Annotated in this window: 61 protein-coding genes, 3 tRNA genes and 1 pseudogene (1 of these 65 cut by a window edge); 32 read left to right on the forward strand and 33 right to left on the reverse strand. The window is 57.0% G+C overall.

Annotated elements, in window-relative coordinates; all coding sequences use genetic code 11:
• Positions 1–196 precede the first annotated feature (196 nt).
• The 21 genes and pseudogenes from B5E43_RS11725 to B5E43_RS15165 form a co-directional block, all read right to left on the reverse strand.
• The gene (locus B5E43_RS11725) at positions 197–544 is read right to left on the reverse strand and encodes a hypothetical protein (protein ID WP_087396939.1); all 348 of its coding nucleotides are present in this window, start codon (positions 542–544) and stop codon (positions 197–199) included.
• Positions 541–729 carry a hypothetical protein gene (locus tag B5E43_RS11730; protein WP_087396941.1) on the reverse strand — a complete coding sequence of 63 codons (189 nt, stop codon included), beginning with the start codon at positions 727–729 and terminating at the stop codon, positions 541–543. The genes B5E43_RS11725 and B5E43_RS11730 overlap by 4 nt, the downstream gene beginning before the upstream one ends.
• Entirely contained in the window at positions 726–1,355 is a 630-nt protein-coding gene (locus B5E43_RS15355) for a hypothetical protein (protein ID WP_206406995.1), read from the reverse strand. Before B5E43_RS15355 ends, B5E43_RS11730 begins: the two co-directional genes overlap by 4 nt.
• Positions 1,342–1,518, reverse strand: a complete 177-nt coding sequence (locus tag B5E43_RS15260) for a hypothetical protein (protein ID WP_164475093.1) — start codon at positions 1,516–1,518, stop codon at positions 1,342–1,344. Before B5E43_RS15260 ends, B5E43_RS15355 begins: the two co-directional genes overlap by 14 nt.
• Before the next feature lie 241 nt (positions 1,519–1,759).
• Positions 1,760–2,272, reverse strand: coding sequence for a type II toxin-antitoxin system PemK/MazF family toxin (locus B5E43_RS11745; protein ID WP_087396945.1), 513 nt, complete (start codon positions 2,270–2,272; stop codon positions 1,760–1,762).
• A 1-nt stretch (position 2,273) separates the two neighbouring features.
• A complete protein-coding gene (locus B5E43_RS11750; protein WP_206406996.1) occupies positions 2,274–2,738 on the reverse strand; it encodes a DUF1064 domain-containing protein in 465 nt (154 codons plus the stop codon).
• Between the two features lie 89 nt (positions 2,739–2,827).
• Entirely contained in the window at positions 2,828–3,229 is a 402-nt protein-coding gene (locus B5E43_RS11755; protein ID WP_087396949.1) for a hypothetical protein, read from the reverse strand.
• The gene (locus B5E43_RS11760) at positions 3,226–3,567 is read right to left on the reverse strand and encodes a hypothetical protein (RefSeq protein ID WP_087396951.1); all 342 of its coding nucleotides are present in this window, start codon (positions 3,565–3,567) and stop codon (positions 3,226–3,228) included. The genes B5E43_RS11755 and B5E43_RS11760 overlap by 4 nt, the downstream gene beginning before the upstream one ends.
• Positions 3,568–3,791: 224 nt before the next feature.
• Positions 3,792–4,289 (reverse strand): replicative helicase loader/inhibitor, encoded by a 498-nt coding sequence (locus B5E43_RS11770; RefSeq protein WP_158099050.1) that lies wholly within the window; start codon positions 4,287–4,289, stop codon positions 3,792–3,794.
• An 11-nt stretch (positions 4,290–4,300) separates the two neighbouring features.
• The gene (locus B5E43_RS11775) at positions 4,301–5,158 is read right to left on the reverse strand and encodes a DUF4373 domain-containing protein (RefSeq protein ID WP_087396957.1); all 858 of its coding nucleotides are present in this window, start codon (positions 5,156–5,158) and stop codon (positions 4,301–4,303) included.
• A gap of 12 nt (positions 5,159–5,170) precedes the next feature.
• Positions 5,171–6,031 carry a recombinase RecT gene (locus B5E43_RS11780; RefSeq protein ID WP_087396959.1) on the reverse strand — a complete coding sequence of 287 codons (861 nt, stop codon included), beginning with the start codon at positions 6,029–6,031 and terminating at the stop codon, positions 5,171–5,173.
• Position 6,032: 1 nt separating this feature from the next.
• The gene (locus B5E43_RS11785; RefSeq protein ID WP_087396961.1) at positions 6,033–6,989 is read right to left on the reverse strand and encodes a lambda-exonuclease family protein; all 957 of its coding nucleotides are present in this window, start codon (positions 6,987–6,989) and stop codon (positions 6,033–6,035) included.
• Between the two features lie 20 nt (positions 6,990–7,009).
• A complete protein-coding gene (locus B5E43_RS11790; protein ID WP_143383006.1) occupies positions 7,010–7,243 on the reverse strand; it encodes a hypothetical protein in 234 nt (77 codons plus the stop codon).
• 34 nt (positions 7,244–7,277) lie between these two features.
• A complete protein-coding gene (locus B5E43_RS15160) occupies positions 7,278–7,448 on the reverse strand; it encodes a hypothetical protein (protein ID WP_158099051.1) in 171 nt (56 codons plus the stop codon).
• A complete protein-coding gene (locus B5E43_RS11795) occupies positions 7,448–8,164 on the reverse strand; it encodes a hypothetical protein (RefSeq protein WP_087396965.1) in 717 nt (238 codons plus the stop codon). The genes B5E43_RS15160 and B5E43_RS11795 overlap by 1 nt, the downstream gene beginning before the upstream one ends.
• Before the next feature lie 26 nt (positions 8,165–8,190).
• Complete coding sequence (locus B5E43_RS11800; RefSeq protein ID WP_087396968.1) at positions 8,191–8,562, reverse strand: hypothetical protein; 372 nt, start codon at positions 8,560–8,562, stop codon at positions 8,191–8,193.
• The gene (locus B5E43_RS11805; protein WP_087396970.1) at positions 8,559–9,035 is read right to left on the reverse strand and encodes a helix-turn-helix transcriptional regulator; all 477 of its coding nucleotides are present in this window, start codon (positions 9,033–9,035) and stop codon (positions 8,559–8,561) included. The genes B5E43_RS11800 and B5E43_RS11805 overlap by 4 nt, the downstream gene beginning before the upstream one ends.
• Before the next feature lie 373 nt (positions 9,036–9,408).
• Positions 9,409–9,894 (reverse strand): annotated as a pseudogene (locus B5E43_RS15550) (DNA cytosine methyltransferase); the annotation flags it as partial.
• A 4-nt stretch (positions 9,895–9,898) separates the two neighbouring features.
• Complete coding sequence (locus tag B5E43_RS15555) at positions 9,899–10,492, reverse strand: cell wall hydrolase (protein ID WP_158099052.1); 594 nt, start codon at positions 10,490–10,492, stop codon at positions 9,899–9,901.
• Positions 10,479–11,123, reverse strand: a complete 645-nt coding sequence (locus tag B5E43_RS11820; RefSeq protein ID WP_087396976.1) for a hypothetical protein — start codon at positions 11,121–11,123, stop codon at positions 10,479–10,481. The genes B5E43_RS15555 and B5E43_RS11820 overlap by 14 nt, the downstream gene beginning before the upstream one ends.
• Before the next feature lie 2 nt (positions 11,124–11,125).
• Positions 11,126–11,389, reverse strand: a complete 264-nt coding sequence (locus B5E43_RS15165) for a helix-turn-helix domain-containing protein (RefSeq protein WP_158094667.1) — start codon at positions 11,387–11,389, stop codon at positions 11,126–11,128.
• Between the two features lie 215 nt (positions 11,390–11,604).
• Here B5E43_RS15165 and rpsU point away from each other — a divergent pair, with 215 nt between their 5' ends.
• From rpsU to B5E43_RS11900, 14 genes are all read left to right on the forward strand, one after another.
• The gene (gene rpsU / locus B5E43_RS11830) at positions 11,605–11,787 is read left to right on the forward strand and encodes a 30S ribosomal protein S21 (RefSeq protein ID WP_023348912.1); all 183 of its coding nucleotides are present in this window, start codon (positions 11,605–11,607) and stop codon (positions 11,785–11,787) included.
• A 146-nt stretch (positions 11,788–11,933) separates the two neighbouring features.
• Positions 11,934–12,009, forward strand: a tRNA-Ala gene (locus B5E43_RS11835).
• A 23-nt stretch (positions 12,010–12,032) separates the two neighbouring features.
• A tRNA-Ala gene (locus B5E43_RS11840) sits at positions 12,033–12,108 on the forward strand.
• 592 nt (positions 12,109–12,700) lie between these two features.
• The gene (locus B5E43_RS11855; protein WP_087396982.1) at positions 12,701–14,011 is read left to right on the forward strand and encodes a type IV secretion system DNA-binding domain-containing protein; all 1,311 of its coding nucleotides are present in this window, start codon (positions 12,701–12,703) and stop codon (positions 14,009–14,011) included.
• 228 nt (positions 14,012–14,239) lie between these two features.
• Positions 14,240–14,458 (forward strand): hypothetical protein, encoded by a 219-nt coding sequence (locus B5E43_RS11860; RefSeq protein WP_087396984.1) that lies wholly within the window; start codon positions 14,240–14,242, stop codon positions 14,456–14,458.
• A gap of 17 nt (positions 14,459–14,475) precedes the next feature.
• Complete coding sequence (locus B5E43_RS11865; protein WP_087396986.1) at positions 14,476–15,723, forward strand: hypothetical protein; 1,248 nt, start codon at positions 14,476–14,478, stop codon at positions 15,721–15,723.
• Between the two features lie 14 nt (positions 15,724–15,737).
• The gene (locus tag B5E43_RS11870) at positions 15,738–15,917 is read left to right on the forward strand and encodes a DUF5049 domain-containing protein (protein ID WP_087396988.1); all 180 of its coding nucleotides are present in this window, start codon (positions 15,738–15,740) and stop codon (positions 15,915–15,917) included.
• A gap of 7 nt (positions 15,918–15,924) precedes the next feature.
• On the forward strand, positions 15,925–16,266 hold the full coding sequence (locus B5E43_RS11875) for a hypothetical protein (protein WP_087396990.1): 342 nt from the start codon (positions 15,925–15,927) through the stop codon (positions 16,264–16,266).
• Positions 16,267–16,291: 25 nt separating this feature from the next.
• On the forward strand, positions 16,292–17,299 hold the full coding sequence (locus tag B5E43_RS11880) for a hypothetical protein (RefSeq protein WP_087396992.1): 1,008 nt from the start codon (positions 16,292–16,294) through the stop codon (positions 17,297–17,299).
• Positions 17,286–17,456: a hypothetical protein gene (locus B5E43_RS15170; RefSeq protein ID WP_158099053.1), complete on the forward strand. Its 171-nt coding sequence runs from the start codon at positions 17,286–17,288 to the stop codon at positions 17,454–17,456. Before B5E43_RS11880 ends, B5E43_RS15170 begins: the two co-directional genes overlap by 14 nt.
• A complete protein-coding gene (locus tag B5E43_RS11885; protein ID WP_087396994.1) occupies positions 17,453–17,677 on the forward strand; it encodes a DUF4314 domain-containing protein in 225 nt (74 codons plus the stop codon). The genes B5E43_RS15170 and B5E43_RS11885 overlap by 4 nt, the downstream gene beginning before the upstream one ends.
• Positions 17,678–17,739: 62 nt before the next feature.
• Positions 17,740–18,153: a hypothetical protein gene (locus B5E43_RS11890; protein WP_087396996.1), complete on the forward strand. Its 414-nt coding sequence runs from the start codon at positions 17,740–17,742 to the stop codon at positions 18,151–18,153.
• Between the two features lie 43 nt (positions 18,154–18,196).
• On the forward strand, positions 18,197–19,531 hold the full coding sequence (locus tag B5E43_RS11895) for a recombinase family protein (RefSeq protein ID WP_087396998.1): 1,335 nt from the start codon (positions 18,197–18,199) through the stop codon (positions 19,529–19,531).
• Position 19,532: 1 nt separating this feature from the next.
• Positions 19,533–20,804 (forward strand): recombinase family protein, encoded by a 1,272-nt coding sequence (locus tag B5E43_RS11900; protein ID WP_087397000.1) that lies wholly within the window; start codon positions 19,533–19,535, stop codon positions 20,802–20,804.
• A gap of 300 nt (positions 20,805–21,104) precedes the next feature.
• Here B5E43_RS11900 and B5E43_RS11905 read toward each other — a convergent pair.
• From B5E43_RS11905 to murJ, 7 genes are all read right to left on the reverse strand, one after another.
• A tRNA-Ser gene (locus B5E43_RS11905) sits at positions 21,105–21,195 on the reverse strand.
• Positions 21,196–21,388: 193 nt separating this feature from the next.
• Positions 21,389–23,602 (reverse strand): polysaccharide pyruvyl transferase CsaB, encoded by a 2,214-nt coding sequence (csaB, locus tag B5E43_RS11910; protein WP_087397002.1) that lies wholly within the window; start codon positions 23,600–23,602, stop codon positions 21,389–21,391.
• Positions 23,603–23,629: 27 nt separating this feature from the next.
• A complete protein-coding gene (locus B5E43_RS11915) occupies positions 23,630–24,121 on the reverse strand; it encodes a DUF4330 domain-containing protein (protein WP_087397004.1) in 492 nt (163 codons plus the stop codon).
• Positions 24,121–24,627 carry a DUF4330 domain-containing protein gene (locus B5E43_RS11920; protein WP_087397006.1) on the reverse strand — a complete coding sequence of 169 codons (507 nt, stop codon included), beginning with the start codon at positions 24,625–24,627 and terminating at the stop codon, positions 24,121–24,123. Before B5E43_RS11920 ends, B5E43_RS11915 begins: the two co-directional genes overlap by 1 nt.
• On the reverse strand, positions 24,628–25,749 hold the full coding sequence (locus B5E43_RS11925) for a glycosyltransferase family 4 protein (protein WP_087397008.1): 1,122 nt from the start codon (positions 25,747–25,749) through the stop codon (positions 24,628–24,630). It abuts the gene before it with no gap.
• Entirely contained in the window at positions 25,746–27,206 is a 1,461-nt protein-coding gene (locus tag B5E43_RS11930; RefSeq protein WP_087397010.1) for an O-antigen ligase family protein, read from the reverse strand. The genes B5E43_RS11925 and B5E43_RS11930 overlap by 4 nt, the downstream gene beginning before the upstream one ends.
• Positions 27,207–27,209: 3 nt before the next feature.
• A complete protein-coding gene (murJ, locus tag B5E43_RS11935) occupies positions 27,210–28,772 on the reverse strand; it encodes a murein biosynthesis integral membrane protein MurJ (protein ID WP_158099054.1) in 1,563 nt (520 codons plus the stop codon).
• Between the two features lie 280 nt (positions 28,773–29,052).
• Between murJ and B5E43_RS11940 the strand changes: the two genes are divergently transcribed.
• Positions 29,053–32,097, forward strand: a complete 3,045-nt coding sequence (locus tag B5E43_RS11940) for a phosphodiester glycosidase family protein (protein WP_158099055.1) — start codon at positions 29,053–29,055, stop codon at positions 32,095–32,097.
• 125 nt (positions 32,098–32,222) lie between these two features.
• On the opposite strand, the gene B5E43_RS11945 is transcribed toward B5E43_RS11940, so the two are convergent.
• From B5E43_RS11945 to B5E43_RS11960, 4 genes are read right to left on the reverse strand one after another with little or no spacing between them, the layout of a single operon-like run.
• The gene (locus tag B5E43_RS11945) at positions 32,223–32,969 is read right to left on the reverse strand and encodes a hypothetical protein (RefSeq protein WP_087397016.1); all 747 of its coding nucleotides are present in this window, start codon (positions 32,967–32,969) and stop codon (positions 32,223–32,225) included.
• 6 nt (positions 32,970–32,975) lie between these two features.
• Positions 32,976–33,644 (reverse strand): hypothetical protein, encoded by a 669-nt coding sequence (locus B5E43_RS11950; RefSeq protein WP_087397018.1) that lies wholly within the window; start codon positions 33,642–33,644, stop codon positions 32,976–32,978.
• Positions 33,645–33,657: 13 nt separating this feature from the next.
• A complete protein-coding gene (locus tag B5E43_RS11955; RefSeq protein WP_087397020.1) occupies positions 33,658–34,545 on the reverse strand; it encodes an ABC transporter ATP-binding protein in 888 nt (295 codons plus the stop codon).
• On the reverse strand, positions 34,542–34,922 hold the full coding sequence (locus tag B5E43_RS11960) for a GntR family transcriptional regulator (RefSeq protein ID WP_087397022.1): 381 nt from the start codon (positions 34,920–34,922) through the stop codon (positions 34,542–34,544). Before B5E43_RS11960 ends, B5E43_RS11955 begins: the two co-directional genes overlap by 4 nt.
• A 214-nt stretch (positions 34,923–35,136) precedes the next feature.
• Between B5E43_RS11960 and B5E43_RS11965 the strand changes: the two genes are divergently transcribed.
• The 10 genes from B5E43_RS11965 to B5E43_RS12010 all read left to right on the forward strand — a co-directional run bounded on the left by B5E43_RS11965 (position 35,137) and on the right by B5E43_RS12010 (position 45,800).
• A complete protein-coding gene (locus B5E43_RS11965; RefSeq protein WP_087397024.1) occupies positions 35,137–36,591 on the forward strand; it encodes a hypothetical protein in 1,455 nt (484 codons plus the stop codon).
• A gap of 35 nt (positions 36,592–36,626) precedes the next feature.
• Entirely contained in the window at positions 36,627–37,316 is a 690-nt protein-coding gene (locus tag B5E43_RS11970) for a response regulator transcription factor (RefSeq protein WP_087397026.1), read from the forward strand.
• Positions 37,317–37,366: 50 nt separating this feature from the next.
• Positions 37,367–38,794, forward strand: coding sequence for a HAMP domain-containing sensor histidine kinase (locus tag B5E43_RS11975; protein WP_087397028.1), 1,428 nt, complete (start codon positions 37,367–37,369; stop codon positions 38,792–38,794).
• Positions 38,795–38,876: 82 nt separating this feature from the next.
• A complete protein-coding gene (locus B5E43_RS11980) occupies positions 38,877–39,860 on the forward strand; it encodes a DUF1385 domain-containing protein (protein ID WP_087397030.1) in 984 nt (327 codons plus the stop codon).
• A 206-nt stretch (positions 39,861–40,066) separates the two neighbouring features.
• Positions 40,067–40,930, forward strand: coding sequence for a peptide chain release factor N(5)-glutamine methyltransferase (prmC, locus tag B5E43_RS11985; protein WP_087397032.1), 864 nt, complete (start codon positions 40,067–40,069; stop codon positions 40,928–40,930).
• Between the two features lie 86 nt (positions 40,931–41,016).
• Complete coding sequence (recA, locus tag B5E43_RS11990; protein ID WP_087397056.1) at positions 41,017–42,129, forward strand: recombinase RecA; 1,113 nt, start codon at positions 41,017–41,019, stop codon at positions 42,127–42,129.
• Positions 42,130–42,132: 3 nt separating this feature from the next.
• Positions 42,133–42,756: a regulatory protein RecX gene (locus tag B5E43_RS11995; protein WP_087397034.1), complete on the forward strand. Its 624-nt coding sequence runs from the start codon at positions 42,133–42,135 to the stop codon at positions 42,754–42,756.
• Positions 42,757–42,802: 46 nt separating this feature from the next.
• Positions 42,803–44,128, forward strand: coding sequence for a 30S ribosomal protein S12 methylthiotransferase RimO (gene rimO / locus B5E43_RS12000; protein WP_087397058.1), 1,326 nt, complete (start codon positions 42,803–42,805; stop codon positions 44,126–44,128).
• Positions 44,129–44,325: 197 nt separating this feature from the next.
• Entirely contained in the window at positions 44,326–44,853 is a 528-nt protein-coding gene (gene pgsA / locus B5E43_RS12005; protein ID WP_087397036.1) for a CDP-diacylglycerol--glycerol-3-phosphate 3-phosphatidyltransferase, read from the forward strand.
• Between the two features lie 68 nt (positions 44,854–44,921).
• The gene (locus B5E43_RS12010) at positions 44,922–45,800 is read left to right on the forward strand and encodes a YitT family protein (RefSeq protein WP_087397038.1); all 879 of its coding nucleotides are present in this window, start codon (positions 44,922–44,924) and stop codon (positions 45,798–45,800) included.
• A 159-nt stretch (positions 45,801–45,959) separates the two neighbouring features.
• Here the strand turns inward: B5E43_RS12010 and B5E43_RS12015 are convergent, their stop codons facing one another.
• Positions 45,960–46,805: an AraC family transcriptional regulator gene (locus tag B5E43_RS12015; protein WP_087397040.1), complete on the reverse strand. Its 846-nt coding sequence runs from the start codon at positions 46,803–46,805 to the stop codon at positions 45,960–45,962.
• A 209-nt stretch (positions 46,806–47,014) separates the two neighbouring features.
• Between B5E43_RS12015 and B5E43_RS12020 the strand changes: the two genes are divergently transcribed.
• From B5E43_RS12020 to hgdB, 7 genes are all read left to right on the forward strand, one after another.
• The gene (locus B5E43_RS12020; protein ID WP_087397042.1) at positions 47,015–48,112 is read left to right on the forward strand and encodes a CoA-transferase; all 1,098 of its coding nucleotides are present in this window, start codon (positions 47,015–47,017) and stop codon (positions 48,110–48,112) included.
• Between the two features lie 21 nt (positions 48,113–48,133).
• On the forward strand, positions 48,134–48,937 hold the full coding sequence (gctB, locus tag B5E43_RS12025) for a glutaconate CoA-transferase subunit B (protein ID WP_087397044.1): 804 nt from the start codon (positions 48,134–48,136) through the stop codon (positions 48,935–48,937).
• Between the two features lie 68 nt (positions 48,938–49,005).
• Entirely contained in the window at positions 49,006–50,754 is a 1,749-nt protein-coding gene (locus B5E43_RS12030) for a carboxyl transferase domain-containing protein (RefSeq protein WP_343214317.1), read from the forward strand.
• Positions 50,755–50,822: 68 nt separating this feature from the next.
• The gene (hgdC, locus tag B5E43_RS12035) at positions 50,823–51,617 is read left to right on the forward strand and encodes a (R)-2-hydroxyglutaryl-CoA dehydratase activase HgdC (protein ID WP_087397048.1); all 795 of its coding nucleotides are present in this window, start codon (positions 50,823–50,825) and stop codon (positions 51,615–51,617) included.
• Positions 51,614–51,787 carry a hypothetical protein gene (locus tag B5E43_RS15175; protein ID WP_158099056.1) on the forward strand — a complete coding sequence of 58 codons (174 nt, stop codon included), beginning with the start codon at positions 51,614–51,616 and terminating at the stop codon, positions 51,785–51,787. The genes hgdC and B5E43_RS15175 overlap by 4 nt, the downstream gene beginning before the upstream one ends.
• A 65-nt stretch (positions 51,788–51,852) precedes the next feature.
• Entirely contained in the window at positions 51,853–53,310 is a 1,458-nt protein-coding gene (gene hgdA / locus B5E43_RS12040; RefSeq protein ID WP_087397050.1) for a (R)-2-hydroxyglutaryl-CoA dehydratase subunit alpha, read from the forward strand.
• Between the two features lie 3 nt (positions 53,311–53,313).
• Positions 53,314–54,385 carry the 5' portion of a (R)-2-hydroxyglutaryl-CoA dehydratase subunit beta gene (gene hgdB, locus B5E43_RS12045; RefSeq protein WP_087397052.1) on the forward strand. It continues 65 nt past the right edge of the window, so only the first 1,072 of its 1,137 coding nucleotides appear in the window; it begins with the start codon at positions 53,314–53,316; its stop codon lies off the right edge, out of view.

Below are 54,385 nucleotides of genomic sequence, written 5' to 3' on the forward strand. Positions count from 1 at the left end.
GTCTTGCGGGAAACCGGTTTGCCGTTTGACCACGATGCAGAAGCAGTGGAGAGGGAGGGGTTGAATATGAGGGACAAGAAGAACTTGCGCCGCATCTCTCTCCCCCATAGGAGGGCATAGACAAGAAAAGGCCCCAGGGCTTTCGCCCCAGGGCCGTTCTCTTGCTCATGCTATGCTAAAGCACACCATGAGCATATCAGATGATAAACAGAGAAGCATCTCTGGCAGAAACGAGGAACACCGTTGCACGCAGAACAACTTCGTCGCGCTCTATGGCTTCCTGGCTCTGGAAAAGAATCAAGTCGCGCTTGAGCATTTCGGACGCGATCATATACGCCATGCTGTTTCTGGCGTGCAGCACCTCGTCCCTGAAATAGTCCGCGTTTTGGATGCAGTCCCTTGAAATCCGAACCTCTTGCCTCACTCGGACTGGCTTCAAGTTCACGATTTTGTGGGAAACGCGTGTCGTGCAGATCTGCTGCCGGTCATACCCGCCCAGCTTTTGAATGAGCCATGACCGTATGCGCCACAGGATGTTTTTCATTCCTCTACCCCCGGAAAATTCTCCCGTACCTTTCCGCCCGGTAAATCGAACTCGACGGTGTGATACCGCCCCTTCGGGTGGATATAAACCACCTTGCCGCTCAGTGGGCGCTTGGGGCTGTTCCGGTCCCCCTCGCGCTCCCAGAAGGTTTCCGGGTATCGAACCACCTTCTGCCCAACTTTCACAGCGCCTTGCCTCCGTGCCGGTAGGGTCTGGTCTTGTTGTACGCGTGCTTGATGTCCAAGGCCATCTCCATGTCTACGCCGTTCTCCTCGGCCCACTCCTGGATTTCGCAAACACAGCGCGCCATCCGAAGGGCAGAGGCATAGCTCCCAGAGGCCCGACACCAGCACGAATACGCCAGGGAGAGGAGCAGGTGCCAGCGTGCGATGCAGTCGCCCAGAGAGGCGTTATAGACGCGGCACGGCACATCGCACATGATGGTCGTTCTGGCCTGCAACAGCAGGGCGTCCGTGTCGAACTCCTCCTTGCCGAAGTAGTCCAGCACCCGGATGATGCAGTCGGCCAGCTCCACGGCGATACCCTCCGGCTTTGCGCTTCGGTAGGCGCAGCTCGCCTCCTGGCCGGACATCTCGCAATCATAGATGTCCTTCGGGTTGCAGGGATGCTCGGGCGTTCCCTCGGTGCAGGCATACCAGACCATACCGCGACCGGCTCTCAGCTCCTCCAGGGCCTCGGACAGCTCGCTATGGCAAAGGGAGATGATCTCCCCGAAAGTTCTGGGGTCATCCCACCAGCCGTGCGCTACGGCGTTCTGGTGGACCTCCTGGGCAAACTTATTCATGCTCATGTCTTTTCCTCCGTTTCAGTTCCAGCATTTTATCTCGCACCAGCTCGTCTATGATGCGGCCCCGGTCCCGGTAGCCGCGCAGAGCAGCCAGCCGGTCCAGGTTGAAATTGGTCTGGGCGGTTACCACCTCAGAGATGCGGCGCAAGTTCTTCTTGTCCCTCATATTCAACCCCTCCCTCTCCACTGCTTCTGCATCGTGGTCAAACGGCAAACCGGTTTCCCGCAAGACTGGCAATAAGCCATCATCCCACCATCGTGTCGCTCTGCGTTGTCGTACATCTCCCCGTTGTACTGTTCCTCTCCATCAAACCCGATGCAGTACGGAACATTGACATAGGTTGTCTTGGTGAAAACCCCTTGCTTGCTTCCGCAGTGTGGGCAGCAGGTGATAGGTTTTCTCCTGCTCACGCCCCGGCCCTCCGTTCCATGGTCATGCCGTCCAGCAGCCGCTCGTACAACCCCTTGTAGATGTCGCGCTCCGCCTGCGCCCGCACAAGCTCCTCGGAGGTCTGTACGGGCTGGAGCATAGGGACGGTGGGGCTTACCTCTGCCGCGCGCTCCTCGTCCCTTGCAAGGTCATAGCAGCCCAGCCCGAGGCCGGACATGATGCCGATGTCCAGCGACGCAAGTTCGGACTTCGTGCAGCGCCCCACGCGCTTCCCGACGCGGCTCTTGTCAACGGTGTAGATATGCTCGCACATGGCCGTGCTTTGGATGGGCGTAGAGCGGATGGTGATATGTTCCGGCAGGTCCTTCTTCTCGGAGCCGGTACACATGACCACAGCGATGCAGGGGCTTGTCCGGTTCAGCTCGTTGCAGCTCACGACAATGGCGGGCCGGTCCTTCTCCATCTCGTGACCAGTTGCGTAGGGGATGGCGACGTAGTAGATGTCGCCGCGCTTGATTTCATCGTTCATCTCATACCTCCGTGATGCTCAGACCAAACCGCTCCCGCAGGAGCTTTTTCTTCATCTCATACTTCGCGGTCCGCGTTGCCTTGCTCTTGACATCCTCCACCACCGGGACCCAGTGAACCTCTCCGGCGCAGTCCGGCATTGTTGGCCTCTCATACGCAAAGTCGGCCACATATCGGATAGCCCGAACCCTCTCTCCGGTTTCGGTGATATAACTCTCCTGGAGCGTGTACTGGGCCTGGAGCTTGAGGTTCCGTATCTTTCCGGCCCGAAGCAGCACAACAAGTTCGTCAAACCGCCGCGCCTCCTTCTTGCTGTCGAAATGCAGGTTGCCTCGGCTGTCATGTTCGTTGTGATATTTCCGCTCCTGCGCCCGTTTCCCCAGCTTCTCAAGAACCTGCTTCTGGGCGGCAGGCCCGAGCCTCGCCAGATCGCTACCACTCAACCCCATCTTCATCGCCTCCACCATGGTTTTCCGTGCCAGTGGTTTGTACTACATTTTGGTACAAACCACTATCGCCATAGTCTATTTCGCCATCGCAAAGCCGGGTTCTATCGTCAAGCACTCAGCTCCGCCTCCTCCCGCAGGAGTTTCCGCTTTCTGCGTTGGTATGCGCTGTCAGCAGCCGCAACCCCCGGATGTTCTTTCCGGTAACGCCGGGCCTTTTCCCGCAGCTCCTCGGCGTGTGCAGCGTAGTACCTTCGGCTTTTCTCTCTGGTGTCGCGCTTCGCTTCCCGCTCTCTCCGGCGTTCCTCCGCCTTTCCGTCATACCAGCCGATATGCTTGTAGCTTGCGGCGAAGCACTGGGAGCAGCAGAAGTAAGTCGTGGCCTGCTTCTTCCCGTCCCTTTCTACTTGCCGTACCCACGGCGTATCAGCCGTTGTGACAATCATCTTTCCGCAGGTCCCGCACTTCCTGTGCAGGACCAGGCGATTGGGCGTTTTCCTGCGAACGCTCATTCCTGGTTCTCCCTGGGGACAACCCCCACGATGTAGTCGCCGGTCTTTTCATCCCGGCGGGCGTGGACCTCGTACCCCTTCCGAACCTCCTCGACATCGAACTTCTGGACCGTAAGCCGCCACCCAAGCCGCTCTCCGTCCTCGATGATCTCCTCACCATGCGCGAGGGCGATGGAGGAAATCAGAGCGTCAGTCGCAGCCTGGAGCTGCAAGGCACCGTCGTGCGCCCGCTCAAGTTCTTCCCTCTGCTTGCGAAGGAGCTTGTCCCGGTCAGCAACCGCTTTGCGGTATCGGCCCAGCTCCTTCTCAAGGCTCTTGATTTTGTCGATATTTCGCATATCACTCCGTCCTTTCGTAGTAGCGCAGGAGGTTGGAGGCAACGGAGCAGTCCTTCCAGTTCGCCACCGACGCGCAGTAGCGGCTTATGTACTCCTCCGACGCTTTCCTGTCCGGGAAAGAAATTCGACCGCCCTCGCAGTGGACGCACATTTTCTCGTCCCACTTGAAAAACGGGCAATTCCAAGTCCTGTTTGAGTAGCCCATACCAGAACACCCCCAGCGCTTATGTCAGTTTCTTTCGCTCCCCACCGGGCAGCCCAACCGGATTCGATCTCAGCAGGCGCTCGTATGTCTGCCGGAATCCGTCGAAGTTGAACATCGGCTTATCCGGCGGGGAAAAAGCCCTGATGCCTCCCATGGCTTCGATAGTCTTTTGGGTCCTGGCGGGCAGGCGCTTGATTGCCTCCTCCTCGCTCTCTCCGTCTTGCAGCCACCTGAGTGCGTTGCGCGCTTTCATGCAGGCACTTTCGATTTCCAGCCGAACTTCCTCCGAAACGCCGTCGGCAGCCTCACGCATTTCCGCGATGGTTGGCGGGAATTTGCAGGTCTTACAAACCCGGATGACGGCCTTTTGCGCCGTCCAGAAGTCGATGTCCTGGAGGCAGGTGGTCCAGAGCGTAATCGTCGGAGCCAGACGCTCCTTGAGCGCCTGCTGGCTTTCCGCCCGGAACATCTCGGCGTTCGGATAGGCGACCATCAGGACGGCAAAAATCTCGGTCATCTCCGCCCTGTTCATCGCCCATCCCCTCCAGAGAACGCGTCGTGCAGGTCCCGAAGCGCCTCCATCTTGTCCGAGGCGCTGGTGGAAGTGCGGCCACCGGAGTTACTGTGGAACCCGTTCGCCGCATCGGTCTTGAGGGCAAACACACCGGCCCAGCACCGGTCCTCACTCTGGTGCAGAATGGCAATCTGGGTGTCACGATCTCCAGGGGCCAGTTTCTCAAGCTCAGTGACCAGCCGCTTCTTGGCCTGTTCGGTCATCGGCTTTTTGATTTTGACCCGCATCTCGTTGAAGCCACGCAGGGCAGCCAGAAGGTCAGCATCGCCGCAGGCGAAGTCCGCAAATATATCTTTTTTGCTTTCTTCTGCTTTGCTTTGCTTTGGTTTACTCTGCTTTGCTTTTCTTTTCTTTGCACCGTTTTGCTCTGCATTTGCATCGCCGGTGCATCCTTCATCGCCGGAATCATCCTTGCAAGGCTGATTTTCCCAGCGTTTTCTCGCCGCTTCTCTCCGAAGGTTGGAGATGTCATCTACCTTTCCCATGCGGCGAAGAAGGGAAGCGGAATATAAATACTCCCCGTCATTCACCAAGAGAGGCTTTCCGTTCTCGGTAAACTCTGTGCAGCAGTCCGTGATGATCTGCTCCACCCTGGATGCTTCTACCTGCATTTGCATAGCAAGAGTAGACCAGATGTACTTCGTTACAGACAGCTTGTACTCGGGCTGCTCGCGCAAAATCTCAACCAGCATGAAGTAGACGCCGTAGCCCTCCGCCCCGTAAACGGAGCGGAGAGCCAGGATTTTCGGGTCGTTTCTGGCGTTGCAGTCATGCGAGAAGAAGTAGGCGTCTTTGTCGTTGGTTTTTGGCATTGTAGCGCCCCCTTATCGGTCGCCCTGCTCCTCGTCGCCAGAAACGGGCGTGTCTTTCATCGCAACAACCTCGCCGGTGGCATCGTCCACCTCGTATGCCTCCGCCTCGACATAGGAGGAAGGGACGGAGTACATATCGTCGGAGATTTCGGTTTTGATGGTTTCGTCCTGTGCGACGCCACGGACGAAATCGCTCTTGAGAGGAGCGTACTTGAGGACCCGCTTGAGGACAGTTTTCTTCGCCATCTCCTCGAAGTTGGTCTGCCAGGGGCCGGAGTTATACGCCTTGCTGTACCGCTGCGCGTGCGCCCGGACATCCTCCATGCTCATAACCTCGAAGCCGTAGCCGCCGTCCTTGGTGCGGAAAACGGCATAGACGTGGGTGGGGTTCCCCCTGGCACTCATGGCCGGGACGTGCTTGAGCTGCGGTTCCAGGCCGAAGGAGTAGGTAAACTCGTCGTTCTCGTAGACAACCTGCGCCTGAATGACGCTGACCTCTCCAGAGCGGTAGGCCAAATCAATGAGGCCCTTGTACCCAAGTTGGAACTGGCACTCCAGCCGCTTCTCCTTGCCGTTCCAGTAGGGAATGAGGTACGCCTGACCCAAGGGGGTATTCGGCTCTACGCCGAGCTGCGCGGCGGTCATCATCGCGCCGAGGAAGCTCTGGGGGGTGGTTTCCGCCAGCTTGGGGTTGGTGGAAAGGGCAGACAGCACAATGCGGGTGAACCGCTCCGGCGTGATGACAGAGGGGAGAGCCTTTTTGATCTCGTTCTGCATCTGCTTGATGTACTGCTGTATGGTGGCCTTGCCGCCCTGCTCCTGCCTTGCCGCCGCTCGACCAGCAGCTTTCTGAATCGTTGTGTTCCCTGCCATATTAAACTGCCTCCTTGATGTCCAGTTCCTTTTCCGTCACCTTGAACGGTCTGGAAACGCTCTCCTTGTAGTAGGGGGAAAGGTCGATGTTGGGGTGGTCCTTGGAGAAGGACTTGGCCTGGAAGGTCTGCCGCACCTGCGGCTTCCAGGTGACCGCATAGGCACCGCAAACAGCCCGCTCCGCCTGCTTCATGTCGTTCTTGACGATGTTCTCAATTTCCCCGATGCGCTCGTCCAGGGATTTCTTTTGCTGCTTGAGCTGGAGATATTCGCTCAGAATGGTTTCGCGCCCGAACAGGTCAACGCCGCGGTCCTGAGTATCGGAATAGATGACTTGCAAGGCGTCGCTCGTGGCCTCTGAACCGTCAGGGCAAGGGGGAGTGTCATTCTCCACCATGTTCCATAACTCCTTCTCAGAGGACATCAGCGCGTCAATCTCCGCCTGGTCCCGCTCAAGGGTGAAGATAAAGAACCCGCGCCCGAACACCAGCACAGCCAAATACCAGCGATCTGCGCCGGTCACGGCCATGTAGTGAACGCACTGGGCGTAATACTTCTCCGGGAACTCGACGCCCTTGAACTGCTTCATGTCCAGCGTGGAGGTGGTCTTGCACTCAAGCCCTGCGTTCTCGCCGACAACCATGCGGTCAACGTCGGCGTGGGCGAACGGGTATGCCGGGTTGTAGAGCATAGCCTGGAGGCGGCGAACCTTTTTGCCGGTTTCCTCCATCCACCGGCGGGCCACATAGTCCTCCAGGTCGCGTCCCAGGCGCATAGCCTCGGTGTCCGGCTTATCCGGCAGCCTGCCGGTCTTGTCCGCCCATACGGTGTAAGGGGTGGACCATTTGGAGAGGCCAATGATACCGGCAGCGTCCGAGCCGCCGACCGTTTTCCGGCGGAGGGCCAGCCACTCAGGGCGGCCCATTCCGCGGGTAGATACCTGCTTAATTCCTTTCATGTTGTCCTCCTAATCCGCCGTCAGCTCTGGAAGCTGTCCAGAAGCATCCGGGCCAGACCGTTCACCCGTTCGGCGCTGGCTCGGATGTCCAGCAAGCTCTCGCGGAAGCAATCGACCTTCTTCTCGCTGTCGTTCGGGGTATTCGCCCTGACTTTGCACTCGATGATCTGGGAAAGCCGCTCCAGCACGTTCTCGGTGTCCATCAAGATCTCAGCGGTAGTGCCTGCGATAGAAGGGAGCGTTTCCCGCGGCATAGGGGCCTGTGAGCCGCAATCGCAAAAATTGGAATTAGAGTTCATCTTCGTCCTCCTCGTGATATTCTTCGATTTCTTCTTCCCCGCAACCGGGGCATCTCGCTTCGTAGTAGTCCCACCAGCCGTTCTCTCCGTCCAGGTTCTCGCGCCGGTGGATGATGTCCGGCTCCTCGAACAGAAGCCCGCAGCGTGGGCAGGAATACATCACATCATCACCACGATTTTGCCCTGCGCGGCCTCCTCGGACAGTTTCTCCTCGAAGTAAGCGGCGATGCGGCGCTTGGCTTCCATGCTCCACATACCGCCGTCCGCCTCAAAGAGGCCCACGTTTCCGTCATCATCCAGGCGAAGGATGAACTCACTCTCCGGCTGTTCAACCTCCAGGAAGGTCCGGTAGGGGCGCAGCTTCACGCGGGGCTTCACCTGGACCATCTGCTTGAGAGAGATGCCGGTTCGGGCCTCTACCTGCTGGCTCACGCCGTTGTCAATGGTGCTGACGCCGTTTTCCTTGTTGATGCGGGAAAGGAGGTCCAGGAGGTAGTCAACGCCCTCGCCGGGTTCAAACTTGCTGCGAAGCTCGATGATGGCGCTCTCAGGCTCGCGGAAGCCGTCATGGAAACCAGGGACATCGCAATTCGCGGTGTAGAGGTTGTCCCGGCACATCACGCTGTCATAGGTGGTGAACACAGAAACCATGCGGGCACCATCCACGCGGATGAACACCGGGAGGTTTTCGACCACGTCCAGCTCGTTGCGAACCAGCTTCACGATGCTGTCCAGGCCGGAAACAGAGAGATTGGCAGGGCGGTCGATGTGAGGCTTGATGCGGACCAGGTCATTGTCGGAGTAGGTTTCTCCGTTGATTTCGTAGGTCTTGTTCTCCTTGAGGGACACAAGGAACTGAATAGCGGATTTCAACATTGGAAATTCTCCTTTCGTTTATGGGCTTACGCCCGCTTGAAGTTGAGGATTTTGGGGGAAACCTGTTCGGAGCCGTCGAGGGCCATCTGACCTGGGACCTGGGGAACCATCTCGGCCACAACCATTTCGCCGGTGTTCGGCTGATTGGTGATAAAGAGGCTCGTGGTGACGGGGTCCGTAGGAACCAGGCTGGACTTCGCCGTGGTCTGAACGGTGATGGTTTTTCTGTCGGCGCTGGGGATAAGCTCAAGCGTGACGGTGATCTTCCGCTTTCCGGTGGGCTTCGTATTCAGGTCGAGGATGTTGTCGATTACCTTTCCCATCTCATAGTCCACTCTCTCCAGAATTGCTCCCATAGACATCTCCAGGATGCTTTTCTTGTCCAGTTGCTCGCTCATGCTGTTTTTCCTCCTTTCTTCGTAGCCTTTATGCGGGCCGCATATTCGCCCAAAAGCCGCTTGAGGGCGGCATCGTGCCAGCTCTGCCAGGAGCTATATCCGCACACCTGGAGGAGATCGTCCGGCAGGCTTTCCGCGAACTCCCGGCTGATGCGGTAGCATTTGCGGAATCGCCCTGCATGGCTCGGAGGCGGAGCTGTCGCCTTGTCCTCGCTCTCCGGCGTCACCGGTTCCGAACCAGCCCGGAAAACTCCGAGAAGGTCCAGGTCCTCGGGGTCATACAGAGCCAAGCGGTTCTCGCCCAAAAGCTCCTCCAGGGCTTTGAGCTGCGCTTCCGTAGGCAGGCAGACGCCCTTCTCATAGCGGCTTACCATTCCCACGTCCGCGCGGGCCTCTACTTCTTTGAGCCGAGCCGACACCTGGGGCTGTGTCAGCCCCAGCGCCAACCGGCGTTCCTGCAATCGGTTTGCCATGGTCTTTGTCCTCCCATCTGCTCCATCGTTTACAGCTCTTGCAAGGCTCTTTGCTCATTGGCAATTTGTAATGGGTGCAGGAGCAACACCCGTGTTTCACGTCAGGCATTTCTTTTCGCCCTCTCAATCTCATGGATATACAGGAAGAATGGGTAGAACTGTTGCGGGACTACCGCGTTTCCGAGCGCTCTAATTCGGTCCACCCAATAGGGAACCCCATCAACCACTCGACCCATTCTGGGTTCAGTTGACCATCGCCCCCCCCGCAAGGTAATTCACTTTCTGCGATAGGAGCATAGAGCGGGTCCCGTTCGCATCTTTCCTGTACCTCTTGGCAAGACCGTCCGCACCGTCCATTGCCGTTGGAGTGGGCCAAGATTGCAAATCGGTATCGTTGGTGAAGAGCGCCGACGCCGCGAGCTGGAACCATAAACGCCCTTGTTTCGTAACCTTCGGCTTCCAGGTCAGATAGCACATCGTCGAGCGCCAAATTGACGATGTTAGCAACATTCTCTCCAACAACCCAAGCAGGCCGCAGCTCTTTGATAACTCGCAACATTTCTGGCCAGAGGAAACGGTCATCCTGCTTTCCTCGTCGGAATCCCGCTTTTGAGAAGGGTTGGCACGGAAATCCACCTGAAATAAGGTCAACTGTTCGTAGTCCTGTTCTTTCATAAAAGCTCTCCTTGGTTAGTGTGCGTATATCACGCCACCTCGGGACATTAGGCCAGTGCCTCTCCAGAACTTTAGTCTGGTAGTCAGCCCACTCACACTGACCGACAGTCCTAAACCCAGCCCATTCAGCAGCCAGATCAAGACCTCCTATGCCAGAAAAGAGGGATAAGTGCGTATTGCACACACTGTCACCTCCCGTATGGGTTGTCCAGTTCCCAGCCCCAGGTCGCTCCGCCCTTCCACTCGGTCGTGAAATAGTTGTGCTTCCCGTCGCCGGTGAAGTACAGGTACTCCTTCGGCAGGACGCGCCCAACGTCACCCAGGCAGATGTCCTCCATTTCCCAGCGGGACAGGACATCCTCCGCAACAGCAAGAAGCTCCGGCAGAATCGGGTGGTCCGGGTCATATCCGTAGAACTGGTTGGGCTGCGTAACCACTCCGATGATGTCATCCGGCCACAGGCCGCTTTCATCGTCAACGCGGTTCAGAACGCACCAAACGACGGCAGCTTGTTCGACGGTCGAGCATCCGCGCGCCTCTCCGTAGAGCGTCTTTGCAAGGTACTCAGCGGGGTCACGGCTGGCCTGCTCAGTTTCTTCCGGGATGATGGAAACGCACGGCGGTTTGGTGGAACCTGCATCAGCCTCGCCCTCCGCAGCAGTCGGCGTTGTCACCGCAAGCACCAGGGTGATGACGGCCAGAAGCGCCACCAGACAGATAACGGCTCTCGCCGCGAAGATACGGCGCTTACGCTGGAGCGCCCTTCTCTCAGTCCGGGTCATAGCTCTCCCTCCTCCGCCGGTACAGCTCGTCGATAAGGTCCGTGTCGGAGAAGTCGCGGATTCCCTTATCCGGCGCTCCATCATTGATAGATACAAGGATTGAGGATTTCAGATAAAAAGCGGGGCGCGGGGCGAAGAGCTCGTGGTAGACGTAGTAGTTGACCACAGAGCCGTCGGTATCGATGCCGTACGCGCGGTTGGCGTCGGAGTACGGGGAGTTGTCCGTACACCAAGGTGTAGCGGTCCACCACGGCTTGCTCGTCAGGGGGATGTAGCAGCGGTATTTGCGGAACTCGTCGATGGTCAGAGTTCTGGCCTTTACGCAGGGCATCCCATAGTCGGTCATGCCGTCCATGGACGTGAGATCAATAGGCCGCTCCAGCATGGCGTCCTTGATAGACGGGTGGTTGTTGGCCCATTCCAGGATGTCGGCCATCAGGCAGCTACCAACGAAATTGTTGTGGTCGTTGCGCTCCGCGTCCTCGTGTTCAAAGGGGCCGGTGTCCGGCAGGGTATCGGTGGTAACGACAAACGCGCCGCCCATCTTCTCGTCCAGCTTGACAAATTCCACGCCGTCAATGGTGAAAAACTCACCCTGGCGCACCTTGCAAAGCTCAATGGTCTTGCTCATGTTCAGTCCTCCTCTTTTGTGTTAGGCATCGGTGCCTTTCTGTGGTTGCCGCGGCGTCTGATAGACGCCCGGACCTCCTTTTGTGCCAGGTCCGGGTCGTACTCCGGCCTCTGGTTTTCGTCCAGTTTCCCGGTAGCGCCACGCCGAAGCTCCTCATAGATGGTTCCAGGGTGACACCCGACCTTATTTGCGATGTCCAGGACGCGGGCCTCCTGACGGTAGAGCTTGGCGATAAGCCGCCGGTCCTTGAGGGTAAGGTATTTCATGGCTCTGCTGCACCCCCTTTTCTGGGCAAAAAATAAATCCCTCTGGGGGATTGCCCCCCTTCGGGATTTACGATAGCATTTACAGTTTACACCCAGTTCACAATTGCTACTTGACAGAGCTGGGCGGAACGAATATAATGTTACTGTTAAAGCCATAAAAAATGGCCCTTACGTGGCAGGGGACGCCCCGCCGCGCCGGAGGGAGGGAAATATAAATGTCGGAAGTCCGTGTAAGAGAGAACGAGTCTCTGGAGAGTGCTCTGAAGCGCTTCAAGCGCAGCTGCGCCAAGTCTGGCGTGCTGGCTGAGGTTCGTAAGCGTGAGCATTACGAGAGCCCCAGCGTCAAGCGCCGCAAGAAGTCCGAGGCCGCCCGCAAGAATCGTAAAAAGTTCTATTGATGGCAGTAAACCGCCGCAGCAAAGCTGCGGCGGTTTTTCTATCCGAAAAAAATCGAAAAACTTTAAATTTAACGTTGACAAAGAGCTCACTTTCTGGTAAAATACCACTTGCGCTGAACGAGAAGACACGAAGGCGCAGCAAATGTGGGGGTATAGCTCAGCTGGGAGAGCGCTTGAATGGCATTCAAGAGGTCAGCGGTTCGATCCCGCTTATCTCCACCAATTACAACTAAATATGGGAATGTGGGGGTATAGCTCAGCTGGGAGAGCGCTTGAATGGCATTCAAGAGGTCAGCGGTTCGATCCCGCTTATCTCCACCAAAACAATAACTCACACAGTCAATGCTGTGTGAGTTATTGTTTTATCCAAGAAGAATATGAGGACGAACACTCAGTTAAAAGATGCGTTCCTAAGCCCGTGCAAAAAATGCACGGGCTTTTTTTATTTTCAATGAAGTAACAAGATTGGAGGTTTACAGTGGGAAGTAAATTTTTTGAGGAACTATCCCGGTGTCTCGGAAAGGAGCAAATTGAATCCCTTAGCAAAGAGGACAGGCGGCTGGAGATTTTTCTCCATGGACAGCCTGTCCTTTCTGTTTCTCCTGGGAACGAAGTATTTATGCTTCCGTCCGGGAGCAAGAATCCAGAGGCCAACGAGCTGTATCATAAGGCAGTATTGCCGGAGGAGGCGCGATGAACCATGGAGAATCAACCGAAACGCTGGCTGGAAAGGCTCTTGGAATCCGCCGTCATACTGGCGCTCTCGGCCTTCCTGATCAAGCTGGCCCTCTGTTGGCTGTACGCGGTTTGGCCAATCCTCGCAGTCATTGCTACAGTAATTGCAGTAGGAGTTGTGGGCTACCGAATCTGGAGGCGCAGACGCGACTCCGGCTGGTAGAAAAGGAGGTCACGCATGGCTAAACGATCATTTTACCAACTGGTATGGAGGGAGCTGCATTGGCAGCGTCCCTATACCCAGGAACAGGTCTGCGACATTCTCTCGCACCTGGCTTCCACCATTCCGCGCGGTGCAATCATCTGGGAGGCCAGGGGCCACGGCGGATATGTCAAACACATCATCGGCGCAGACGCTGTGTACATCCGCAGGATCGAAAGCGTGATGAAGGCGCATGGAGAGATCCGGTTCTATCCGCTCGATGACTACCACCGCGCTCCTGTCAGCGCGGCACGGCAGCTGGTGATTTCCCATACCGGCCTGTCTCTTAGCACCGACGCAATCTCATCCACCATCCGTGCGGGACTCGCGGCACTTGCGGCGGTTCGCGGCGGGGATGAATCCGTCGTGCAGATCGTGCTGGGGAAATCTTTCCGGCCACAGCCCACGCCCAAACACATACCGGATCCCCATGTGTCATGGCTTAAGGCCATCATGTTTGGGGTCGACGAGGCATCGGTGGAAACCAAGAAGTCGATCCGGGAGAAGAACGAGCAGCACTGCTTTGAAGTGCATATTCGCATCGGCGTATCCGGCGACCGAGCGCAGAGTCGGATCAACACGATCCTCAACGCGCTCCGCACACTGGAGTCGGTGGGAACGCGGATACACACGCTGCCGGACAAGCCGCAGCACTTAATCAGCGCAAAGGTGCCTTGGCACTTTCCGCTGCGCCTGTCGGTGAAAGAGCTGACCAGCTTTATGCTGCTTCCCTTTGGCGAAGACGAGCTTCCCGGTACCAGCGGCCTGCATCCAAAACTTACCCTTCCTCCTGCATGGTATCGGGAGCCGACCAGCCGGTTGTATGACCGCAGCTTTGCCAAGAGCATGGTGCCAAGCGGCAGCCAGCGCCTGTCTATTAGTCCCCAGGATAGTTTGCAGCACAGTATCCTGATAGGCCCTACTGGCTGCGGGAAGTCGACTGTGCTGGAACACCTCATCCTGGCAGATATCCGTGCCGGTCGCAGTACACTAGTCATCGACCCCAAGGCCGATCTCGTAAACAGAATTTTGGAGCGGATCCCCGAAGATCGGCAGGACGATGTGGTGATCATTGATCCGTCAGACGCCTGTCCCGTGGGCTTCAATCCGCTGGCCCTTCCCGGCGATCCAACCTTGATTGCCGACGCGGTGCTGGCGGTGTTTCAGGAGATCTTTTCAGAGAACTGGGGCATCCGCAGCCAGGACGTTTTGAGTGCGGCACTGCTCACCCTGATGCACACGAAGGGAGCGTCGCTGCTATGGCTTCCTGCGCTTTTGCTTATCTGAGGAACCCAACCGACATCCAGATGAGCCTTGTGCCGCTGCTTAAAACAAACATCATCAAAAACAAAGAGAAAGCACAGCAGAGAGTCCTGGCCCTGCACGGATGCCATCTGGCAGTTACCCTGACGGGCTGTGCCAAGCCCCCGCATACCGGACGCGGGAAACAAAATATCATGCCCCGTTAAGGGGTACCACGAATACAAACGCTAAGTGAAGGGAGGTTGACCGAAAATGGACACCCATGACCTTACCCAGCTGAGGGTCGCAAACGACGGTTCAGGGCTGCGGAACGCTCTGAAAGCACATTACCAAGTCAAGAGCATCGCCCATGTCGGGAACTTCGTGTTCCGTGCAGACCGGGAGGATGCTGCGCCGCTGCGCATCACAACCGAGCCGGTGGATCTGGCGATGCGGACGATCCGTATCATCGACATCCAAGAAACAGACTGATAAAGGAGGACATGAACATGAGCGAGATCTTACGCGAGAAGCAGAAGGCAGAGGCCTTGAAGCGGATGCGGCTGATGGGGCTGCGGGAAGATTTTATCCGCGACTTCGAGGAAGACGGCAAGGTACATATCTGCACCTTCCAGAAGACCTACCCCGAGCTCAGCGCGGAGGACACGGAGATGGTCCGGCAGTTTGAGCAGAAGCATCACGCGCTGGTCTACCTGATCCTGCGGGTCCACACGATCCTTGGCGATCTGGACTCCCTGCTCTATGTGGGGCAGTACACCGAGGAATGGCCGATGGATCTGGCCGATCTGAAGGAGGGCTATCCGCTCTCTTACACGGCCAATCGCGGCGACGGAGGTCTGTCCGAGTTCGGCAGTATTCAGATTACGAAAACAGACGAAGGCGGATTCATCCGCGTGGGCTATGCCTACAAGGGCAAGTTCATCGTAACCGATGAATCACTGGAGCTCACCGCATACGGCGACGGCACCTATGAAAAGCCCTTCGGCGCACCGCGCTGGACGGGCCAATCTCTGGAGGATCTGGAACGCTGGCTGGAGCAAATTGCGGACGAATACGACAAGCTGGCTGAGGTTCCCGGATGGGAGACAGAACAGCCTGCCGAGCGTATTTTGCGCAAAGCGCCCTGGCATGAGCTTTCCCCCAACATACTGGTGAAGCTCGTCAGGAGCAATCAGTTTGTCGGGGTAAAGACCTACTGCCGAAAACACGGCAGCCACGGCAGATTCCTCATCAAGGAGGTTATCCTGCGGTGGTTGTTGGAGGCAGAGATTGGCGCAGTGAAGTTCGACTCCGATTGCGGCGATTACGTCAAGATCGTGCGCGGAGTAGACAGCCTGCAATTTTCCTTTGCGTGGCTGAGCACCTGCGGAGACGACAGCGTAAAAGGCTTCCGGCAGGATATCACGATCCCGCTTCTTTCAGTCCAGCTGGTTCTGGATGACGGAGAGACGCAAAAGTATCTGTATATCCCACCTGAGCCCTGTGCCAGGATCATCACCTGTCATGCTGCCAGAACGATCCGAGAGATCGTCAAGGACAAGCAGAAGCGTCGGGCTCTGTCCAAAGGGCTGCGGGACTGCTTCCGCTGGGCGAATGAGACGGTGACTTTGTATCCGGATGGCAAAGATAGCTTTTTCTTTACCACGAAGAGCGGTTGCCCCAAAAACGGCGGTTTGATTCTGCATGAGGGAGTCAGGCATGGCTACCCGTGCCTCTATTACTGTGTACACACTTGAAGGAGGAATTTACTATGACAGAGAAAATCCGAGAGCAGATTCTGGCGATCCGCGACAGCGGTGAGACCAATATGTTCGACACCCGCATGGTGCAGTACATTGCCAACCGCGAGGGCTACTATGAGCTGGTCATCTATCTGGAGGAGCACAGCAAAGAATATTGGCACTTCATTATGACCGGCTCCGAGGAGTGAGGCGGAGATGGCAGACCACAAAATCACGGTTCACACCGAGGACGGCATTTGGCTGCTGGGTGTAGTAGACGATCATCCCTTTGAAGCAAAGGTCTGCGACGAAGCTTCCGGCTTCGGGATCGACTGCGGCAGGGTGATCAAGCTGCACATTCGCGGCAAACAGGCTTCCAGTGAGATTGTGGCCTATGAGCGTGGCTGGGACAGGTTCCCGAAGGGCGCGCACAAAGGACTGGCTCGGGCGGTCATTCGCTTCTGCGAATCTCTGCCGGAGCAGGAGATCTGGAGAGGCACGTTTCTGACCGAGCGTCACTTTCTTGTGACGGAGGACGACGTGCTGGAGTACGAATGATTTGACTAAAGAAATGGAGGTTACTATGAGCATCAATTTTCATGTTACAGGAAAAGAACGCAAGGCGCTGGTAGAGGCGCTCTCCGAGATCACATTCTCCGAGGCGGCCTATGCCGGAGCGCCGACCTTTGCCTATCGTGTGGGCGATTACACCGTGGATAAAAACGGCGTGATCTTTTACCCGCCCACACTGGCGCAGGAGGCGGTTGCCCTGGTGGTTAAGAAGCTGAAAGAACGGGACTTTATCCCGGAGGGTGAGGCGCAGGCGGATCTTCCCAAAGAGGACGCCCCCGCCGAAATCCCGGCAGAAAGGCCCGACGTCGCGCCGGAGGCCGCAGCCCTCGCCCAACCCGAGGCGGAGGCTATGGAGGCCACAGAGGGCGCGGAAAGGCCCGATACGGCGGAAGAGGGCGAAGCGGGTCCCGCCCAACCCGATGAGGCCGATGATGCCCCGGAGGTATCCGAAGATCTTCCCAATGATGAGAATGACACTGAAAAGGAACCCGAGGTTTCTGCCGTCCGCAGCGATGACGCTCCGGATGGCACAGCGGAGGATGTTCCCGTTGCTGAGGCGGAGGGCAACAAGCTCACCGTCAGCATTCCGCGCAAAACCCTTACGGACGATGCGCTGGAACGCTTGAAGCTGATCGTCTCCAACAAGGAGATGCTGTTCAAGCGGGCCGTGATTGCCGACGCTCTGCCTATTGAAGTCACGGAGGAAGAGGTTGCTTTCCCGTGGTTCACCCTCACGGGTGTAGATGGCGAGGCGGCTGCTTACGCGCAGTTCATCACGGCCCTCTGCCAGATGGCCAGTGAGCAGACCCGCATTCTGGACAAGCCCTACGACGGCGACAACGACCGCTTCGCCATGCGTATCTTCATGGTGAGCCTGGGGATGAAAGGCGCTGCGTTTGCGCTGGCGAGAAAGCTGATGATGAAGCATCTCACCGGCAACAGCGGCTGGCGCTACGGTGCACCGCCGAAAGGCAAAGCTGAAACTGCGGAGAAGGAGGAAGCCAATGTTTGCGATTAAGCAAAAGTTCATGAGGCTCTTCTGCCACGAGGTCAGGGATGACCTGACACCACAGAAACAGGCGGAACTGCGCCAGGCACTTGGAGGAAACGGCAATTATGACGTTTTCCCGATTGCAGAGGTTCCGGTTCCGGATGAAGAGGAGGAGTTTGAATGATTGGTTTGCCAAGCAGAGATATCGTGGAGCAGTTGCGGAAAAGTTACCCCCAAGGCACACGGGTGGAGCTGATCAACATGAACGATCCCTACACGAAGTTGAAGCCCGGTGACCGTGGAACGGTTTCCATGGTGGACGACACCGGCACCATATTCGTCAACTGGGATTGTGGCTCCGGCCTTGGCGTTGTCTATGGCGAGGATCATATCCGCAAAATCTGAGTGGGCGTACATTACGAATCCCCGGCTCATTACGGGCCGGGGATTTTCTAAGGAGGCGCAGCATGCGTAACGACTACCTGAATCAGAAAAGTTTACGAGTTGCGGTCTATTGCAGGGTGGCAACAGACACGCAGGTCACCGATCAAGCGAAAGATATTGTCGGGGAAAGGAGAGAAACAATGACGGGACAACAATTAGAACAGATTGCCGCTCTGCGGCGGAAAAATTATCCGTACAGCTTTATTGGCCGGGAGCTTGGATTGTCTCCCAATACCGTAAAGTCTGTTTGTAGACGCAAAGGGTTCGGAGCGACTGGCTTGCGAAAAACAAAGGCGGAGAAGCTGAATGCGCCGATTTGCCGGTATTGCCACAAACCATTGGATGAAGCGGCACGACATGGAGCTGTCTTTTGCTCGAATTATTGCCGCATGAGATGGCGCAGAGATCATCGGGAGATTATCGAAATCAATCGTTGACTCTTTCGGGCCAGAGAGTGATGAATGTCGTTAGGAGGTTAAAATGATACATATTGAAGAAATACCGGCAAAGCCGAAAGAACCAAAGAAAATCCGCGTGGCGGCCTATGCCCGCGTTTCGTCAGATAAGGACGCCGCTTTCCACTCATTGGAGGCACAGGCGGAATATTACCGTGATTATGTCGCGGCACGCCCGGATTGGGAATTGGTTTCCATCTATTCGGACAACGGAATCTCCGGGACAACGATCCATCGTCCGGAGTTTCAACGAATGCTGCAGGATTGCCGGGATGGGAAAATTGACCTTGTAGTCACGAAGTCCGTGACCCGCTTTGCACGCAATACCGTGATTCTGCTCGAAACAATCCGAGATCTGAAGAAACTGGGCGTTGACTGCTACTTCGAGAAAGAGGACATGCATTCCATTAGCCCGGATGGAGAACTTTTGCTGACGCTTCTTGCCATGTATGCCGAAGAAGAAGCACGGTCTGCCAGTGAGAACCAGAGATGGCGCATCCAGAAGCTATATGATCAGGGCAAGCCCGCTGGCGGTCATGTTTTCGGATATCGGCTGACGGGCGAGAGATTCGAGATCGTGCCGGAAGAAGCCGAGGTCGTAAAGGAAATTTTCAATCTGTATCTCTCCGGAATGGGTTACGCCAAAATTGCCAGAACGCTCATTGAGAGAGGAATTTCCTCCTGCTTTGGCGGTACCTGGTCTAGCGCATCTGTAAGAGATATCCTTCTCAACGAAAAGTACACCGGCGACCTGCTCCTACAAAAGTATTTCCGGGAGGATTTCCGCACCAAAAAGGATCGGAAAAATACCGGCGAGCTTCGCAAAGTCTACGTCAAAAACAGCCACGATGGGATTATTGAACGGCAGACTTTTCAGGCCGTACAGCAGGAGATCGAGCGCCGCAGTGCTCGTCAGATGGAAATTATGGCACACAGAACCGTTGGACATGAAAACAGCGGCAAGTTGTTTACCGGGCTGATCTCGTGCGGTTGCTGTGGAGGCACATATGTACGGAAATACACCAACGCCAAGAGCGGCGACCAGCCGATCTGGATCTGCAACCAATATTTCAAGTATGGAAAGGCTGCCTGCCAGTCTCAAAGAATATCCGAAGATATCCTAATCGAGAAAACCAAAGAAATCTTGGGTGTTTCTGAACTTAACAGGGAGAAAATATTAGGCGCGATCTCCCGCATCATTGTCCCGGAACACCACTGCCTTATTTATGAACTGACAGATGGCTCGACTGCCGATGCGCATTGGGAACATCCGTCCCGAAAATTAAGCTGGACAGATGAGATGCGCGAGGCCGCACGGCAGAAAGCCTTAAAGCAACACAAGGAGGGAGGTCAATCATAATATGCCGGAAATAGAATTCATAGCTCCGACAAAAACACTGCAACAGCAGCCATTTACATCTGTAACCCGCAAAAAGAAGGTTGCCGCTTACGCTCGTGTTTCCACCGAGCAGGACGAACAGCAATCCAGCTATGAGGCACAGGTGGATTTCTACACCCGCTATATTCAAAGCAATCCGGACTGGGAGTTCGTAGAAGTGTTTGCAGACCGAGGAATTACCGGTACAAATACCAAAAACCGTGATAGCTTTAATCGCATGATTCAGCTTGCCTTAGACGGCGGCATCGATATCATCCTGACGAAGTCCATCTCCCGCTTTGCTCGAAATACGGTAGACACACTGCAAACCGTGCGCAAGTTAAAGGCTATTGGCGTGGAGGTGATCTTTGAAAAAGAGAACCTGCATACTTTTGATCCCAGGTGTGAGATGATGCTCACGATCATGAGCTCTCTCGCCCAGGAGGAAAGCCGCTCCATCAGCGAAAATGTCCGTTGGGGCAAGCAGAAAAGCATGCGGGATGGAAAAGTGAATCTGGCATATTCCCACTTTCTCGGATACAAAAAGGGGCCTGACGGCAGGCCGGAGATCGTCGAGGAAGAAGCCGTCATTATTCGGGAAATCTATGATCTTTTCCTGTCTGGAAGAACCCTCAATGAGATTGCCACCATTCTAACAGAGATGGGCGTTTCAACGCCAGCAGGAAAGAGCAAATGGTGTGTCAGCACTGTCCGCAGCATCCTCAGCAATGAAAAATACAAGGGCGAGGCATTGCTCCAGAAGACCTATACCGTGGATTATCTCACCAAAGAGGTCAGAAAGAATACTGGCGAGGTACCGTCCGTCCGCGTCCGCAATTCTCATGAGGCGATCATAGAACCAGAAGTATTCGATCTGGTGCAGGAGATGCTGGCAGAAAACATCAAGCGCCGATCCAAAGTGCGCACCAAGCATCCGTTTGCCGGTAAAATCGTCTGTGGCGATTGCGGCGGTTTCTATGGTCATAAGGTCTGGCGGTTACGCAGCACAGGGGAACGCTACGATGTCTGGTACTGCAACCACAAGTACGATGGCGATGAGATATGTGACTCTCCAAGGCTTCGGGAGACCGAAATCAGAGATGCATTTGAAAAAGTGCTGCAAGAATGCGGTGATCCGAATCCTGTCTACACCGATGAGCGGTGGAATGAGCTGGTCCAATCCGTCGCAGTTTATAGGGGTAATCACCTTATCTTCACCTTAGCAAATGGCGAGACAGTGAAGATTACCCTCTAAGCCATAGCACATTACAAGCAACGCCGCAGGACAGCCTGCGGCGTTTTTCTATCGTAAAATTATCCGTATCACTTTTGAAAAAAGTGGTGCACAAAAAAATATCCGTATCAAAAGTGGTGCAGCAGACAGATCATCAGAAACTGTCTTTTTCCCAGCGTCTCAAAATTGGTGCATCCTGTTCCTTGACGAGAGCCCAAACGATTGAAAAAGGACACAAAAAAGTGGGCCACCCCCGCGATTAACAGGGGTGACCCATGGATTGTGCGTCGCTATGCGATATCCATAGACGACGTATTGATATGGCGGAGTAGGAGGGATTCGAACCCTCGAGCCGTGTTAGCGGCTACACGATTTCCAGTCGTGCTCGTTATGACCACTTCGATACTACTCCGTATCGGCAACGGTTTTCAGACCGTACTGCCGGGGTCACCGCGACAGCAACATGTATTATACCAGTTTTTCGCTGTGAGTCAACCCCTTTTTGCAAAAAAACAGTAAAAATTTTTGGAGGGAAATCGTTTTGGCATCTCCAAGGGAAAAAGAAACCGCGCCCCAGGACGTGAGGTCCCAGGACGCGGAGGGAATTAGTGCTTGGTGCGCTCCAGCATATGCAGAAGCAGTTCTTCGTTTTTCCCGGCAGCCCGGGTGAGAGCGGCAGAAGTATCTTTTAAATTGGCCAGAACCGCGTCGTAATCGGCCATCAGGGCATCCGCTCTGCGGATGGCCTCTGCCCCGTCAAAGCGCTCCACGTGGCCTGCAGCGGGGAGAGAGAGCTCCTTTAGATAGCTGTCTACCTTGGGGTCATAGACCAGGCCCATGGCAGGTACGGCCATCCGGGCGGCAAAAATCAACGTGTGCAGACGCATGGCCAGACACAGCCGCGCCTGTCCCAGGACCGCCATCAGTTCCCGGGGCGTACAAGGCACGTCCAGGAGGCTGGAGGGCTCCTCCATCAGGCTTTGGACCTGCCGGGCGGTTTCCCGATCCCGGGTAGGCTGCATGAGGAGGAAGAGGACCTGAAGCCCGTGCTGGCGGGAAAGATGGTCACACAGACGGGCCAGCTCCTGGCAGAAGTTACCGGTGTCCCGCCACTCCCGCACGGAGACAGCCACAAAGGGCTTGCCTGGGACAAGGTTCGTTTGAGCCAGCAGCTCCATCCCACGCTGAGCCGGAGCGGGCGCCAGATGAAATACCGGATCGGCGGTCACCAGCAGGTCGCTTCTGGTTACGCCCATATCTGCCAGTTCCCGGGCGGAGCTGTGGTCCCGGAGGGTGACTAAGCTAGCCCGCTCCACCACCCGTTTTACTCTCCGGCGGTTGCCGGGGCGGCGGACCGGGCCAATACCATTGGCATAGAGCATCACGGGTTTCCCCAGCCATTCGGCACAGCGGATGACGGATAGGTAGTAGAGCAGAGAGCGGGTGGAGGTGGTGTCCTGGAGAAGGCTTCCTCCACCGGAGAGGAGGGCGTCGCTTCGACGTAGGGCGGAGAAGACGGACCAGAACCGGAACCGGGGAATTGCCTCCATGCCATATTGGGTCCTGGTAAGTTCTGGATCGTTGGACAGTACGGTGACAGCGATATCGTCGCTGGCCTCATGAATGGCCTGCTGAATTGCTTCCAGAATGGCGTCGTCCCCAGCGTTAGAAAAGCCGTAGTAGCCGCTCATGACCACCCGGTATTTCCTGCGCCGGACCTGGTCATAGACGCGTAAGAAGTCCTGAGCCATCCGGCGCACCGAGTAGTAGTCGAAGATGACCTGCCGTCCATAAGCCCCTGCCTGCTCTTTCTCCTGGGGGGAAAGAGCAAAGGCGGCGCTGACGTCGGCCAGGAGAGTTTCGGGGGTGGACAGGGGCAGTCCACGGCAGCAGAAGTTGCCTGCCTGAGCCTCTGCCAGCTTTTCCGGCCCAAAGAGGCCGTGGTAGCCTTCATTGCCGGCCACGATCACCGGTTTTCCGGCCGACATGGCCTCCAGGGCGGCCCGGGATACCCCTACAAACACCTGCCCTGCCGCCACGATCTCGTTGATATCGGTACGGGGACCGGCCATGGTCACGCAGTTCCGGCCAAGCTGGGCGTTGACCTGCTCGGCAAGGGCCTGGAGCTCGGCAAAGACATTTCCTCCTCCAGCAATGAGCAGCTGAATCCCTGGGACAGCCTGGCTGAGCTGGGGAGCGATCTGGATGAGCTGCCGAGCCACCATGGCCCGGTCGGCATCCATCCGGCTGACATAGGAGAGAATGGGCTGCTGGGGGTCCAGACCAAATTCTTGGATAACCCGCGCTCCAGAGACAGCGGGGGAAAACTTCTCCGTATCAATGCCGTTGATGGTAACGGAGATGTGCTCGGCAGGCAGGCCATATTCCCGAATTAGGTAGGCCTTGATGTCCTCAGATACAGCGATGGTGCGCTCTCCCCAGTTGGTCAGGTAGCGCAGCATACCGCTGGCGTCAAAGACCCAGTGAGCGGTGGTGACAAAGGGGAATTTCAGCTGCTTTTGCAGACTTCCGCACAGGAAAGCGGGAATCCGGGCGTGGGCGTGGACCAGGTCGGGCTTTTCCTTTAACAGCACGTCCTTTAAAATACGGCGGGAGCGGAGCATGTCGCCCACATTGCGCCGGTGCATGGGGGCGTTATAGTGGCGGATGCCCGCAGCGGTGATTTCAGGGACGTACACGCCGCCGTTGGAGACGACCACGATGTCGTGCCCCTGGTGCTTGAGCTCCTTAGCCAGCTCGACGATATGGGTTTCAGCTCCGCCGATGTCCAGGCCCATGGTGGCCATTAGGATCTTCATGTCAGATCCTCCTTCTTGTGATCCAGCTTACCCGATGGAGGTGACGACGCCGGTAAATTGGGCATAGGGGGTGTAGAAGTTCCGGGAGGAGTTGACCCCTAAATCATAGACCCGATTGAGCAGGTAGCGGCCGTCACTGAGAATGCCGCTGCCCTGGATGGTAAGCAGAAGATTGACGCCGTCCTCTACAGGAACGGTGTCCACGGTACCATCGTTAAACTCCGCCATTTTACCGCTGGGAAGCACTTCAATGGACACAATTTTTCCCAGGGTGCCACCGCTGCTGCGGTCCTGGTCGTACATATAGTCCCCTTCCCGGACGGCGTCAGCTACATAGTTGCGCACGCCGCTGGCCAGCACCTGATAGGTGATCTCGTTGTTGGTCACGCTGGTTCCAGTGTGGGTCTGGTTACTTTTAAAATAGAGTGCGGCGGCCAGAACCACTACCACCGCCAGGACCAGCACGTCGATGACGCTGATTTTGCCGAATAGCCGGCCGTTATGATCGATCAATTTCATTACTCGCCCTCCCGTTCAATGGCAACAATGGGACCGCTGGCCATATAGCCCTCGCCCCGGATGTAGGCGGTGCCGCCCACCCGCAGGGCATAGCCGCCGCCCAGTGTGATGGCCTCGTCCGTGATGGTGCAGGGGGACTCCACGGTAACCAGCACATCCTCATAGCCGGGGATGATGGTCAGGACATACTGCCGGCTGTTGTGGTCCAGCTGGAGGGACTGAGCGGGGACGACCTCAGAGGAAACTACGCTACCCAGCTCATAATTTTTAATGTTGTCCACCAGTTTGTCTCCCGACTCAATGAGAGAACTGGTCCCTTCGATCCACTTCTGGAAGCGGACGGTATAGCGCACCGTGGAGGAGGCAGCAGCAGGGGTGCCCACAGAGGCGGTATCGGGTTTGAGGGCGGTCCAGAGAAGGAACGCGCCCACGGCCAGGGCCAGAACCAGGACGATGCCGTCAAACAGGTTCAGGCGCAGACGGAATTTAGGGGTGTTGGATTCCATTTACTTGGCTCCTTTCAGGATAGTTCGATAGACAGTTTCAGTATTTCGGGCAAACACTTCTCCAGTGAAGCGGCTTTGGAAGGTCTCCTTGGCTTGGCGGCCCAGTGCTTGGCACTGCTTCGGATGGTCCATCAGCTGTGCCATGGCGTCGGCCAGAGCCCCACTGTTCCGGCTGGGGAAAATCAGGCCGTCCTTGTCCTGGGTGATAACAAAGGGGTTGCCTCCGTAGTCGCTGACGATGGAAGGCAGTCCCAGGCTCATTCCCTCCAGCAGGGCCATGCTGGTGGCCTCAGTGCCGTAGGAGACATTGAGCTGGGCATTGAGAATGCTCAGCAGGTCGGGCACGTCGGAGCGGAAGCCCAGCAGCTTGACCACATCTCCGGAGCCGGTGTCCTGCACCGCCTGGGCCAGCTGGGACTCATAGCCGCCCGTCCCGGCGATGAGCACACGGAATTTGGAATAGCCTCGCTCCTTCAGGAGCTTTGCCGCTTCAATGAGGTACTTGTGGCCTTTGTACTCCTCCAGCCGGGCTAAAATGCCAAAGAGGAAGTCATCCGGCTGTACGCCCAGTTCCCGGCGCAGGTCCGCCTGGGCCTGGGGGGTAGTGGGCTGTAGGGGAGCCACGCCGTTCATGACCACGGTGATCTTTTTGGGAGAGATGCCGGCATCTGTGAGGTTATCCCGGGTGGCGGGGCTGACCGCGATGATGTGGTCGGCATAGTGTTCATTCACCAGTTTGTTGACCCAGCGCCCCGGTGGATACCGCAGCTTGGCGGGGACCGGGAAGGCGGAGTGGCGGCTGTATACCACCGGTACATGGCACCGCTTGGCTGCGATGCGGCCGGAGAGGGTGCCGTGGGTGTGGACCAGATCGGGCTTTACATGGCGGATGAGAGACTGGAGGGTCTTCACGTCGTCCTTGTGATAGGAGCGGTCGGCAATTCCGTCCACCTCCAATACCTGGGCTCCGGCCTGTTCCAGGGGCTCTTTGAGCAGGCTGCCCCGGGGGACGGCCACCAGAGTTTCAAACTGGGTGGTGTCGGCGTAGTGCAGGTAATTGAGAATGACCCGGCCTGCTCCGCCGATGTTGGTGTCACTGATGATATTCAGCACTCGAATCATGCCAGCAGCCTCCCTTCCGGAAGCTGGGAGCGGCGGGTGCTGGCGGCGCCCAGGGCCAGGAAAGCCCAGAAGAAGAACATCAGGCGGTAGTTATAAAAGGAGTAGTCGGTCATGGCCTGGACCATGAAGCCACACACGCCGGAGATACAGGCGGTCTGGAGCATACGGCTGGTCCAATCCTTCTCCCGGCTGAAGGCGGAGCACATCATCCGGAAGTAAACGAAGAGAAGAATCACGAATACGATCAAAGCCGCGATGCCTGCGTCGCAGACGATCTGAAGGAAGAGGTTGTGGGAGTGGGGGGCCACAATTCCGTTGTAGCTATAAGCGGGATAGACGGCGTTGAAGGCGGCGTCCCCGGGGCCAATGCCGCACAGCCAGTAGTCCTTCAGCATAGCCAGTACGCCCATCCAGATGTAGACCCGGTAGGAGGTGGAGTTGTCCGTCAGGTCTCCGATGCTGGTAAAGCGGGAGATGACCGTATCGGGGAGGACAAAGTACAGTGCAATGAGAGCGAAGGGGGCCAGCAAAATCAGCCTGGGGTTGAGGAACAAAACGAACACCACTCCCGCAAAGAGAAGGGCCAGCCAAGCGCCCCGGGAGAAGGTAAGGATCATGCACAGGCACATGATGCCGCAGCAGCACAGGTAGAACACCCGCTTGCCCCAGGTTTTGGCCGACAGCAGGCAGGCACCACCCAGGGGGATGGTCAGCAGGAGATACTGGCCCAGCATGTTGGGGTTCTCCAAGGTGGAGGGCACCCGGAAGCTGATGCCGGAGAACATGTCGCTGTCCACCCAGGCCGCCGACTGGTAGCCCCAGCCGAAGATATATTGGAGGATACCGTAGAAGGAGATCAGGGTCCCCACCACTACCACCAGTACCACTAGGGTGTCCAGCTGGGAGCGGTTGGTGATGGAGTTATACAGAGCGATGGGGAAGAGAATAAAGGCTACTGTCAGAAGGCCGGGTTCCAGGCTGGCCTTCAGGTTGACCGAGAAGAGGGTGCCGGCCAGATAGACGGCGGCGTAGAGAATGATATAGCGGTTAATGGGGGACCAGGTCAGGGGACGGTTTTTGTCCCGGACCAGGACAAGGAGTAGGGAGCAGTAGCTGATTGCTGCCAATCCCAGTACCAGTAGGGAGGGGCGGAAGACGCACAGGGCCGGGGCCAGCGCCACGGGAATGGCACACCACAGCCAGCTGTGGAGAAAGACGCTGCCGGTAAAGAGCTTGTCCAGGCGGAGCAGCTGATACAGCCGGCACAGCGCGCTCCGGATCAGAGACCATACCTTAAAAAAGAGGCTGCTCTCCGATGCGCTAGCTCCCCAACCTCTGGGGTTGAGGAACCAGTGGACAATGCCGCTGGAGCGCCACTGGTCCCCGAACCACAGGCACAGGGCCATCAGGGCGCGCCAGAAAAGGCTCCCGTTTAAAACGTGTTTGACTTGTTCCATGGCTTAACCTCGTTTCCGCAAGTGTTTCAACACAGAGAGAATCAGTTTGGCCTCGCTCAGACGCAGGCCGAGCGTAAGGAAGAAATAGACCAGTAGTCCGAACACCACACACACACCCAGAGACACCAATTCTCCCAGCTTACCGGTGGGGAGAACGGTGGTCAAACCGGAGAGCATGGCGGCAGTAGCCAGCCCCATGACCAGAGTGGCCAAGACCATTTTCAGAACGTCCCGGCCCATCGCTCCGTCCAGAATGGCCTCTCCCCGGTGTTGGAGGGGGAGAAGGAGGAGCAGGGCGTAAACGGTGGAGGAAACCGCAGAAGAAATAGCCAGACCGGCTACTTCCAGACGCTGTACCAGCACCATGCACAGCACCAGGTTTACTCCAATGGAGACAGCTCCCGCTACCAAAGGGGTACGGCCGTCCTGGCGAGCGAAATAGGCCCGGCTGAGGATGTTTTGCAGGGCGTAGCCCACCATTCCAAGGGAGAGCCAGACCAGGGCGGTGGAGGTGATTTGAAGAGAGAACTCGTCAAAGGCGCCCCCGCCGTAGATAAAGGAGATGAGAGGACGGGCCACCACCATTAGACCGGCCGTCATGGGCAGTACGAAGAAGAGGCTGCTGCGCACCGTCTGACGTAGGGTGTCCCGAAACTCCCCCTGCTGGCCACCGGCGGTGAGCCGGGACAGGCGGGGAAAGATCACGTTGGTGATGGAGAGAATGAAGGTTCCCGCAATAACTAGATAGAGATTGTTGGAGTACTCCATGGCGGATACTCCGGCCCCATCGTAAAGACGGGAACCGAAGCGAGAGTTGATGACCAGGTTGATGGGCTGCACCCAGGTGGATACCATCACCGGGGCCATCAGGACAAAGACCTTCTTCATTCCCTCGGAGCGGAAGTCCCAGGAGGGACGGTACCGGTAGCCCAGACGGCGCAGGGGAGGAATTTGAATGAGACCCTGAATCAGCCACCCAACCAGATAGGCTCCAGCCAGGCCATAGATGCCCATGGACTGATTAAAAAAGAAAAAATAGGCAATGATGACTAGGTTGGACAGGGTGGACATGAGGGCGGGGGCGGTGAAGTGGTCCTGAGCCTGGAGAACGCCCACCAGAGAAAAGGCCACGCCGGAGAAAAAGAAGGTGGGGAACATCACCCGGGTCAGAGAGATGGCCAGGGCAGTGGTTTGGGGGTCCTCATAGTCGGCAAACAGGGTCACCAGGGGCTGGGGAAAGAGCATGCCCAGCAGGGTGAGGGAGGCAGTGAGTACCGCCATGATGGTGATAAAGCTGCCGGCAAAGCGAAAAGCCTCCTTTTTCCCCTTTTTCTCCAGATACTCGCTAAATACCGGGATAAAACAGGCGGCGATAGCAGAGGCAAATACCGCGTCAAAAAAGACACGGGGGATTCGACTGGCAGTAAAAAAGGCGTTGGCCTCCATCTGAGTGCTGTAATGCACGGCCAGCAGCCGGTCCCGGTATAGACCCAGGATCTTTCCTACCAGGGTAATGAGCATGACCACGCTTATGGTTTTGGTCGCGTTGTTCTGCCGTTCTTCCACGGCGTCGCCTCCTTGGTATATTGGGATGAGATGCAACAAAGTAAGCCGCAATCGACTTATTGTACACCAAGAATACCCGTTTTTCAACCTCTCCAGCCTGCCGTTTACAGCTTGTTCACACTTGGAGAAGCCGCGGGTTTTCCCAGGATAAGGGAGGCTTTTCTTCCTTTTTATCATTGAAACCCGGGGAGCGACCTGCTATAATAATTCACAATCGGGCCTTCGGGCCTAGGAAACTGAGGAAACCACCACTGGCTGATACATGATTAAAGGAGAACCCATGAAAAAAACCGCACTTCCAAATCTGATGCGCCAGGGAGCCGCCTTGGCGCTGGCCATTTTGATGGCCGTTCCCACTGTGTATGCCTCTGCCGGAGAAACAAAGCTTCAAACGACATCGGAGCTGGTGGAGGGCCTTACTTACCACAATACCATTACCGTAAATAATTCCAGCCGTGTAGAGAGCTTCTCCATGGAGCTGGAGGAGGACAGCCAGGCCTACCCCATTTTGCTTCAGGCCTCGGGGACGGTTTACGGCGCGGCCACCATCAATAAGGCGGTCAGCTACGCCCAGGAATTGGGCTACCATGTATTAGGAGCTATCAATACCGACTTTTTTTCCACCTCCTCAGGGGTGCCCATCGGCATTGTGATCGAGGACAGAATCTATAAATCCAGCGCGGAGCATGAGAGCGCCATGATCATCACCGATGGGCAGGTCTCTCTGGTGGAGAGTCCCTCGGTGACCATGACTCTGATCAATCAGAGCACCGGAAAGGTGGTTGCCCCCCACCACCTGAACAAGTGGCGCAGCGAGTCCGGGGGGCTGTATGTGCTCAACGAGGACTTCTCTTCGGTCTCCACCCGAACCTCTACTCCGGGGTGGTATGTGCGGATGAAGCTGGTGGGGGGCAATCCCAACGATCCTTTGGGCATCTGGGGCAGCGGGGAGGAGGAGTCCACCGATCTGACCGTCAACTCCACCCTGACCCTCCAGGTTACCGAGCTCATTCAGTCCAGCGACCCCATCACCATTGGGGAAGATGAGTATATTCTCACCGCGGCCGACGCCTCCGGATACTCGGAGACCTATCAAAGCTTTGCGGTGGGCGACCTGGTCACACTGAGCACCTCCTGCACCAACGAGGACCTGTCCAACTGCCAGTGGGCCGGGGGCGTGGGAGATGTGATGATCCGGGACGGAAAAATCACCGATACCTCCACCTGGAACTACCTCAATGACGGCCGTGCGCCCCGCACCGCCCTGGGGGTCAAGGAGGACGGCACCCTGTTGGTCTACGCCGTGGACGGGCGCCAGTCCGGGTATTCCGTGGGGCTGAGCCAGAAGGATCTGGCGGATGAGATGCTCCGGCAGGGCTGCGTCTGGGCGGTCAATCTGGACGGCGGCGGCTCCACCGCCATCTCGGTGTGGCTGCCCGGACAGTCCGGCCCAACGGTGCGCAATCTGCCCTCGGACGGCAAGCCCAGAAGCTGTGCTACATACCTGCTCCTGGTCACCGAAGAAACGGGGGATGGGGAGGCAGACCGCCTGGCGCTGAAGGAAGACGGCCTTGTGGTGCTGACCGGCTCCTCGGTCACTCTGCCCCAGGCCGTTGCCGTGGACAGCGGACTCAACCCCCTGGACGAAGAAATCGACGATTTGAGAATCACTTCGAAAGAGAACTTGGGGGACATTGAGGACGGGGTGTATACCGCCGGAGACCGGGCGGGTACCGACACCCTGAAGCTGTCCTCCCGGCATCTGGACGCGGAAGGGACCGCCCAGATCCATGTGGTGGATACCCTGACCTCCCTGACCATTTCCAGGGAGGGGAGCACCTCGGCCCTGAGCTCCATCACGGTGAAGCCGGGGGAGACCGTCCAGCTGGCGGCGACCGGTTCTTACTGGAACCGTACCGCCCTGCGGGATTGGGATCCGGTCACCTGGACAGTGAAGGGCGATGTTGGCACCGTGGATGAGAATGGCCTGTTTACCGCCGGAAAGGAGGGCAGCGGTTCCATTACTGCCACAGCCGGTGGGGTGAGCCAGACCATCTCGATCTCCTTTACCAATGTCCATACGGACGTGACCCCCGACCACTGGTCCTATGAGGCGGTGGAGTACTGCTACAGCCACGGCATTGTGGGCGGCATTTCCTCCACAGAGTTTGGCCGGGACTACCAGATTCGCCGGGGCGACTTTATGCTCATGCTCTACGGAGCGGTGGGCAAGCCTGCCGTCCAGACCGGCTGCACCTTCACCGACGTGTCCTCCGGCGATTACTACTACACCGCCCTGGCCTGGGGCCAGAGCGTAGGTTTGGCCTCCGGAACGGGCGACGGAGCCTATTCCCCCACGCAGCCCATTACCCGGGAGCAGGCCTTTACCATCCTGCGCCAGGCCATGCCTCTGCTGGGCAAGGAGTGCCCGGATGCCAGCCTGACCGTGCTGGATCAGTTCTCGGATAAGGACCAGATTGCCGATTACGCCAAGGGCCATACCGCCACTCTGGTGGCCCAGGGGATCGTCAGCGGCAAGGGAACGGGGGTAGACCCCAAGGGCAACCTGACCCGGGCTGAGATGGCCGCGCTGATCTATCAGATCATGACCTATACCCCCATCACCGACGTGCCCACCGATCCGGAGTCGGAACAGCCGGTGGAGCCGGAGCAGCCCACCGAACCGGAAGAGCCCCAGGAACCGGAAGAACCTCAGGAGCCGGAGCAGCCCGGTCAGTCGGAGCTTCCCGATCCTTCGGAGTATACTTTGAGCATGAAGCTCAGTGAGGTGACCCTGGCCTCGGGAGAGAGCCGGCAGCTGTCCGTCTCCCTGGACCCGGAGTGGGAGAACGCCCAGATCACCTGGAGCAGCGACGCCCCCGGCACCGCCCCTGTCACCGCCAACGGCGTGGTGACCAACATCTTCCCGGGCAGCGGTACGGCGGCTGTGACCATCACCGCCAGTTGGAACGGCTTGACGGCCAAGTGTACCGTTTACTGCCAGCAGGCCGCGCTGACGGGGACGGTGGTCAATGCAGAAAGCGGCTTGAATGTCCGCTCCGGCCCCGGCACAGACAACGCCGTAGTGGGAAGCCTGGCCAATGGCACCCGTGTGGTGGTGCTGAAGGCGGAAAACGGCTGGTGTCATGTGCTGTACCTGAATAAAAGCGGCCAGGCGGCCATGGGATATGTCTCCGGCCAGTACATCCAGCTCACCCAGCTGAGCCAGAGCGGCCAGACGGACCAGGGCAGTCAGGACACTCAAACGAGTGAGGAGAGTCAGACCTCTCAGAACAGCCAGGGTAGCCAGGATATTCGTTCCTGATTTAGCTTGAGGTTTCCTGCCAGAGCCTCCTAGTTTCAGCTTGTTGGATACAAAAACCAGTTTCAATGAAACAGGCCCGCTCCCCCACACAAGGGGAGCGGGCCTGTTTTTTAGAAAGCAGTCATTTAATTTTTCACTGGGGCGTGGAGCAGGAAGCAGAAGGACCAGATCAAGGCGGCCAGGCCGGTGATACAGACTACCACCCCGGTCCATAACAGAAAATCTCCCACCAGAATCGCTTGCGTCCCGAGAAGCTGAGGGCCGAAGCAGAACAGCATCCAGGTGCACCACAAGGCCCAGCCTCCCCGGCTGCCGAAGCGGGCGGTGATGGCGCTGATGATGATCCCGATCAGGATTCCCCCCAAAATGAGCAGGGGGAACCACCACCAATCCATAGTAAAGTCCTCAATGAGCAGAGCGCTGCCCGGCTGGAGGGCAGAGGACACACCAAAGGCCGGATCTGGAACGACCATGCCGTCTACCCCCCACGCCAGAGCCGGATACCCGGTGAGGAGCAGCCACAGCCGGGGCGCCACCCAGTGCTCCAACGCGGTAAGCAGGGCAGTGACGGCCAGGGAGCAGCCGCCCTCAAAGGCGATGATGCCCATGGATTGTGCCAGCGCCCGCTGTCTGGTCTGGCCAAAACGAAGGAAATGAAAAAAGGAGATTCCCACATGGGCGACCGTGACAATAGCCATGAGGATACCCGAGCAGACGGGCAGTAAGGCCCCGGAGATCATCAGGCTGGAGTCTGCATGGAAGAAAACCAGCACCCCGGCGGTGATCAGGTGGGTCAGCAGAAACAGGCCCGCCGGGACCCCCAGTATCAGGCACAGATCATCCAAATTAAGAGCGATCGCTTTTTTCAGCATGACGGCTCACCTCACAATGTGGCGGTGCATAGTCCGCCAAAAGAAGTATTCGCTGGCGCCTACAATACCGGCCATGGCGGCCACCAAAATGAGGGGCAAGGCGCCCCAGCCTGCGCCGGAGGCAAACATATCGGCGGTGATGAACAGCAGGGCGGTTGCGGCGATGGCGGCGACCAGAGCCAGGATCAGGACCAGAGTGCCCAGGAGCTTGGAGCGGACCATCAGCATTCCGCACAGACCGCCCAGACACAGGATGGCCAGACAGACCAGGGGGTAGGCCCAGGAGGAGAAGCCGCCCAGGGAGAGGAGGACCTGCCACCGCTCCTGGTCGGTCCAGTGGAACAGGAAGGGGATGGAGGACATGACCACCTGGAGCATCCAGCACACCCCGGTGTACAGCAGCAGGATCCCCTGTACGGCGAAGAAAAAGTCCCGCCGCCGGGCCCCGAAGGAGAGGGCCAGGTTCAGGTTGCTGGTGGTCAGGCCAAAGGAGTAGATGAACAGGACGATGAGACTGAGCAGGGGAAAGGTGGAGAAATAGGTGGCGAACAGGTTTTGATTTCCCTGGGGCACGCCGGTACACCAGGCGCCCGCGATGACGATGAGGGCAAAGGCCAGAATAGCGCCCAAATTGATCCAGGCGAACTGGAGGAGAAAACGGAAGGATTTGATCATGGTCCATCCCTCCTTACCCTTCGTCTCCGTGGCCGCACAGAGCCACAAAAACATTTTGCAGGTTCATGGGGGAAACATCTACGTCAGCCTGGAGGGCCTGCTGGAGTTTGATTCCGTTTCCCCGGACGGCAACAGTCTTGTGCCGGCCCATCTGGTGGGTGGAGAGCACCTCCAGCCCCTGGCAAACGGCATCCACCACATCCTCCCGGCCGGAGATATAGCGGAATTGGTCGATGAGTTCGTCTGTGGGGGCGTTTTCCAGAATCCGTCCCTGATCCAGGATAATGACGTTCTCGAAGACCGAGGCCGCCTCCTCAATGATGTGGGTGGAGACCAGGAAGGTGCGGCCCGACTGGGCGAAGTCCTCCAGCAGCAGCTGATAAAACCGTTCCCGCATTACCACATCCAAACCGGCCGCCGGTTCATCCAAAATGGTGAGGGGGGCGCGGCTGGCCAGGGCAAGGAGGATGGTCACCATGGACATCTGGCCCTTGCTCATCTGGGCGATCTTCTGCTTGGGGTTCAGTTTAAACTCGTTTAAGAGTCGCTGGGCGTAATCCTGGTCCCAACGGGGATAGTAAATGGCCGCGGAGCGCAGGTAATATTTGAGCTTAAAGTTGTTGGGGCCGGAGAACAGGGTTGGCTGCAACTCCCGGGAAAAACAGATTTGATTGAGCGCTTTCTGGTTTTCCCATACCGGCTCCCCGCCGTAAGTCACAGTGCCGCTGTCCTTGGTGTTCTGGGCGGTGAGGATGCTCAGCAACGTGGTTTTGCCCGCTCCGTTGCGGCCGATCAGACCGTAAATTTTCCCCGGCAGCAGCTCCAGGTCCAGGTTGTGAAGCACCTGCTTGTTCCCGTAGGATTTACACAGCCCTTGGGCCTTTAAGATGTCAGTGTTCATTTGCCTTCTCCTTCCTGAATGGCCCGGCGCACCATTTCCAGCAGTTCCTCCCCTGTCACCTGCAGGGAAGCGCCCTCCTGGACCAGAGGCCGGATAAACGTGTCATAAAAGGCGTCCTTTCGCTTTTGACGCACGGCCTGCTCCGCTCCTTGGGCGACAAACATACCGATCCCTCGCTTTTTGAATAGAATCCCGTCTGCAACCAGAAGATTGATGCCCTTGGCGGCGGTGGCGGGGTTAATGTTGTATCCCCGGGCCAATTCGTTGGTGGAGGGGACCTGCTCTCCCTCCTGATATACCCCGCGAAGGATGTCGTCCTCCAGCATCTGGGCGATCTGCAGGTAAATCAGAGATTGGTCGTTCAGCGTTCCATGCACGAGATCACCTCCTAAGTAGGTGCAATGTCCATTGGTTCATTACTTGTGTAATTAACCATAGCACATATGGACCTGGTTGTCAATCCGTTTTTGACCGGAACAAAAAGTTTTGGAAAACCCATAGGCAACGGGAGGGAATTGTGGTATGATGATAAACAGGATTTTTATGTACCCACCCCAAAATATAGGGGGTGGACGGAAAGGAGCGGACAGGATGGGCAAAAAATGGACCAAGCTACTGGTGCCGGCAGCCATGCTGCTGCTGTTGTCCGGCTGTCTGTTTCGGCCACCGGACGAGCTTTATAAGCGACCGGAAAAGTCGGCGGGTTATGACCAGCTGGTCAATGCCATCCGGGATGTGCGCACCAGCCTGGAGAGTGAGTTTGGGGTCAGCAGCGAGGATGCAGTCATTGTCTCAGGAGAGAATACTGCCACAATCCAGCTTCAGGATCTGGATGGAGATAGCCTGCGAGAGAGCGCGGTGACTTTTATTCGCGTACCCGGAGTGGAGAAGTCCCTGAAAATTTACATTTTCACCCAGGTGGGAGAGGACTATCAGGTTACCGGTATTGTAGAGGGCGACGGAGCGGCCATTTACTCGGTGGACTATGTGGATCTGAACGGAAGCGGACAAAAGGAACTGGTGGTAAACTGGCAGATCAGCGCCGGAGTTTACCAGCTGGGCGCTTACACTTTGGACGAACTGGTGGTGCCCGCCGATGAGGAGGGGACAGCCACCAAGGAACGTTCCGATCTCCTGGCGACCGAGCTGCTTCTTATTGGATGCAGCGCAGCCAGTGATGGTCCGAGCAGCTACTCCAGCGGCTTCCGCCTGTTGGATATTGACCAGGACAGCCGGACGGAAATTGCTGTTGTCCGGGTGGACCCGTCAGGTGTGGGCAGTCAGGTGGAAATCTACGGTTGGAGAAATGGGCAAATGTCCAGTTTGGGCGGCGCCGGTCTCTCCGACGGGATGGCCACACTGAACCGGGTGCAGTCCAACTATCTCAGCGGCGAATATTACCCTCCTGCCCTGTATGTCACGGGTACCTTGACGACAGGGGAGAAGGTCATTGATGTGCTGTCCTATCGTACAGAAAATGGGCGGAGTCATTTGGTGAATCTGTCCCGGGACCCGGAGACAGGGGTAAGCCGGAACCAGCTGCACGGCTATGTAGATGTGGTGCCCACTGATATCAATGGGGACCTAGTATTGGAACTGCCCTCGCCCACTCCGCTGCCTTCCTACCAGGATGGAACAGCTTCCAACTTCTGGCTGATTGACTGGGGGCAGTATAACGAGAATGGCCAGTGCAATACCGTTATGACCACCTACCACAATGTGGCGGATAACTGGTATCTGGAGATTCCAGACAGCTGGAAAGGAAACATTACAATCTCACGCAACGATTCCCTCACCGGACAGCGACAGGTCATTTTCTCCCGGTGGAAAGGGGAGAATGAGGTGCCTGAGCCCTTCCTGAGCATTTACCGCCTCACCGGCAGCAACCGATCGGTGCGTGCGGCGGAGGATGGCCGATTTATTCTGCGGGAAGAGGGAGAGGTCATCTATGCGGCGAAGTTCTATGATACCTCCTGGGACTGCGGCATGACGCAGGCAGATTTAATGGAGTGCTTCCAGACCATCCAAACCAGCTGGTATACCTAAGTGTGTTTGCCGGAAGAACGGAGGAGATACAAACGATGAGAAAGATTTTGGTGCTGGAGGATGAGGAGAACATCCGCAGCTTTGTGGTAATCAATCTCAAGCGGGCGGGCTACACCGCCATTGAGGCTGGCACCGGAGAGGAAGCTCTGGCAGCGCTGAAGGCAAACCCGGATATTAAGGTGGCGCTGCTGGATATCATGCTCCCTGATATTGACGGCTTTGAGGTGTGCCGCCGGATTCGGGCCATGGATAACAAAATAGGTATTATCATGCTCACCGCCCGTACCCAGGAGATGGATAAGGTGACGGGCCTGATGACAGGGGCGGATGACTATGTGACCAAGCCCTTCTCCCCGGCGGAGCTTACTGCCCGGGTGGATGCCCTCTTCCGCCGTACAGGAGGGGATATTGAGTCGGTGGCCGCTGACGAGATCAGTGACCCTCCCTTCCTGCTCAATACCCGCAACCGCACTCTGGAGAAGAGCGGCCAGCGGGTGAAGCTGACCCAGGTGGAGTATTCCATCATGAAGCTGTTTATGGAGAACCCGGGAAAGGCCCTGGCCCGGGAGGAAATTTTGGACGCAGTGTGGGGCAAGGACTATTTTGGAGAATTAAAGATCGTGGACGTGAATATCCGCCGCCTGCGTATTAAGATTGAGGACAACGCCCAAAAGCCCACCTATGTCAATACGGTGTGGGGCTACGGGTACAAATGGCGGGGCTGATGGTCCCGGAGTCGGTTGGCTCATAAGATAATCGGGAAGGAGGGGAGCCTGTGGCAAAGAAAACGGATTTAAAGGATAAGGTAAAAATCCGGGGCATACGCCGGCGCTGGCTGCTGAACAGCGTCAGCGTGGTACTGCTGATTTTGGCCCTGGCTCTGGGCTCCTTTGCGGCGGCCCTGTGGAGCTATTACTACACGGGGACGGAGAGTGACCTGATGGGGAAGGCCAGTTCGGTGGCTTTCAGCTTTCAGAGCTATACCCGCAGCCAGTATTGGGCGGCGGCCCAGCAGACGGTCAACAAATATGAGGAAAAGGGCGAGCTGGAGCTGCAATTTTTGGACACGTCTGGGGCGGTCATTTACTCGGGAAATGATTTGACCGCCGGAACTACCCCCGGCACACCGGACATTGAAGGGGCGCTGGAAAATCAGATGACAACCCCCTGGATGGGCCGGGATCCCACCACCGGGGAGCGGATTGCGGCTGCTTCCAGCCCGGTGGTCTATCAGGGACAGACGGTGGGAGTGATCCGCTATGTCACCTCTCTGTCTGCCATTGACCGTCAGTTCTTTTTTGCTATGGCGGTGATTACCGTCATTGGCCTTGGGATTTTCTCCATGGTCTACTTCTCCAACCTGTATTTTGTCCGATCCATTGTGGAGCCTCTGGCCAGCATCACCGAGACAGCCCGGCTCATTGCCGATGGCAGCTATGGCGTGCAGATTGAGAAAAAATTTGACGATGAGATTGGAGAATTGACCGACACCATCAATGATATGTCCTTAAAAATCAAGCAGTCGGAAAAAACCCAGTCGGAGTTTATTTCCTCCGTCTCCCATGAGCTGCGTACCCCCTTGACCGCCATCACCGGCTGGGCGGAAACCATTCAGAGCGGGGAGCTGCGGGACGCCGCCGATGTGCGCAAGGGCATGGACATCATTGTCTCTGAGGCCAGGCGTCTGACGAACATGGTGGAGGAGCTGCTGGAGTTTTCCCGCATTGAGGACGGGCGCTTCACCCTGTCGGTGGAGCCTCTGGACCTGAAAGCGGAACTGGAGGACGCGGTATATACCTATAAAGAGTTCTTCCGCAAGGAAGGAATCGAGCTGGTGTACCAGGAGTGCGAGGAAGAGATCATCCCCATCTCCGGGGACCCAGAGCGGCTGCGCCAGGTGTTCTGTAATCTGTTGGACAATGCCGCTAAGCACGGCGGCTCCGGAAAGCGCATCGATGTGTCCATTCGCCAGGAGATTTTGGACGCGGTCATCCAGATTCGGGACTACGGCCCCGGTGTGCCGGTGGAGGAGCTTCCCTTCATTAAAAATAAGTTTTATAAGGGCAGCTCAAAGGCCCGTGGTTCTGGGATCGGACTGGCGGTCTGTGAAGAGATCATCAGCCGGCACGAGGGCCGACTGGAGATCGGAAATGCGGAGGGCGGTGGCTGTTTGGTAACCATCCGGCTGCCGATTGAAACATAAGTTCGATTTCCTCTTGCTATTTCTCGGGCCATTTGATAGAATATCCGCAACAGCGGTTTTACGATAAGGAGAACTACCATCCATGCAAGATAAGCGACAGATGCAGCCATGCTGCCAGAGGGGATTTAAAACCATGTGCGGTGGCCAGGCGCTGATTGAGGGCATTATGATGCGCGGCCCGAAGAAGCAGGCGGTTGTGGTGCGCAAGCCGGACGGAGAGCTGGAGATCCAGGAGAAGGAGCTGAAATTGATCAAGGACCGCTATCCCATTTTGGGGTGGCCATTGATCCGGGGTGTGGTCAATTTTTGCGACTCCATGTATAACGGAGTGACTGCTCTGATGTTTTCTGCGGAGTTTGCCCCGGAAGAGGGGACGGAGGAGGAAGAGCCGTCCAAATTTGAGGTCTGGTTGGAAAAACGGCTGGGCAGTGAAAAGGCCACGTCATTTTTCACCGTACTGGCGGTGATTCTGGGGATCGGAATGTCAATTGGCCTGTTTTTCCTGCTGCCCACACTGTTGGGAACGGCAATCACTCTGCTGACTGACTCCATGCTGGCCAGAAATTTGGCCGAGAGTTTTCTGAAAATACTGATTTTTGTCAGCTACTTGGCCCTGTGCTCCAATTTAAAGGAGATGAGACGGGTGTTTTCCTACCACGGGGCAGAGCATAAGACTATTTTTTGTTATGAAGCCGGCCTACCGTTGACGGTAGAAAATGTCCGCCGTCAGCCCAGGCACCATCCCCGCTGTGGTACCAGCTTTTTGTTTATGGTTATAGCCATTTCTATTTTGGTATCCACGGCAGTGTTTGCGGTTTGGCCTATCCAAAACGCATTTCTTCGTTTCCTGGCCCACTTGGCTATGCTGCCTCTGATTGTGGGAATCAGCTATGAGTTTAACCGCTGGGCCGGCCGCCATGACGGACCGATTACAAAAATTTTGGTTGCCCCGGGACTGTGGCTGCAAAATTTTACCACCTTTGAGCCGGATGATTCCATGATTGAGGTGGGAATCAAGGCGCTGGAGCTGGTGCTTCCGGAGCGGAAGGGTGAGGACGCCTGGTAACAGCGAAGCGCGAAGGCGCGCGAAGCAGCACGAATGGACCGGAGCGAGGGCGAGCGCAGGGGCGCAGAGCGGCCCGGAGACCAGCCCGAGACAGAGGGAAGCCGTGTGTGCAGCCGCCGCAGCGTGACAACAGCGAAGCACGCAGGACCCAGAACGGGGCTTTGAATCTAAGAGTAACAAGCAATTTTCAGATGGAAGGTGAAGCGATGGCTACCACCTACAACAATTTATACCTGGATACCCGCGCCCGTCTGCGTAAGGCGGGGGTAGAGGAGGCACAGCTGGAAGCCCGGGAGCTGGTATGCTACGCGGCGGATAAGAGCCGGGAGCAGCTGTACCGGGATATGTCTCTGTATGTCTCCGCTGAACTGGAAAAGCGGGTGGATGAGCTGGTCCAACGCCGCTTGGCAGGGGAACCGGTGGCCTACATCATTGGCGAGTGGGAATTTTACGGCCTGCCTCTGGACATTTCCCGGGATGTGCTCATCCCACGGACGGATACCGAACTGCTGGCGGAGCGGGGCATTGCCCGGACCCGGGAAGCCGGAGAGGGGGCCCGGGTGTTGGACCTGTGTGCCGGCAGCGGCTGCGTGGGACTTGCCATTGCCGCCAACGTGCCCACTTGCCGAGTGGTGTTGGGTGAGCTGTGTGAAGGGGCATTACGTACCTGCAAACAGAATGTACGGCGTAACGGGCTCAATGCTCGGGTGACCTGCCTGTCGGTGGACGCTCTGGAGGCCCCCAGCTCTACCCTGTGGGACTTTGATGTAATTGTCTGTAATCCACCCTACATTCCTACCGGGGATATTCCCCACCTGGACGGCTCGGTTAAGGACTATGAGCCCCACGTGGCGCTGGACGGAGGAGAGGATGGACTGGATTTTTACCGGGCCATTGCCTCCAAATGGAAATCTGCCCTTCGCCTGGGAGGTGTCCTCTTGTTTGAGGTGGGAATGGGACAGGCCCCTGACGTGGAGGAGATTTTAGCTCGAAACGGCTACGACAATATCCAGACCGCCCAGGATACCCAAGGGATCTGGCGGGTGGTGGAAGGGGCTGCCAACAATTAAAAGTCCGGTTTATTGGACTGTATTTTTGATAACCTATCGGGGATAGGGAGAGCCGGAGCTTGCCGGCCGGAAAGGATGAAGTGCAGATGGCAACAAAGAAAACCACCGTGGAGGCGGCTGCCCCCGCGTCAGATAAGAAAAAAGCGCTGGAAACCTGTATGGCGCAAATTGAGCGGGCCTATGGAAAGGGCTCTATCATGCGCCTGGGGGAGAATACGGGGATTGTAGTGGAATCCATCCCCACAGGCTCCCTATCCCTGGACATTGCTTTGGGAATTGGGGGCGTGCCCAAGGGGCGTATTGTTGAGATCTATGGTCCGGAATCCTCCGGTAAGACGACTTTGGCGCTGCACATCGTAGCCGAGGCCCAAAAGCGTGGCGGCGAGGTTGCCTTTATCGACGCCGAGCACGCTCTGGACCCAAGCTATGCCCGTGCTCTGGGGGTAGATATCGATTCCATGCTCATTTCCCAGCCGGATACCGGCGAGCAGGGGCTGGAGATCTGTGAGGCTCTGGTCCGCTCCGGCGCCATCGACGTGGTGGTGGTGGACTCTGTGGCCGCGCTTACGCCCCGGGCGGAAATTGAAGGTGACATGGGAGACAGCCATGTGGGCCTTTTGGCCCGCCTGATGAGCCAGGCTTTGCGGAAGCTGGCTGGCTCCATCGCCAAAACCAATTGTATCGTTATATTTATCAATCAGCTGCGGGAAAAGGTGGGAGTCATGTATGGCAATCCCGAGGTGACCACCGGCGGCCGCGCGTTGAAGTTCTATGCCTCTGTGCGGATTGATGTCCGGCGGATCGAGGCCATCAAGGTCGGGGGAGAGGTTGTAGGAAATCGTACCCGGGCCAAGATTGTCAAGAATAAGGTCGCGCCCCCCTTCCGGGAGGCGGAGTTTGAAATCCTCTATGGGGAGGGTATCTCCAAGTGGGGCGAGCTGGTAGATCTGGCAGTGAAGCTGGATATCATCCAGAAGTCGGGATCCTGGTTTGCCATGGGAGATCTGCGCATCGGTCAGGGCCGGGATGCCGCCCGTCAGTATTTGAAGGAGAATCCGGAGGTGGCCGAGGAAGTGGAGGCCCAGGTGCGGGCCAACGCTTATAAGCTGATGAGCAAGCAGTCTCAGGTGGCAGCCAAGGCGGCTGGCCGTGCAGTGGATGTCTCCGCCGATGATTTTGAGGACGGCGGCGAGGAGTAACCGATGGTCATCCAGGAGCTGAAGCGTTCTCTCCGAGTGGAGGGGCGCTGGTTGGCGGCATTGGAGGACGGCAGCATCCTGCGGCTGAGCGAAAATGAGGTGGCGGATTTCGCCCTCTACCCTGGCCGGGAGCTGACCGAGGAGGAGGGCGAAGCCCTCATGGCCGCCATTGCGCGCAGCACTCTGCGGGAGAAGGCTTTGAATCTACTGGCGCGAAAACCACAATCCAGACGGGAACTGGAGCGAAAGCTGGCGGAGTGGGGGAGCGAGCCCCAGGAGGCCGAGGCCATCTGTGACCGGCTGGAGGAGCTGGGATACCTCAATGACGCGGCCTACGCTGCGCAGGTGGTGGAGCACTACTCGGCCAAAGGCTTCGGGGAAAGAAAACTCCGGGATGAATTGTATCGCCGAGGAGTGCCCCGGGATTTGTGGGAAGAAGCCCTGGAGCAGGTTGGGGATTCCAGCCAGGCGATCGACGACTTTGTACGCCGGAAGCTGCGGGGGGAACGGCCGGACCGGGCCGCTTTAAAGCGGGTGTCCGACGCCCTGGCCAGGCGGGGTTATTCCTGGGGAGAGATTTCCCAGGCCCTGAGCCGCTATGAGGTAGACCTGGAAGAGGAAGCATAGCTTTCTAGACAATTATGGAACAAGCGGAATGGGAGCGATGGAACGGATGCCATATAAAATAGCTTTTGTCTCCTTAGGCTGTGCCAAGAATCTGGTGAATACGGAGCAGATGATGGCGTTGTGTCGGAAGGCAGGACATACGGTTACCGGCGAACCTGAGGGAGCCGATGTGGCGGTGCTAAACACCTGCGGATTTATTGAATCGGCCAAAAGCGAGGCCATTGACAATATTCTTCAGTTGGCCCAGCTCAAGGAGAGTGGAAAACTGAAAAAGTTGCTGGTGACCGGCTGTCTCACCCAGCGCTATCCGGAGGATATCCGGACAGAGTTGCCGGAGGTAGACGGTATGTTGGGGACCGGAAGCTATACCGATGTGGTCCAGGCGGTGGAGGAGCTGATGGCGGGGGAGCGACCTGCCCATTTTGGGAACATTCACCGCACCTATGAGGATGGAGAGCGCATGGTGACTACGCCCTCCTATACTGCCTATCTGAAAATTGCTGAGGGCTGTAGCAATGGCTGTGCCTTCTGTATCATCCCCAAGCTGAGAGGCCGTTACCGCAGCCGTTCCACGGAGGCGGTGCTGGCGGAAGCCAAACAGCTGGCTGACTCCGGAGTGAAGGAACTGATCGTGATTGCCCAGGATATCACCCGGTATGGGATGGATTTGGGGGATGGAACCACGCTGGCCAAGCTGCTGAAAGAACTGTGTAAGCTGGACTTTCATTGGATTCGCCTGCACTACCTGTATCCGGAGGTCATTACCCCGGAGTTGGTGGAAACCATCGCGTCCCAGAAAAAGATTCTCCACTACTTGGATATCCCCATTCAGCACTGCAACGATGGGATTTTAAAGGCCATGCGCCGCCGCAATACCAAGGTGGAGCTACAGGAGCTGTTTGCCCGTCTGCGTCAGGCCATGCCGGATGTGGTGCTGCGCACCTCCCTCATTTGTGGCCTGCCCGGAGAGGGAGAGGCGGAGTTTGAGGAGCTGTGTGAATTTTTGCGGGAACAGAAACTACAGCGGGCAGGCGTGTTCCAATTTTCCCCGGAGGAGGGCACTTTGGCGGCCGATATGGAGGACCAGGTGGATCCAGAGGTAGCGGCCCGCCGGGTGGAACTGGTGGTAGACCTGCAATCCCGGATCATGGATGCCTATAATGAAGAACGTCTGGGCAGTGTGATGGAGGTGCTGTGCGAGGGCTTTGACAGCCAGGCTGGCTGTTATGTGGGCCGCACCTATGCTGATTCCGTGGATATTGACGGCCATGTGTACTTTACCGCGGCTGGGCTGGTGCCGGCCGGCAGTTTTGTGCCCGTGCGCATCACCGGAGTTTCCGACGGAGATTTGACGGGAGAAATCGAAGAGTGAGCGGAGAAAAATTCCGCAAGCCCAGGGAAAATTCCACCCCTGTCCTGATTTGCGGGGAAGCGCTTGTTTCCCTTCGGGAAGTGTGGTAGACTATCGGCATATCAAAGCTCATTCCGTCTGCCTCAAACGGGGCGGGAATGACAAAGTTGCAACTGTCATGCAGTTTAGTTGGGGAATATGAAGGAGAACATAAAACAATGAATACAGCCAATAAGCTGACGATGCTCCGGGTATTGATGATTCCGGCCTTTCTTCTGGTGTTGTATCTGGGGCAGGCGCCCTGGTCGAATTATGTGGCGCTGGCCATTTTTGTGGTAGCCAGCCTCACTGATACGCTGGATGGCTATATCGCCCGACACTACAACCAAACCACTGATTTCGGCAAGTTTATGGACCCCCTGGCAGATAAATGTCTGGTGACAGCTGCCATGCTTTGGTTTGTGGAGATTGGGCAAATGCCCGGCTGGGCCCTGCTGGTGGTCATTATTCGAGAGTTCGGAGTGTCCGGACTGCGTATGGTGGCCGCTGACAAGGGGCGGGTCATTGCCGCTGGCTGGTCTGGAAAGGTGAAGACTGCCTCTACCATGGTGTGTATTGTGCTGATGCTGCTGCCCATTGCACCGTGGATCAACGGGATTTGTGTGGCGGTAATCGTGCTGACCACCATTTATTCCGGGGTGGAATATTTTATGAAAAATTTGGATATGTTGTCCCAGGCCAAGTAAGCACAGAAAGGCTATCGGAATAGAAGCGGACTCATTTGCGCCGGCGCTGAGAGCGCGTGGAGGGAATTATGAAGACCAAATCTTTGCAGCCCAAGTGGCGGGAGACGGCCTTCCGCCTGTTAGCGATGATCGTGGCGTCCCTGGCGTTTGCCGCCAACTATAAGAGTTTTATCCAGACCGGAGACCTGTTTCCGGGGGGATTTAACGGGGTTACCCGTCTGGTTCAGCGTTGTGCGCTGGAATACTGGGGAATCGTAATTCCTTTCTCCCCGGTAAATCTGGTCTTGAACGCTATTCCGGCTGTAATCAGCTTTAAATTTGTAGGAAAGCACTTCACCTTTTACTCCTGCGTGGTGATTGTACTGACCAGTTTCTTTACCGATATGATTCCCTCCATGCCCATTACAGAGGATGTACTATTGATCTGTGTATTCGGTGGTCTGATTAATGGATTAGGCTCTGCTTTGTGTCTGTATGCAGGGGTCTGCGGTGGAGGAACAGATTTTATAGCCATCGCCTTGTCTGAACGGAAGAATATGGATGCATGGAACTACATTCTATGCTGCAATGCCGTGTTGCTGGTGGTAGCCGGTCTGCTATTTGGCTGGGATAAGGCCCTGTACTCCATTATCTTCCAATTTACAGTTACCCAGGTGGTTCGGACCTTGGACCCGGAGGGGCGGCGGGCTACCTTATTTATTGTTACCGGACGAGAGACAGCTGGGGGAGTATGTGCCCAAATTCAGGATACCAATCACTCTGCTACTTTGGTGGAGGGCGTGGGGCTTTATAACGGAACTTCCTGCGTGCTAATCTATACGGTAGTATCCGGCAGCCAAGTGCGCAGGCTGGTGCGTCGGGTGCGGCAGGCCGATCCAAATGCGTTTGTGAATGTGATGCGGACAGAGAAGCTGTCCGGGCGTTTTTACCGCAGTCCAAGAAAGTGAAGAAACGGAGGACAGCCGGCGTGTTAGCTGGCTGTCCTCCGTTACATTTTGACAAAAATGACAAAATAGAGGAGGGAAAAGACGGTTTGCAGATGTTGACCCAAAATGGGGACAAAAAACGGAAAGAAAAGGAAAAAACAGATGGAATGTACGCGTTTGTTATGTACGGGTCCCGTTTCCCTGGAGCAAAATCTGATCACTTGATTGGTACTCCTTGGCGTAGCGGCCGGGAGTCAGGCCGGTCAGATGTCCAAAGGTGCGGATGAAGTGAGAGTTGTCCGAAAATCCCGAACGCTCTCCGGCCTGCTGTACGCTGACACCCTCCTGCAGGAGCTGTCGAGCCCGGAGAACCCGGCTATAAATAATGTATTCCATCACGGAAAAACCGGTTGCAGCCTTGAACACACGGCATAAATAGTGCTTGCTGATGTAGAACTGGTTGGCAATTTGATCCAAGGTGAGAGGCTCGGCCAGGTTGTCCCGGATATAGTCCAGAATGGGGGCGACCCGCAGGAAATCCTTATTGCGGATGGACTCGCCGGCAGTGGCTGCGTTCAGGGTGGGAGCGACCCGGATCAGCAGGTTTAGAAGAGCTACAGTCTGGCGAATATCGCTGCCGAAGGAACCGTCATTTTTATTGCGCTCCAAGGCCTGGAAGAGTTCAATGATCTCTGTCATTTCCTCGCCGTTGAGGGTGGCGCGACGGAAGGAGTCCTGAGCCAGCTGGGTGAAATCGGTCTGAGGTGTGGATAGCTCCACCAGGGCCTTGCGGCTGATGTGCAGGACATAACGGGCGTGGAAGCCGGTTGCCATTGTGCGGTGGAGGGTATTCTCTCCAATGAGGTACAGAGTACCCCGGCGCAGAGGGTAGACCTGATCGTTCACAAAGATGTTTCCGGGCGTGGTGAGAGGAAGAAGCAGCTCAAAGTGGTCGTGGAAATGAAGACGGCTCATATTCCAGGTTTCGTTGTGATTGAGCTGAAGATGAAATTCTACATTATTCATGGCGAACCTCCGTGGACTGTTGCAAAAAAGGGAGATAAAGAGTTGCGTGAGGCCATTATAGCATGGGAGGAGAAGATATGCAAACTTTTTGCTAAATTACAAATAGACCTTTTGTGAAAGTTGTGATAAGATAGTACACGAAAAAGAGCGTAAACCCGTACCTTGAAAACCAGAGAGAAACAAAAAACTTTTGCAATGGGGGTTTTACCATGAACAAAGTGTATTCCTTGCATGACGCGGTCGCCAAGTACGTGGAAAGCGGAGATTGTATCTGCTTCGGCGGCTTTACGACCAACCGGAAGCCCTACGCCGTGGTGGGGGAGATCCTGCGCCAGGGCCAGACTGATTTTACCGTCTGGGCCGGACCTGCCGGCGGCGACTGGGACATGATGATTGGTGAGGGCCGCGTCAAAGCCTACATCAACTGCTACACCGCAAACTCCGGCTACACCAACGTTTCCCGTCGTTTCCGTGCTGCCATCGAGAAGGGCCATCTGACCTATGAGGACTACTCTCAGGACGTGCTGATGCTCCAGCTCCATGCTGCTTCTCTGGGCCTGCCCTTCCTGCCTGTGCGCCTGATGCAGGGCTCCGGCCTGATGAAGTATTGGGGCATCAGTGAGGAGCAGCGCAAGGCGCTGGAGAAGGTGGACGATCTGAAGTGTGTGGAGATCGAGAATCCCTTCCAGCCCGGTGAGAAGGTCGTGGCTGTCCCCGTGCCCAAGCTGGACACTGCTGTGATCCACGTGCAGAAGGCCTCTCCCGATGGCACCTGTATCATCGAGGGCGACGAGTTCCATGATGTTGACATCGCCGTGGCTGCCCGTAAGGTGATCGTGACCTGCGAGGAGCTGGTCAGCGATGAGTACATCCGCCGGGATCCCACTCTGACCCGCATCTTCGGTGAGTGCGTCAGCGCGGTGGTCCACGCTCCCTACGGCGCCTGGCCCTCCCAGTGCTACAACTACTACGACAATGACTCCCACGCCCTGAAGGAGTACGATAAGGCCTCCAAGTATCAGGATGCTGAGGACGCCAAGGCCCAGCTGGCCAAGGCTGCTGAGAAGGCTGCCAAGGCTGCCGCCGCTAAGCCTGAGGACGAGAAGCTGGCGGATGCCGCCGCCAAGGCCAAGAAGGCTGCTGATGACGCCGCCTCCGGTGCCGCCATTCCCGAGACCTTCAAGGACTATGTGGAAAAGTGGGTTTACAGCGTGAAGGACAACGATGAGCTGCTGGACAAGATCGGCGGTTCCCGTCTGCTGCGGCTGAAGAATGAGCCCCATCTGGGTTATTCCACCAGACACTGATCGCTAGGGAGGTTAATGAAAATGGCTGACTATACAAAGTATACCAAGCAGGAAATGCAGGCTTATGCCATCGCTAAGAACATCAAAGAGAACCAAATCGTGATCGTGGGTACCGGCCTTCCTCTGATCGGTGCCTCCCTGGCCAAGCGGGCGGTCTGCCCCTCCTGCCACCCCATCGTGGAGAGTGGCCTGATGGACTGCTCCCCTGTTGAGGTGCCCCGTTCCGTGGGCGACAACCGCTTCATGGCTCACTGTGCCGTGCAGTGGCCCAACATCCGGTTCATCGGCTTTGAGGCCAACGAGTGGCTGCACAACGAGGACCGTCTGATCGCCTTCATCGGCGGCGCCCAGATCGATCCCTACGGCAATGTCAACTCCACCTGTATCTACGGCAAGGGTGACTATGTCAAGCCCCAGACCCGGTTCACCGGTTCCGGCGGCGCCAACGGCATCGCCACCTACTGCAACACCATCATTATGATGCAGCACCAGAAGCGCCGCTTCATGGAGAAGATTGACTACATCACCTCCTGCGGCTGGATGGACGGCCCTGGCGGCCGTGAGAAGGTGGGTCTGCCCGGCAACCGCGGTCCTCAGATGGTGGTTACCGACCTGGGTATTATGAAGTTTGACGACGAGACCAAGCGGATGTACCTGGCTTACTATTATCCGTTCTCCAGCCCCGAGATGGTCCGGGAGAACACCGGCTTTGAGGTGGACGTGTCCCGCGCCCAGCTGATGGAGGGTCCCAGCCCTGAGATCATCAAACTCATCCGGGAGGAGATTGACCCCGGCCAGGCCTTCATCAAGGTGCCCAAGGAGTAAGTAAAATAGACCAACCATCCATACCATATCAGAATAATTAGGAGGAACTGACATTGGGTAACTATTCTATGCCCCGTTATTTCCAGAACATGCCTGTTGTGGGCAAGGCTGTCCGCGCCAATCCTGAGAATGTGGAAGAGCTGCGTGCCATTGAGGACGATATTCACGCTCACATTGTAGACGCTCTGTCTGCTGGCAAAGCCGACGAGGATATGAACGCCAAGGGCCAGCTGACTGCTATGCAGCGGATCACCCTGCTGGTGGACCCCGGCACCTGGTGCCCTCTGAACAGCCTGTACAACCCCGAGCACAATAAGAACGGCTCCACCTCTATTATCAAGGGCCTGGGCCGGGTCAACGGCAAGTGGTGTGTCATCATCGCTTCCGATAACAAGAAGCACGCCGGTACCTGGGTGCCCGGCCAGGCGGACAATCTGCTCCGCGGCAGCGACACCGCCAAGCGTCTGCGCATCCCCCTGATCTATCTGCTGGAGTGCGCCGGCGTGGAGCTGGACAAGCAGGAGAAGGTGTACCCCAACCGTCGGGGCGGCGGCACTCCCTTCTATCGCAACTCTGAGCTCAACCAGATGGGCATTCCCGTCATCGTGGGTATCCACGGCACCAACCCTGCCGGCGGTGGCTACCACTCCATCAGCCCCACCATCCTCATCGCCCATGAGAAGGCTAACATGGCCGTGGGCGGCGCTGGTATCGTGGGCGGCATGAACCCCAAGCCCCATGTGGATATGGAGGCCGCTCTGGCTCAGATCGAGGCCACCAAGGGCCTGCGTGCCGATCCTCCTGGAAGCGTGTCCATCCACTATGGCCAGACCGGCTTCTTCCGTGAGGTATACACCGGCCAGGAGGGCGTGATCGAGGGCATCAAGAAGTACGTGGATATGCTGCCCAGCTATGATCTGGAGTTCTTCCGTGTGGATGAGCCCCAGTCTCCCGCTATGTCCGATGTGGAGCTGTACGATCTGGTGCTCAACAATAAAAACCGTCCTTACGATATGTACTCTGTCCTTGGTCGCCTGTTCGACGGCAGCCAGTTCATGGAGTACAAGAAGGGCTACGGCCCCGAGATGATTACCGGCCTGGCCAAGGTGGACGGCCTTCTGGTGGGCGTGGTAGCCAACCAGCAGGGCGTGTTCCCCAACTACCCTGAGTACAAGATGGAGAAGTATGGCCAGTCCATGGGTGCTGGCGGCAAGCTGTATCGCCAGGGCCTGATTAAGATGAACGAGTTTGTCACTCTGTGTGCCCGTGACCGGATCCCCATGATCTGGATTCAGGACACCACCGGCATCGACGTGGGTGACGACGCCGAGGTCGCTGAGCTGCTGGGCCTGGGCCAGTCCCTGATCTACTCCATCCAGAGCAGCAAGCTGCCCATGATGGAGATCACCCTGCGCCGCGGCACCGCCGCTGCCCACTACGTGCTGGGCGGCCCCCAGGGCAACGACAACAATGCCTTCTCTCTGGGCACCGCTGCCACAGAGATCAACGTTATGAACGGCAAGACTGCCGCCAACGCCATGTACACCGGCCGTCTGGCCAAGGACCAGAAGGCGGGCAAGGATCTGCAGCCCACCATCGATAAGATGAACGCTCTGATCGACGACTATGACGTGAAGTCCAAGCCTCTGTTCTGCGCCCAGGCTGGTCTGGTGGACGAGATTGTGGATCTGCCCATGATGCGTAACTACATCGTGGCCTTCACCGATGCCTGCTATCAGAACCCCGAGTCCATCTGCCCCTTCCACCAGATGCTGCTGCCCCGCACCATCAAGGACTACGAGACCTTTAAGAAGTAAGTGATCCCATTAGCCGGGCGGCGGCCCGCCGCCCGGCCATTTCATTTCGAGACGGAGAGACATTGATTATGAGTATTTACACTCTGGGAATCGATATCGGTTCCACCGCTTCCAAGTGCGTCATGCTCGCGGACGGCAAGGAGATCGTCAGCAAGTCCCTGATCTCCGTGGGTGCCGGCACCAGCGGTCCCCAGCGAGCCATTGCTGAGGTGCTGGAAAATGCGGGAATGAAGAAGGAAGATATGGCCTTTATTCTGGCCACCGGCTACGGTCGTAACTCCCTGCTGGAGCTGGCGGACCAGCAGATGAGCGAGCTCAGCTGCCATGCTAAGGGAGCGTCCTTCCTCTTCCCGGACGTCCACACAGTCATCGACATTGGAGGCCAGGATGTAAAGGTCCTCCAGATCGAGAACGGCGTTATGACCAATTTTGTCATGAATGATAAGTGTGCCGCCGGCACCGGCCGGTTCCTGGACGTAATGGCCCGGGTGCTGGAGGTGAAGGTGGAGGATCTGGGTGCTCTGGGTGCCCAGTCCACCAAGGATGTGGCCATCAGCTCCACTTGCACCGTCTTCGCCGAGAGTGAGGTCATCAGCCAGCTCTCCCAGGATACGGATAAGCGGGACATCATCAACGGCATCCACCACTCAGTGGCCAGCCGGGTGGCCGGATTGGCCCACCGGGTCGGTGTGCGGGACCAGGTGGTCATGACAGGCGGTGTGGCTCAGAACACCGGCGTAGTGAAAGCGCTGGAGGAGGAGTTGGGCCATATCATCTACACCTCTCCCTTGACCCAGTACAATGGGGCCCTGGGAGCTGCTCTGTTTGCCTATCAGAAGTATCAGAAGGAGCAAAAGGGATGAAAACGGTCCTGTTCGGAATTGCGGTTATCCTGTTTGCTATGCTGATGATGTTGTCAGATGTATGGCTTCCAGGGATTAGCGACCTCATGAGCCGGGGAGAATCTGCCCTGTTAGTAGGTGCTGTCGGTCTGGTCATTGCCGGGATCGGGGCATTCCGAAAGGATAAGTAGCATGTGGAGGCTGTTTTCCAACAGCCTGACTGTAAAATTGATTTTCCGCTAAGGAGGAATTTACAATGGCTAAAGAAGTAAGTCCTGGCGTCAAGGCTCTGCGCAAAGTCGTCGAGGATGTGTATGCCGATGCCCGTAAGGCCCATGCTGAGGGCAAACTGGTGGGCTGGTCCAGCTCCAAGTTCCCCTGTGAGCTGGCCGAGGCCTTTGACCTGAACGTCATGTACCCCGAGAACCAGGCTGCCGGTATCGCCGCCAACCGGGACGGCGAGATCATGTGTAAGGCCGCTGAGGATCTGGGCTTTGACAATGATATCTGCGGCTACGCCCGTATTAGCCTGGCCTATGCCGCCGGTAAGCGTGCGTCCCGGAAGTTTGACCCCGAGACCCTGGAGTATATTATGGATCCCAACAGCGGCAAGCCGCTGAAGGACGAGAATGGCAAGGTGGTCATCGATCCCGAGACCGGCAAGCCCAAGAAGGATCCCAAGACCTTGCAGCCCTACACGGTGCTGGATGACATCTATGAGATCGAGGCCCTGCCCGAGACCACCGAGAAGGAGATCGCCTACAAGAACTTCCGCCGGGAGGCCATCAAGCCTTATCGTCAGATGCGTATGCCTCAGCCCGACTTCGTGCTGTGCTGCAACAACATCTGTAACTGTATGACCAAGTGGTATGAGAATATTGCCCGTATGCGCAATATTCCCCTGATCATGATCGACATCCCCTACAACAACACGGTAGATGTTCATGACACCAACGTAGCCTACGTCCGCGCTCAGTTTGACGCTGCCATCCACCAGCTGGAGCAGATCACTGGCAAGAAGTTTGACGAGAAGAAGTTTGAGCACGCCTGTGCCAACGCCAACCGCACCGCCAAGGCCTGGTTGCGGGTGTGTGACTACCTGCAGTACAAGCCCGCTCCTTACAGCGGTTTCGACCTGTTCAACCACATGGCCGACGTGGTGACCGCCCGCGGCAAGGTGGAGGCGGCTGAGGCCTTTGAGCTGCTGGAGCAGGACCTGGCTGAGGCCGTGAAGAACGGCACCTCCACCACTCCGTTCCCCGAGCAGTATCGTGTCATGTTCGAGGGCATTCCCTGCTGGCCCAAGCTGCCCAACCTGTTCAAGCCCCTGAAGGAGCACGGGGTCAACGTCACCGCCGTGGTGTACGCTCCCGCCTTCGGTTTCGTGTATAACGACATGGATGAGATGGCCCGCGCTTACTACAAGGCCCCCAACTCCGTGTGTATCGAGCAGGGTGTGGATTGGCGTGAGGGCATCTGCCGGGATAACAAGGTGGACGGCGTTCTGGTCCATTACAACCGCTCCTGCAAGCCCTGGTCTGGCTACATGGCTGAGATGCAGCGCCGCTTTACTGAGGATCTGGGCGTGCCCTGCGCCGGCTTCGACGGTGACCAGGCCGATCCCCGGAACTTCAACGAGGCCCAGTATATGACCCGCGTTCAGGGCCTGGTAGAAGCGATGGAAGCAAACAAAGCTGCGAAGGAGGGCAAGTAAGCCATGAGCATCGAGGTTTTACTCAATCAGTTTAAGGAAGTCTCCGAGCATCCCCACCGTCAGATCGAGGCCTACAAGGCTCAGGGGAAGAAGGTCATCGGCGTCCTGCCCTATTATGCCCCCGAGGAGCTAGTGCTGGCCGCCGGTATGGTGCCCATGGGTATCTGGGGCAGCAACAGCAAGACCATCTCCTTGGCCAAGGAGTACTGTGCCACCTTCTACTGCACCATCGCCCAGCTGGCCCTGGAGATGCTGCTGGACGGCACCCTGGATATGCTGGACGGCATCATCACTCCCACCATCTGCGATACGCTGCGCCCCATGAGCCAGAACATCCGTGTGGCGATGAGCAAGAAGCTGCCCTGCATCTTCCTGGCCCATCCCCAGTACCGCCGTCCCGCCTTCGGCCTGCAGTTTACCGTGGACCAGTACATGCACATCAAGGCTGAGCTGGAGAAGATCTCCGGCACCGCCATTACCGATGAGGCTCTGCGTCAGGCCATTAAGGTCATGAACCGCAGCCGGAAGGCCCGCCGGGAGTTTGTGAAGCTGGCCGGTCAGCACCCCGAGGCCGTCTCCGCCGTCAACCGTTCCGCGGTTCTCCGCTCTGCTTGGTTTATGGAGAAGGAAGTGCACACCGCCAAGCTGGAGGAACTCAACGCTCTGCTGGCTGCTCTGCCCGCTTCTCAGTGGAAGGGCAAGAAGGTCCTCACCTCCGGCATTATCTGCGACAACCCCAAGCTGCTGCAGATTTTTGATGACAATAACATTGCCATTGCAGCTGACGATGTGGCTCAGGAGAGCCGTGCTATCCGTGTGGATGCCGCTGAAACCGGTGATCCCATGATGGCTCTGGCCCAGCAGTTTGCGGATCAGGATTATGACGTGCTGCTTTACGATGAGCACTCCAACCAGAACCGCCGCGGCGAGTTTGTGGCCAAGCTGGCGAAGGATTCCGGTGCTCAGGGCCTGGTGCTGTTTATGCAGCAGTTCTGTGACCCCGAGGAGATGGAGTATCCCTATCTGAAGAAGGCCCTGGACGAGGCCGGCGTGCCTCACATCAAGCTGGGCGTCG

It is taken from the genome of Flavonifractor sp. An100, from assembly GCF_002161175.1.
Taxonomy (GTDB): Bacteria; Bacillota; Clostridia; order Oscillospirales; family Oscillospiraceae; genus Lawsonibacter.

What these genes read in the sequence shown, in the direction of transcription:
- B5E43_RS15260 (WP_164475093.1), bottom strand. Translation starts at nt 1,518, where the DNA reads ATGAGGGACAAGAAGAACTTGCGCCGCATCTCTGAGGTGGTAACCGCC.
- B5E43_RS11995 (WP_087397034.1), top strand. Translation starts at nt 42,133, where the DNA reads ATGGTCATCCAGGAGCTGAAGCGTTCTCTCCGAGTGGAGGGGCGCTGG.
- B5E43_RS11790 (WP_143383006.1), bottom strand. Translation starts at nt 7,243, where the DNA reads ATGCCGCGGGAAACGCTCCCTTCTATCGCAGGCACTACCGCTGAGATC.
- B5E43_RS12020 (WP_087397042.1), top strand. Translation starts at nt 47,015, where the DNA reads ATGAACAAAGTGTATTCCTTGCATGACGCGGTCGCCAAGTACGTGGAA.
- B5E43_RS15170 (WP_158099053.1), top strand. Translation starts at nt 17,286, where the DNA reads ATGTTTGCGATTAAGCAAAAGTTCATGAGGCTCTTCTGCCACGAGGTC.
- B5E43_RS11870 (WP_087396988.1), top strand. Translation starts at nt 15,738, where the DNA reads ATGACAGAGAAAATCCGAGAGCAGATTCTGGCGATCCGCGACAGCGGT.
- B5E43_RS11725 (WP_087396939.1), bottom strand. Translation starts at nt 544, where the DNA reads ATGAAAAACATCCTGTGGCGCATACGGTCATGGCTCATTCAAAAGCTG.
- B5E43_RS11770 (WP_158099050.1), bottom strand. Translation starts at nt 4,289, where the DNA reads ATGACCGAGATTTTTGCCGTCCTGATGGTCGCCTATCCGAACGCCGAG.
- B5E43_RS11780 (WP_087396959.1), bottom strand. Translation starts at nt 6,031, where the DNA reads ATGGCAGGGAACACAACGATTCAGAAAGCTGCTGGTCGAGCGGCGGCA.
- B5E43_RS11885 (WP_087396994.1), top strand. Translation starts at nt 17,453, where the DNA reads ATGATTGGTTTGCCAAGCAGAGATATCGTGGAGCAGTTGCGGAAAAGT.
- B5E43_RS15160 (WP_158099051.1), bottom strand. Translation starts at nt 7,448, where the DNA reads ATGTATTCCTGCCCACGCTGCGGGCTTCTGTTCGAGGAGCCGGACATC.
- csaB (WP_087397002.1), bottom strand. Translation starts at nt 23,602, where the DNA reads ATGAAGATCCTAATGGCCACCATGGGCCTGGACATCGGCGGAGCTGAA.
- B5E43_RS11795 (WP_087396965.1), bottom strand. Translation starts at nt 8,164, where the DNA reads ATGTTGAAATCCGCTATTCAGTTCCTTGTGTCCCTCAAGGAGAACAAG.
- recA (WP_087397056.1), top strand. Translation starts at nt 41,017, where the DNA reads ATGGCAACAAAGAAAACCACCGTGGAGGCGGCTGCCCCCGCGTCAGAT.
- B5E43_RS11980 (WP_087397030.1), top strand. Translation starts at nt 38,877, where the DNA reads ATGCAAGATAAGCGACAGATGCAGCCATGCTGCCAGAGGGGATTTAAA.
- rpsU (WP_023348912.1), top strand. Translation starts at nt 11,605, where the DNA reads ATGTCGGAAGTCCGTGTAAGAGAGAACGAGTCTCTGGAGAGTGCTCTG.
- B5E43_RS11895 (WP_087396998.1), top strand. Translation starts at nt 18,197, where the DNA reads ATGATACATATTGAAGAAATACCGGCAAAGCCGAAAGAACCAAAGAAA.
- B5E43_RS11930 (WP_087397010.1), bottom strand. Translation starts at nt 27,206, where the DNA reads ATGGAACAAGTCAAACACGTTTTAAACGGGAGCCTTTTCTGGCGCGCC.
- B5E43_RS15165 (WP_158094667.1), bottom strand. Translation starts at nt 11,389, where the DNA reads ATGAAATACCTTACCCTCAAGGACCGGCGGCTTATCGCCAAGCTCTAC.
- B5E43_RS11880 (WP_087396992.1), top strand. Translation starts at nt 16,292, where the DNA reads ATGAGCATCAATTTTCATGTTACAGGAAAAGAACGCAAGGCGCTGGTA.
- B5E43_RS11890 (WP_087396996.1), top strand. Translation starts at nt 17,740, where the DNA reads ATGCGTAACGACTACCTGAATCAGAAAAGTTTACGAGTTGCGGTCTAT.
- gctB (WP_087397044.1), top strand. Translation starts at nt 48,134, where the DNA reads ATGGCTGACTATACAAAGTATACCAAGCAGGAAATGCAGGCTTATGCC.
- B5E43_RS11805 (WP_087396970.1), bottom strand. Translation starts at nt 9,035, where the DNA reads ATGGCAAACCGATTGCAGGAACGCCGGTTGGCGCTGGGGCTGACACAG.
- B5E43_RS11950 (WP_087397018.1), bottom strand. Translation starts at nt 33,644, where the DNA reads ATGATCAAATCCTTCCGTTTTCTCCTCCAGTTCGCCTGGATCAATTTG.
- B5E43_RS11775 (WP_087396957.1), bottom strand. Translation starts at nt 5,158, where the DNA reads ATGCCAAAAACCAACGACAAAGACGCCTACTTCTTCTCGCATGACTGC.
- rimO (WP_087397058.1), top strand. Translation starts at nt 42,803, where the DNA reads ATGCCATATAAAATAGCTTTTGTCTCCTTAGGCTGTGCCAAGAATCTG.
- B5E43_RS12030 (WP_343214317.1), top strand. Translation starts at nt 49,006, where the DNA reads ATGCCCCGTTATTTCCAGAACATGCCTGTTGTGGGCAAGGCTGTCCGC.
- B5E43_RS11915 (WP_087397004.1), bottom strand. Translation starts at nt 24,121, where the DNA reads ATGAAATTGATCGATCATAACGGCCGGCTATTCGGCAAAATCAGCGTC.
- B5E43_RS11865 (WP_087396986.1), top strand. Translation starts at nt 14,476, where the DNA reads ATGAGCGAGATCTTACGCGAGAAGCAGAAGGCAGAGGCCTTGAAGCGG.
- B5E43_RS11945 (WP_087397016.1), bottom strand. Translation starts at nt 32,969, where the DNA reads ATGCTGAAAAAAGCGATCGCTCTTAATTTGGATGATCTGTGCCTGATA.
- B5E43_RS11965 (WP_087397024.1), top strand. Translation starts at nt 35,137, where the DNA reads ATGGGCAAAAAATGGACCAAGCTACTGGTGCCGGCAGCCATGCTGCTG.
- B5E43_RS15555 (WP_158099052.1), bottom strand. Translation starts at nt 10,492, where the DNA reads ATGACCCGGACTGAGAGAAGGGCGCTCCAGCGTAAGCGCCGTATCTTC.
- B5E43_RS11800 (WP_087396968.1), bottom strand. Translation starts at nt 8,562, where the DNA reads ATGAGCGAGCAACTGGACAAGAAAAGCATCCTGGAGATGTCTATGGGA.
- B5E43_RS11760 (WP_087396951.1), bottom strand. Translation starts at nt 3,567, where the DNA reads ATGCGAAATATCGACAAAATCAAGAGCCTTGAGAAGGAGCTGGGCCGA.
- B5E43_RS11900 (WP_087397000.1), top strand. Translation starts at nt 19,533, where the DNA reads ATGCCGGAAATAGAATTCATAGCTCCGACAAAAACACTGCAACAGCAG.
- B5E43_RS11820 (WP_087396976.1), bottom strand. Translation starts at nt 11,123, where the DNA reads ATGAGCAAGACCATTGAGCTTTGCAAGGTGCGCCAGGGTGAGTTTTTC.
- B5E43_RS11855 (WP_087396982.1), top strand. Translation starts at nt 12,701, where the DNA reads ATGGCTAAACGATCATTTTACCAACTGGTATGGAGGGAGCTGCATTGG.
- B5E43_RS11970 (WP_087397026.1), top strand. Translation starts at nt 36,627, where the DNA reads ATGAGAAAGATTTTGGTGCTGGAGGATGAGGAGAACATCCGCAGCTTT.
- B5E43_RS15175 (WP_158099056.1), top strand. Translation starts at nt 51,614, where the DNA reads ATGAAAACGGTCCTGTTCGGAATTGCGGTTATCCTGTTTGCTATGCTG.
- B5E43_RS11750 (WP_206406996.1), bottom strand. Translation starts at nt 2,738, where the DNA reads ATGGTGGAGGCGATGAAGATGGGGTTGAGTGGTAGCGATCTGGCGAGG.
- hgdA (WP_087397050.1), top strand. Translation starts at nt 51,853, where the DNA reads ATGGCTAAAGAAGTAAGTCCTGGCGTCAAGGCTCTGCGCAAAGTCGTC.
- B5E43_RS11860 (WP_087396984.1), top strand. Translation starts at nt 14,240, where the DNA reads ATGGACACCCATGACCTTACCCAGCTGAGGGTCGCAAACGACGGTTCA.
- B5E43_RS11920 (WP_087397006.1), bottom strand. Translation starts at nt 24,627, where the DNA reads ATGGAATCCAACACCCCTAAATTCCGTCTGCGCCTGAACCTGTTTGAC.
- B5E43_RS12010 (WP_087397038.1), top strand. Translation starts at nt 44,922, where the DNA reads ATGAAGACCAAATCTTTGCAGCCCAAGTGGCGGGAGACGGCCTTCCGC.
- B5E43_RS11745 (WP_087396945.1), bottom strand. Translation starts at nt 2,272, where the DNA reads ATGAACGATGAAATCAAGCGCGGCGACATCTACTACGTCGCCATCCCC.
- B5E43_RS11785 (WP_087396961.1), bottom strand. Translation starts at nt 6,989, where the DNA reads ATGAAAGGAATTAAGCAGGTATCTACCCGCGGAATGGGCCGCCCTGAG.
- B5E43_RS11940 (WP_158099055.1), top strand. Translation starts at nt 29,053, where the DNA reads ATGAAAAAAACCGCACTTCCAAATCTGATGCGCCAGGGAGCCGCCTTG.
- B5E43_RS15355 (WP_206406995.1), bottom strand. Translation starts at nt 1,355, where the DNA reads ATGAGCATGAATAAGTTTGCCCAGGAGGTCCACCAGAACGCCGTAGCG.
- B5E43_RS11925 (WP_087397008.1), bottom strand. Translation starts at nt 25,749, where the DNA reads ATGATTCGAGTGCTGAATATCATCAGTGACACCAACATCGGCGGAGCA.
- B5E43_RS12015 (WP_087397040.1), bottom strand. Translation starts at nt 46,805, where the DNA reads ATGAATAATGTAGAATTTCATCTTCAGCTCAATCACAACGAAACCTGG.
- B5E43_RS11955 (WP_087397020.1), bottom strand. Translation starts at nt 34,545, where the DNA reads ATGAACACTGACATCTTAAAGGCCCAAGGGCTGTGTAAATCCTACGGG.
- prmC (WP_087397032.1), top strand. Translation starts at nt 40,067, where the DNA reads ATGGCTACCACCTACAACAATTTATACCTGGATACCCGCGCCCGTCTG.
- hgdC (WP_087397048.1), top strand. Translation starts at nt 50,823, where the DNA reads ATGAGTATTTACACTCTGGGAATCGATATCGGTTCCACCGCTTCCAAG.
- B5E43_RS11755 (WP_087396949.1), bottom strand. Translation starts at nt 3,229, where the DNA reads ATGAGCGTTCGCAGGAAAACGCCCAATCGCCTGGTCCTGCACAGGAAG.
- B5E43_RS11875 (WP_087396990.1), top strand. Translation starts at nt 15,925, where the DNA reads ATGGCAGACCACAAAATCACGGTTCACACCGAGGACGGCATTTGGCTG.
- pgsA (WP_087397036.1), top strand. Translation starts at nt 44,326, where the DNA reads ATGAATACAGCCAATAAGCTGACGATGCTCCGGGTATTGATGATTCCG.